A 57199-nucleotide genomic window follows, 5' to 3' on the forward strand; every position below is an offset into this window, starting at 1 on the left:
CGCGCGACTTTGCTCCGCGTAGTGTCATCCGTCAGCCAACTTCCGACCGACATGCGTTGGCCGGCGCGCAACACTTTTCCCGCTCTCCCCCTCCCCGTTACCCCCTGAACGCCCCTCGCACAAGGGCCAGCGCCTAATGGCACGGTCGATGCATAACTGCGGCCACCCCAGTCGCGTAGTTACCAACAACGCTTGCAACGAGGTGCGCCATGTCGAGTACACAGAGTCAACGCCGCCCAATGAATTGGCGAAGCCGGCCATTCCGTCCAGGCGGCGCCGCGCGGCGTCACGACAGCCGACACTTCGCGGGATTCGTGCCGCTCTGGTTGCGTGCCGTGTGGCTCATCGGTCGTGGGCCGAAGCACATATGGCCGTACTTAGTGTCGTGGCTATTGCTGCTGCTCACCATCGGCTCAATTTGCCTCGTCGTGCGCGGCGTGCTAACCCGGCAATTGCTGGTGCCGCCCGTCGAAACGCCGCAAACGCTCACAGAGCGCGGCTACACGGCGGGCTTTCTCGCCGAGCGAATCATGTCGTCGATGCGGGATATCGCTCAGGACGCCGACTCCATTCCTCACGACACGATGACCGACACCGACGCGCAACCCGACATTCAGATTCCGGGTCCGGAGATGTCGTATGCGTCGACGGTCCGCTTCATCAAGGGGGTCATCAAGCGCACGGACGTGGTCGTTCACGTCGGCGTCACGGAAGTAAAGGGCAGCAGGGACTCTTACATTGCTCATGTGCAGATAGAAGGCGGCCCGTTCAACTCCCGCGAGAGCATCGTTGCGTTCGAAGGGCATGACCTGGAAAAGTTCGTGCAAGAGATCGCTGTCAAGGCGATGCGGCTCGCCGAGCCGAACATCCTCGCCAGTCACCTCTATTCGGATGTCCGCAAAACCAGGTGTTCGCTGACGAACTGCAATTACAACGAGATCGTAGCGATCTATGACGAAGTACTCGCACTGCCCGCGTCCGAGCAAGGGGAATGGGCGCTTGCGGGCAAAGCGTGGCTGCTCGCCGATCAGGGCGAGTCGAAAGCGAAAGAGGCGGAACGGCAAACCCGCGACGCGCTGACCATCTACAAACATTCGGCGGTTCTGCGCGCGAGCCTCGGCCGTGCGCTGGCACAGCAAAACCGACTCGACGACGCGCTCGACGCATTGCGTGCCGGCGCGAGCGAAAAATCGAAGACCGCTGAAAACCTGCGTCTTCTCGGTGACGTGCTGTTGCATGCGCATCGCAATAACGAAGCACTCGATGCGTTCAAGCAGGCTGACGAAATGAACCCGGACTCCGTCGACAACCTGCACGACTGGGGCGAAGCGCTCAACAGCGTCGGCAGATACGACGACGCGATCGAAAAGCTCTCCCGCGCCGTCCGGCTTCGCCCCGATCTTGCGCCGTCCTACGCGGAATTAGGCCGCGCCCTCGATCACAAGGGGGATCTGCGTCGCGCCCTGCGCAACTACGCAGAAGCGCTGCAACGCGACGCGGGCACCTTGTCCGCACACGAGACCCAACTAGCGCGGCTCGCCAACACCGTAGAAGACGGCGGCACACCGGACACGCCGACGCCCGACGCTCGAGCCCGACCCGTTTCGAATCAACGCCCAGCACTTCAGTTACAAACGTCAATTGAAGCACCACGCAATGCCGAAGCGTAACCGCGGAAGCACCCCATGTCGTTGTCGTACTCACAGCAGCAGAGGAGAAATGTCGATGGACAACTTTGAAGACGCATTCAAGGCTCTGATCGGAAACGAAGGTGGTTATTCGTTCAATCCGGCCGATCCCGGTGGCGAAACGATGTGGGGCGTGACGGCGCGCGTCGCACGCGGTCAGGGCTACACCGGCGCGATGAAGGATCTGCCGCTGGAGACCGCGCAGCAGATTGCCAAGCAGAAGTACTGGGACCCCTTGCACCTCGACGAACTCGACCCGCGCGTGGCCTTCCATATCTTCGACGCGAACTACAACGGCGGCCTCGTCGTGTTGTGGATGCAAAAAGCTTCCGGGGCGAAGGAAGACGGCAAGTTCGGCCCGGACACACTGGATGCGGTCAAAAGCGCTGACCCGATGAAATTCGTGATGCGCTTCGCCGCCTATCGACTGCGGTATCTGCGCAACCTTCATACGTGGCCGAGCTTCAGCCGTGGCTGGACCGAACGGATGGCCGCCAACCTTCTTCTGGGAGCAGCATGATGGATTGGTCAAAAGTAGCGACGAACATTGGCACCACCGCCCCGCTTCTCGCCGGGCTCGTAGGCGGTCCGGTCGGACTGGGCGTGACAGCGGCCGCGGCAATCATCTCGCATGCGCTCGGCACGCCGAGCGATCCGTCCTTCGTCGAACCAGCGTTGAACGACCCCGGCGCGCTCGAAAAGATCCGCCAGGCCGAGAGTGCGAACTCGCTGCAATTGCAGCAACTCGTGGTCACGGCGGCGCAGGCGAGACTCGCGCACGAAACCGATATGGCGCGCATCCAGGCCGACGATCGGGCCAACGCGCGCGCCATGGGAACCACCAATCGCGACTGGGTCCCCAAGGTACTCGCGATGGCCGTCACCACGGGGTTCTTCGGCATACTTCTGCTGATGGCGTTCCAGCCTTTGCCGGGCTCCAACAAGGATCTCGTCAACGTGATCGTGGGCGCGCTGGGCACTGCGTGGATCAGTATCATCGGCTACTACTTCGGCACCTCGGTCGGATCGATGCGGAAAACCGAACTGCTCGCCAAGCCCAGCGTGCCGATTACGGCGGATAGCGCGCTCACTCTGCGCGAACCTGCGCCGTCATCGGCAGCGCATGCGCAAGCCGCGCCGGCCCAGGTCGCGCATGAAGTGCTCCAGTCGTTCACGCCGGGTGGACAGGGGCCGATCTTCTCGGGCAGTTGACACGCCGTTCGTCATTCACGCGAAGCAGCGCCGGCGGGCTAGCAGTTTGCCGCCGCCTGCTTCGCAGGTTTTGCAGCTTGGCCGGTCCAGCAGCAAGGCTCTTTCGCCGCCGCGCGTTTTGCGCTACGTTGGCAACGCTGGCCAGTTCAAAAGGCGTGGCTGACACGGCGGTACGCATACGGAATCCATCCCCTCCACCATTGGAGCGACGAAGATGAGTGACGTGCACGACGGCGCACAGAAGGATCCGATCGACCATGTGGTCCTGCTGCTGATGGAGAACCACTCCTTCGATCAAATGCTCGGCTGTCTGGACGCCGTGCACGAGGGTTTGGACGGCGTGCGCAATGCAGCGTCCAAATCCAACGACGACGGCAAAGGGCATACGTTCTTCGTTCGCGAGACGTGCGAACGGCAAATGCAACTCGATCCGAATCATGGGCATCGCGCGGTGCTGGATCAGATCGCGGGGAACAACAGCGGCTTCGTGCGCTCCTTCACGCACGACTACCCGAACAGCAGTTACGCCGAGCGGCAAGCCATCATGGGTTACTACCCGCTCGGTTATCTTCCCGCGCTGCACACGCTGGGCTCGCAATTCACCGTGTGCGACAGGTGGTTTGCGCCGATGCCGGGCCCCACGTGGCCGAACCGCTATTTCGCGCTCACGGGTACGTCGAAGGGAGAGATCGACATGCCTTCGGGACTCGATGCTCTGAATCCTGCGTGGTACACCAGCCAGGACCAGGACACGATCTTCGACCGTCTGAACGCCGCGCGTAAAACCTGGAAGATCTACTTCTACGACTTTCCAGCCTCGCTACTATTGAAGAATCAGCGTCGGGCGGAGAACCTCGCCAACTATCACAAGTTCGACACGTTCTTCGGCGACGCGGCCGGTCCCGCCGACGCTTTCCCGCAGTTCGTGCTGATCGAGCCGAAGTACTTCGGCGAAGCGCAGAACGACGACCATCCGCCACACAACATCATGAAGGCGCAGAAACTGATTGCGGATACCTACAATGCGCTGCGCTCGAATCAGGCATTGTGGGAGCGGACATTGTTAGTGATCCTTTACGATGAGCACGGCGGCTTTTACGATCATGTGGTGCCGCCATCCAACGCGGTCGCGCCCGACAAGCACACCGGCAGTTTCAGCTTCACCCAGCTCGGCGTGCGCGTGCCCGCCCTTCTGGTATCGCCATGGTGCGATGCGGGCGTGTGTCACGCGCAATTCGATCACTGCAGCGTGCTGAAGTATCTCTGCGACAAATGGCAGTTCCCGCCGCTCGGCAATCGCACGCGGGCCGCGGCCAGCGTCGGTGTGGCGGTTCGCTGCACGGGCGAGGCCCGCACCGATACGCCGGCGTTTATCCGCGTGACCAATCAATCGCTGATCGCGCAGCACGTGGAGTTGGAAAAGAAATCGTCGAACGGCAATCAGCATGGGCTGCACCATTTCGCCGACTATCTGCACGCGGAGCTGGACCGATTGGCATCGGAAGTCGTCGAATCGGCCGCGGATTTCGCCCGCGCGGAGAACGCGTGGGTTCGCTTCAAGAGCGCGTTGGGTTCGACGTTGATGAGCGTCGGACAGTGGCTCAGCCGGGACTTCTACCAAGCGAAAGACCAGCGGGATCGGCGTACGGGTCAGGCGTTCACGCGGTTGCAATCCTTGGATGGCGCAGCGGGCACGCCGCAAAAGGACGCTGCCGCGCCGACGCGGCGAGGTTAGTGGGAGGACCGAGCGGCGGCATCTTCAGCGAAGCGCCGCCTCGGCGCACAAACCACCACGTCGCGAAGTTCCAGTCTTTATCTCAAAATTTGCAATAAACCTTACCTGGATCAGCCATTACTCTCTCCAGATCGCAAAACTACAATGTAATCACTGACCACGAACGAGGACGTTCGCAGCAAGACTAAAACCGAACTGGAGGTAGTTCATCATGAAATCGCTCATTCAAGCCGTTGTTATCGCCGCTGTGCTGGCCGCTCCTGTCGCTTCGTTTGCGCAATCCAACCAGCCCGTGACCCGCGCCCAGGTGCGCGCCGAACTGGTTCAACTCGAAAAGGCCGGCTATCAACCGGGCCACGCCGATCCGCACTACCCGGCTGACATTCAGGCCGCGCAAGCTCGTGTCGATGCGCAAAACGGCACTGCGCAATCGGCAGCAAGCGGCTTTGGCGGTGGGGTAAGCGGCTCGTCGCAATCGGGCCATACGGCTCCGGTCACGGGTCCGAAGTCGATCTACTTCGGCCAGTAAGCAGCCATCAAACGGTGGTGCGTTGCTAGCGAGTTGCCCGGCGACATAATCCGCGGGTGCGACGTCGTACGCTGATCCGCCGCTCAGCGCGTCCATGAGGCGCGCATCCTGACTCAAATGAACTGGCCCGCGACCGAATGATTGTGATCGCGGGCCAGTTCTGTATTCGATACCTCCGTCATCGGGCTCCCGATGACTTCGCCCGGGCCTTCGCGGTCTGGGCGCTTTTTCTCGGCGCTGTCCGGGCGCCGTTGATATTCGGCTAGACGCTTGTATGAGTCGTCAGGCCCGGCGATCGCGATCAATCGCGTGCAATCAGATCGCCCACTTGACCACGGCCGGTCACGAGACAGCTCGACAGGAAATTTTCCCCTTGGCTGCTGGCCCCGGTGTCTCCAAAGCCTTTCTTCAACGCGTTCGATTTGACCAGTTCCGCACCCTGGTGGCACGTGATGGTGCCTATCTCTCCGGCTTGCGCACGCATCAACGCCCTATCCGCCATCAGATAGCCGAGCAGCAGGACCACGGCAATATTGAACGCTTGTCTCATGCTTCGCCTCCTTTTAGAAGAGACTAACGCGATCCAGCGATGCACGGTCCTAGGGCTTTCCCGATCCGGCGCTATTCAATGATGCGCATTAAGTCAAGGGGCGTTGCACTGCCGGCGCGACGATAAAGCACACCTCGCTCGGCTTCGTGAAGCATGGCAAACCCCGACGCCGCCATCAAGCTGAGGCCTCAAGCGGAAAATTTCACACGTCTCATCGTGAATGGCATACGTGAAATCCGATTGATCCAGCGTTGATTGCACTACGTGCAGAGGCGCGCTTCGATCTGCCCGATCCGCTTTTCGATCGCATTGCGCACGAGAGTGTTCGACGGCACCAGCAGCAGCGACGACGCGATGATCCGGTACACGGTGTTGCGGCGTACCTTGGAGACCTTCTGCGGATCGAGCCACGCGTCGTTATCCACCAGCAACAGCAGCGTCTCCAGGCCGATCAGAATCGGCCACAAACAGGCGAGCCGCAAACGCACGGAAAAGGCCGGAATCGCCAGCATGTATTCCAGCGCTTCGCGGAAATGATCGAGCGTCTTGCGCAAAAGCTCGACCAGCAGCGGCCGCGCGCGCACCGAGTTGGCCGGCAGCAGCAGGTCCTGAGCGCTCAACCCATGTCGATCCAGCATGCTCTGCGGAAGATAGCAGCGGCCGATCCGCAAATCCTTGCCGCAATCGCGCAGCACATTGGTCATCTGCAGCGCCTTGCCGAACCGCACGCCCCGGCGCGCCATCGTGTCGGGCTGCTCGTTGAGCGTGCCCGGCATGTGCGCGTAGGTCATGGTGGTCCAGAATTCGCCGACGCAGCCCGCCACCAGATACGTGTAGCGGTCGAGATCGTCATATTCGCGCAGCGCCGCGATCTGGCCGGACCGTTCGTCGGGGAAGGTGCGCAGATCGAACTCCATACCCTCGGTCAGCGTCGATACGATGCCGCGCACGGCCTTGCGATCCGCTTCGCTCAGATGCGAGAGCACGTCGAGCGCGGGGCCCAACGATTCGAGCAACACCTTTTCGTCCGACTGGATCTGCTGGCCCGCCACTTCGTCGGCCATGCGCCGTAACAGCGAGCCGTCGTCGGTTGCGCCGTTCACCTCATCGCGCAGCGACAGCAGCAACGCGAGCCGTTGCTCGGGAGAGATCAGCGAGGTGTCGGCAATCGTGTCGGCCGCGCGCGCGAGCAGATAGGCGAGGCCGATCGGATCGCGCATGCCGGCGGGCAACACGCGCAGCGTGAGATAAAAGGAGCGTGAAACGCCTTTCAGGAGCGGGCCGAGAAGGAAGGCCCGGGTTGGATTCGGCATGGATGGAAGCGGTTCGGTATAGGGCAAGGAAGCGGGCAATTATCAGGCGCTGCCGAATTGTATACGGCGAAGCGTCTTCGCTATGCATCAGCGACCCTGCCCGGGCCCGCGGCGACCTTGTTTCAACCTGGTCGGCTCAACGGCCACTGCCGGCGCTCAGTGACGCCCAGTAGCGTTCAGCGGCCTGCGTCAAGCCCCAGCAGCCCGATTGCGGTCTGCTTGAGAGTCAGCGGCTGCACCGCTTCCGTGAAACCGACATGCTTGAGATCCTCCAGCCAGCGGTCCGGCTGGATCAGCGGAAAGTCGGAGCCGAACAGCATGTTTCGCTTCAGCTGCGTATTGGCGTGACGGATCAGCTCGGGCGAAAAATACTTCGGCGACCAGCCGGACAGGTCGATATAGACATTGGGCTGATGCAGCCCAATCGATAACGCCTGCTCCTGCCAGGGCCACGACGGATGCGCGATCACGCGAAGATTCTGGCCAAATGCGATGTGTTCGATGGCGCGAGCGACGGCCTCATCCAGGATATCAAGGCATGCCAGGCAAATTTCAGTCTGGCCAACGACGTCCCTCGTTAAGGCTCTTCAAATGGTGCAGTTGCAGAAAGCGATCCACACGTCGGGATGTTTTCGATGTTTGAAGCAATTTTGCAAGACGGGCTAAATTGCACAGACGGCTTTCGTGAGGCCGCCCAGATACTCGATAACGAAGGAGAAGCCGCCCTCAAAGAACGGTTTGAGGATCTGCAGATGGCTATCAATGTTCTCAAGCACGGTAAGGGTCGCAGCTATAACGCTCTTGTCGCGAAGGCTGGAAACTTGCGTTTCCGGATGAAGATGCCGGACGAAGCGTTCTTCGCCGAGGGAGATGTCACAGAGGTGTCGACGTTGATCGAGGTTGACGACGCATTCGTCCTCCGCTGCGCCGAAGTTATCCGTGTTGTCTCTGACGTCATCCGGCGTGCACGGCCTGGCTTCGCTTCGTAGATGCCTCCTCTGCTTAAAAGTCTCGCGTGAGGCCGAACGGCCTCTATCGGGTCGATGACAGTCGGTTATGGCCGGGCCGGCAATGCTGGCGCACCCAATCGCACGAAAGGACAGCCGGGACAGACCGGCACGAAGCAGCCGACCCGCGATGGTCGGCTTTTTCGTTGGCGCAGCTATCCCAAAAACATAGCGTCCCGATGGTCTGCTAGGTTTACGCCGTCACAAGCGGCGGGGCACGCGATGGGTGGAACTGAACTGAGAACGGATTCGTTTCAACGCTGGATGATATACAGCAAGGATGCCTACGGGAGCGGGACCATCTTCCTCACCGCCGAGCAGAAACAGGCAGCTGAAGAAGGCAAGAAGTACTCGCAACGCGCATACGCCGATGTATGGGCAAAGGATGCCGCGCTCGTCCAGCGGGTCCGCTCGTTTCTCGGGACGAATTTCCATTGGCACCAGCGACTGGCAAAGAATGGCGCTGACCTTGAGGTCATAGAGACCTTGCAGTCCATGATTCGCGGCGAGAGTGTTGTTCTCATTGCCGAGCAATCGCGGACAGGCGGCGCGGGGATTGATGCGGCACCTAAACCCCAAAAGCTTCCCAGCTTCCGTGAATCGTTAATGACCAGCTACGGGATGTCATACGATGCGGCGACGGCCTACATTGAACGCTATAACGACATGGTGGACCGGGTTAACGCGGTTGCGGCCCGCTATGCGAATGGGGCCGCTTCGTCACTGGCCGACACCGCGGGCGATCTGACAGATACCGCTACGGCGCTCACCGATGCACAGGCGTTCGAGTACACACCGGACGCGGTAAGCGGTGAGGCTGAAGAGCTGGCAGCCAGCACGAATAACGAAAACTACGCAGCGAAGATGCTTGGCTATGACCGCAAGACCTTCGGCGACATGATTCACGCGATGAAGGATTACAACAAGCTGCGGGGCGATGACAACGTCATTTGGCACGACAACGGCGACGTATCCTTTAACGGCGGCATTATCGACAACATGCACAGTTGGGCACCCTGAGAAAACACATGACATACGAACATCAAATGGCCCATGTCTCATTTTCCATCTATCAAGACGCGGAGCCACCTGAATTCTGGACGAACTATTTCAACATCCAGCCCGATACGGCCGTTTGTAAAGGTGACCCTATTCCCGACCCTACCGGGCAAAACCGCGCGTTGGCGCGCCGGACCGGCGTATGGGGCATACGCAGCAAACCGCATATCCGAAGCGATCTCTTGGAGCCTCATCTCCGGTATCTGGTCGAGCGTCTGGCCCTTCCTCGCTCGGACTTGCCCGAACTACTCAGGCGCACCAACGCGCATATGCGCTTCTTTTGCTATTGGTACAACGAGAGCGGCGACCGAGTACCTGATGTGCCTGACGACATTCGGGCAATGATGGAAGCGATGGGCGGCACCATCGAGATTGACGAATATCGGTAAAGAGGAGCAGATCCGGACGAAAACATCGTTCCGGCATCCGAGTAAGGCAGAGGCCCGCCGGAGCGATCCGCGCGGGCCTTTGTTTGTCGATTGCCCGATGGTGGCCCGCCCTTGCCTCTCTTCAATTTCGGAGTTGCGTTGGCGGCCAACGTCGTTGGCACACGCGATGGCATACAGAATCCCAAAGGACGATCGCATCAACGCGGCGCTGGCGCAATCCGCGAGCACGGCCGCGTCTGCACTGGCCGACGACGCAAGCGGATTTACGGACACTGCTACACCGCTCGGCGATGCACAGCCGTTCGAGTACACACCGGACGCGGTAAGCGGTGAGGCTGAAGAACTGGCGGCCAGCACGAACAACCCGAAATTCGCCGCCAAGATGCTTGGTTACGACCAAAACACGTTCAGCGATATCCTGCATAACTTCAAACCCGACAATGGCCTTGGACCGGCGGATAACGTTATCTGGCATGACAACGGCGATGTCTATTTCAATGGTAATTTCGTTGCCAACTTCCACGATTGGGCCAACTGACAGGATCACCGATGAGTGAGCATCAACTCGCACACGCAACGTTTCATGTGATGGGCGACTCAGTGACGCCCGCGTTTTGGACCGACTATTTTGGCATTAAGCCGGACACGGCCATTATCAGGGGCGAGCAGTTCACTACGCCCTCTGGTCGACCGAGCCGCGCTCCGGGCCGAGTCGGATTGTGGGGCGTTGGGAGCAAATCCTTTATTCGGAGCGATCAACTCGAGCCCCACCTTCGTTATCTCATCGAACGCCTGGACTTATCACGACCGGGCCTTCGTGAACTGCTGGAGCGCGAAGGCGTGAAAATACGTTTTTGGTGCTACTGGTTCAACGAGACCGGCGACCGCGTGCCCGATGTACCCGACGATATCCGCGCAATGATGGAATCTCTCGGCGGTACGATTGAGATTGACGAGTACCGATAGACCGCCTGGCCTACGTATAGCTCTCAGCAGCAACGCCTGAATGGCCCGCCGGAGAGATCCGCGCCGGCCTTTTGCGTCACGGCAGCGAGTTTTCAGTATGCAGTTGGTAGACAAAAAACGCGATGGCGGGTCTTGTCCACCAAAAAACACAAGTATCAATTCGATACGGCATTCCAGCGTTAGATCAATCTGACCAGAGGAAAGATATGCCCCGCGTAGTTGCTCCGCTGACCGACACTAAAGTGAAGTCACTCAAACCCAAAGACGATCGATACACCGTCACGGACGGGAACGGGCTAGTGCTGGAGGTCCTAAGTTCGGGTACCAAGATATAGCGGTTCCGGTATCCGCTCCACGGCAAGAAGCAATCACCTGTCACCATCGGCAACTATCTAAAGACACGACGAAGGTTAGTCAAAGCGTAGAGGCAACCCTCAATATTCTTGAAGCCGTGTCTATTGCAATTTTCGAGCCGCGACTGAATCTTCAGCGCGGTAAATGGGAAAATGCAACGAAGTATTTTCAGTGGTGGGAACGCGGTGGTGACGAAGAGGAAGACGACGAAGAGGATTATTGGTTCATCATTGCGGCGCTGGGATTCCAACCAGGCGTAGTGCGGTTGATCGTGCTGCAGTGCCCATCCCCGCCTGTCAAGGAGGAGATGGCAGCGACGAAGACCGCCCGCGCCGGGGCGGGAAATACTGGCCCACTCAGCGCGAACGGGCAACCGGGAAAGACCGGCACGAAGAAGCCGACCCGCGATGGTCGGTTTTTTCACATCCAGAGCGCCGTAGTGTGACGCCGACGACGAACAATGAAACGAGCGCCGGACGCACCGACTATGTGATCACTTGACCATTCGTGTGGCACCAGACGGCCCAGTTTGGGTCGTTCGACCGAGCGCTCAGGCGGACTTTCCAAGGTCCGTTCCACACCCGGCAACGGTCAACTGCCGGGCTTTATCGTGCGAATCGCCTTGTCGCGCGCCTGCTGTGCGTCGACGATCAGGCGGTATGCGGCGTAATACTTGAATATGTTGCGCACGTACGTCGTGGTTTCGATACCGATCTTCTCCGCGACTACGATTTCGACATTGTTGAACCACCTGTCCGGGTTCAGCCCGCGGGCCGCGGCTTCCTTGCGCATCTTTGCAATATTGGCCGCCCCCGCGTTATAACTCGCGAAGGCAAACAACGTGCGATTGTCATCGTCGAAGTGCGCGTCCGGAAAGTAACGTGTCATCAGCCGATCCATGTATTTCGTGCCCGCATGGATGTTGGGCTCGGTTATACCAATGTTGCCGACTGCCATTTCCTTGCCTGTTCCCGGCATCAACTGCATGACGCCGATCGCGCCAGCGTGACTGCGCGCCGACTGGTTCAGCTGCGATTCCTGATAGCCTTGGGCGGCCAGCATCAGAGGGTCGAAGCCATACTGCTTGCCATACTTCTCGAAGAGGGTAAGTGTTTCTTCGAAACGTTCGCGCTCCACCGCACCCGAAGCATCAGTGACCTGCCTGATACGCTTCATGAACTGTGCGAACCGATAGTCGATGACGCCCTGCTTTTTGAGAAACTCGTTATAGAAATCGGTCACCACAGCCTGCAGTTGCGGGCTGTTCTTCCTGATCGCCCAACCCACATAGCCCTCGCTGCGTACTACCAGATCCTCCCTGACCTTGATCTGAGGCAGAACTTGCGCCCACAGTTTTGCTTTCCAGTCGTCGACCACTACGATGCCGAGCATTCCCGCATTGAGCATTTCGAGCGTGTCCTCATCTTCGAGTACGTCGGGCAGCAGCGTGATCTGCATGACCGGCTTTCCCGCTTTCCTGAACCGGTCGTTCAGCGCCGTCAGACTCTCGTAGTAACTCGTCGCCTTGCGTACATACACCTGCTTTCCCGCGAGGTCGTCCAGGGTTGCGATAGCCGGAGCGCGGGGACCGGTCACGATCAGTTCCCGGACCGGCTTGCGGTCACGCGGCGCAACAAAGTCGACAAGCTTGCGCCGCTCATCGGTCGCCGTCAGGTTGCCGGCCGAGATATCGCCCAGTCCAGTCTGGAGGTTCGTCAGAAGTTTGTCCCGGGTCGTTGGAATCAGGAAGACCGTCACCGGGCGTTTGCCGAGTCGGCTGGCGTAGCGCTTGTTGACGTAACGTTCGAAGTCGCGCGCGAGTTCAGCGGTCAGACCGCGTTCTCGACCTTTGTCGTTGAAGTACAGCGTACGGCTGAACGGCACGAGAAAGCGGATCGAGCGGCGCTCGAGCATCGCGTCGAAGTCTCCGGTCCACGGTTTGACCGCGAGGCTCAACTGACGGGTTTTCGCAACCGCGGCCGGGGGCGATGATGCTTGCGCCACAGCGGACGCACCCGGTCCCGACGCGGCTCGCACCGGCGACGAGAGCACCGAAATCCCGACCAGCAAGGCGCAAAGACAACGAAGTCCCGTCATGAAATGTCCTCACCATCTGAACGACAATCCGGAAAGTCAAACCGCCGTCGTTCAGAACTTAGGGCGTGTCCAATCCGCGATGCAGCGTTCCGTCGCGCGCCAACCTGCCGGTCGGCAAGATTGCCTCCTACGCTCTCGCCCTAACGTGTCATGCCGCATCGCAGTGATCGGGCACGGCGGAAATCCGATACATAACTAACGACAACCAAGGCGGGCGAGTGGTCCAGGACGCTAGTCCTCAACGAGAGCTTCCAGCCTCCCAGTGCTTACCGCCTTCACCAGCGCCGCGTGGTCTCGCTCCGTCTGATCTGCATAAGCGAGGGCAAACGCGCCGATGGCCTCGTCAAAGGCATCGCCCTTGCCCAGATAGCCACTGATGCTCGTGGCGTCCCCGGACTTGGCATGGGCGCGAGCCAAGGTCCAGCCGCAAAGCCCGGCATAGCGGTTCAACTGCGCGGCGGTGACTTCCTCGGCTGGAGCAGACATCTTCATGTCTCGCAACTGGCGCACAAAAAAGTCACGGCCTCGCTGTCCCCGCAACCATCCCAAAAAGATGTCACTGGAAGACTGCATCAGCCGTTGTCCCATGACGACACGCTGCCCCTGAATGTCATATTGGCTCTTTCCCGCATAGGGTTCGAGGACCGACCGGCGCTGTTCCTTGAACTGGAGGATCAGGGGATGGTCTTCCTCGTCGAAAAACAACCCGATGAAGCAGCGGGTGCCGACGCTGCCAATACCCACGACCTTCACGGCGAAGTCCTCCAGGTGGTAGCGATCCAGGAGGACACGGCGCTCATCAGACAACGACTGCCGATAGTCGACCAGTGCCTCACGCACTCGTTCCTCGAAGCCCGCGTCACTCACGTGGAAGAGCAGCGGCGGTTGATCGACCAGGCGGCGTCGCCCAGCCACTTCACCGACAATCCTGGGAAAGAGGTTTTCAACAACACGCTGGCGGGCTTTTTCTGCCAATTGCTCGCGGCTCTTTTTCACCTTTTCATCGGGTGCCATCGCAATGAGGGTTTTCATGTCCAGGCGGGTGTACCAGACTTCCAGAGGATTCATCCGGGAATACTCCCGCAGGTGCTCCCGATATGCGCGCACGCATTCGAGGACGCCTTTCCGGGAATCTGCATCCGGCAACTGGTTATCCCGTCCCGCGACAGCGAAACTGACGGCCAGGCGTTTCAAATCCCATTCCCAAGGTGCCGGCAACGTTTCGTCAAAGTCATTCAGATCGAAGACCAGATTCCGCTCCGGGGTGGCAAACAAGCCAAAATTCAACAGGTGGCAGTCCCCACAGGCTTGCACCCGAAGACCTGTGCTTGGCGTAGTAGCGAGATCGTAGGCCATGAGCGCCGCTGAGCCCCGCAGGAACGTGAAGGGACTGCGCAGCATACGGCCATAGCGGATCGGGACCAGTTCCGGCAATCGATCCTGATTCGATTCTTCCAGGATCTCTACGGGGTCCCGGCGCTGGGCCGATGGTGTCCAGTCGGCGTGGCTGCTGCGCGGCACCCTGTCGCGCAACGCCTGACCGGCGGCGAGACGCTCCGCGCGGGAACGAAGAGCCGGGGCATCTTCCGCGACGTTATTGACTTTGGTCTTAGCCTTCCCAGGCGCCTTCGCCATGGTTTCCATGCTCGCCTCCTCCTCTCAGATAATCGACGTTGCCCGACGAGCATGTTCGTCGCGTGATCGGCGACGTCGGGGGGGCGATCCGGCCCAAGCAATCAAGAAGGATTACTGACCCACTTCTTTAAATGTCAGAGAATTCTTCACAGACGAAACGCCGGGCACACCCTTCGCTATTTCGGCTGCCTTATCAATCTGGCTCGCGTCAGTGACAGATCCAGCAAGCGTCACTGCACTGCCTTTTGCGATGACGTTGATTCTGGAAGTGTTGACACCGCCTTTCGAGAGTGCGTGAAGCACTTTCTTGTTAAGTGCGCGATTCGCCTGTCTGGTGGCTTTCGCGCTTCCTTCGCCTGCCGGCGCCATGCTGGATTGAGTCGACGGCGCGGCAGATTCGCTAGTCTGCGACGACGCGTTGATGGATACCACGACGATCAATGCGCCACCCATCAGCCTGAATGTCCTGATTGCTTTCATTGCTCGCTCCTGTTGAACCGCGATAACTCCCACGGCGATTGCTGGTTTGCACGTGACAACAATTCGAAACCGACGATCCTGGTGTGGTGGTCGATCATTGCAAACGGTCACACGGGTTCGATCCACGTAAAGTTGTCCCTCCTCAGAGTCACCACACTAACTCTCCGGCGATCCTGAGGTATTTTTGGGGGTCACTTTCAAAATGTAGGCTTCTGCACGAAAAGCGGCAATGCGACTTTGGTCCGATTCCGTGAAAATATGGAACGCCGGACGCTGAGAAATCTACTTTCGAATCAGCCAATCCGATGACTGTTGCAACAGCGCCCGGACGCCTCGGACGCGATGCCACGGTTGCGCCTGACCATGGCGTGCCGAGGCACCTCCCCAGTGGGGGTTCACCCTCGGGTTGAAAAAGAAACTGGTCCGCTTCGCGGCCGGCCTCGCGCGGACAACCTCTTCTCACCCCCGCCTTCCCCCACCTCACACCTCCAAAGCGGCGCCTCAACGCCATTCGTTCGCCAAGCGCCCCGTGGCCGGATAGAATCCGGGGCACTCAATTCCGATGCGCATCACCGCTCGCCAGCGGGAACGCCGATTGCTGGCAATGTTAGTTTGAGCACCAGACGGTTCAAGCACGCGCCGTCGCTTCTCCGCACTTTGGATGACAGATTGACAATGACCACCCCCGCATCTCAGCCATCCTCCCGCTCTGGCGAGACCCGCTCCAGCGCGACCCGGGCCAACATGGAAACCGGCGTCCCCGGTTTCGACGAGATCCTGGGCGGCGGCCTGGTCCGTGGCGGCGTTTATCTGCTCGAGGGCATGGCCGGCGCCGGCAAGACGATCCTGTCGAGCCAGATCGGTTTTCATCGCGTAACCCAAGGTGAGAAGGTGCTGTACATGACCTTGATCGCCGAATCGCACGACAAGCTGCTGGGCCACCTCAAAGGCCTGAGCTTCTTCGACGAGACCGCCGTCGCGCAGCAAATGCTGTTCGTGTCCGGCTATCACGAACTGATGCAGGACGGTCTCGATGGCTTCCTCAAGCTGATCGCGTCGAGCATTTACGACTATCGGCCGAGCCTGATGATCATCGACGGCTTTCGCAGCGCGCGCGAGTTCAGCGAAACCGAGTTGTCGCTGTCGAAGTTCATTCATGAGTTGAACGCGCTGGTCGCCGCCATGGATTGCACCACCTTGCTGCTCGCGCCGCTCTCGGGCAACGAACCGCATCCCGAGCACACGCTGGTCGACGGTCTGATCGAACTGAACCGCTATAACGACGGCATGCGCCGCGCCCGCGAGATCGAAGTCCACAAGATGCGCGCGCGCAATCATCTGATGGGCAAGCATTTCTTCCGTATCGCCGAAAGCGGGCTGCTGATGTTCCCGCGGCTCGAAGCGCAATGCGCGGTGCCGCCGGGTCCGGTGGATCTGAAGACGCGCCTCGGTTTCGGCTTGCCTCATCTGGACAGTCTGCTCGGCGGCGGTTTCGCGCAAGGCTCCACGACCACGCTGATCGGACCGTCCGGGGTCGGCAAGACCTTGCTTTGCCTGCAGTTTCTCGCGGCCGGCGTGGCGCGCGGCGAACGCTGCGTGTACCTGGGCTTTTACGAAGGGCCGCAACGGCTGATCGGCAAAGCGGAGGCGGTGTCGATCGGGCTCACCGAAGCGCATCAGGACGGCCGCCTCGTCATTCAATGGCAGCCGGCGATCGAACTCGCGGTCGACGAACTCGCGGCCAGCGCGCTCGCCACGGTCAGGAAGATCGGCGCGTCGCGCATCGTGATCGATGGTGTGGAGGGGTTCCGCGATTCGGCATTGCGCACCGAGCGTTTCGGCCTGTTCCTGAACGCGATGCTGCATCAGTTGCGCGAAGCCTGCGTTACGACGCTCGTGACTGAAGAGCTACCGCTCTACGCCGACCCGGGTTACGCGAAGAGCGTGCGGGTCTCGGCGTTGACCGAGAACCTCGTGCTGCTGCGCTACGCCGAGACGGACACCGGTCTGCGGCGGATGATCTCCGTGGTCAAGCAGCGCGAGAGCGCGCACGACACGTCGCTGCGCGAACTGGTGATTTCGTCCGAGGGCCTCGACGTGATCGACGGCCCGCTGAATTCCGACGGCGCGCAGGCGGCGCCGGGGCTGTCGGCGACGCTGCAGCCGCGGCGAAACACGTAGCTGCCCATGAAAACCATTCTGGTCGTGGACGACGAGTTCGACATTCTCACAGTCTGGCGGCTGCTGCTGGAGCGGCACGGCTACGCGGTGATGACAGCGTCGAACGGGGCCGTCGCGCTTGAACAGATACGCACGCGCCGACCCGACATCATCGTGTCGGACTGCATGATGCCGGTCATGTCGGGATTTCAGTTGTGCGCCGCACTGAACGCCGATCCCGAGTTGCGCTCGATCCCGATCCTTCTGTGCAGCGCGGCCTCGGACATTCCGATGCAACCGAATCCCATCATCGCGTACGCGCGCAAACCGCTTTCATTCGACACGCTGCTCGCGATGCTCGAACGCATGTCGTCATCGGCATGACGAGCCGGCGGACGGAGGGCCTTGTTGACGCCCGACCGGCGCTCTGCGCCCAAGCGCGCCCTGGGGGCGCCTCGGCCGCACGGCGAGTCCGCGCGCACCTTCCGCCGATTTCTCCGCGACGAATTCACCCTCCCACCCAAACCCCACGAGCCCATTCACGTTGAGACGCTCGCGCCATTGATCGAGCTTTTGCAGCGTTCACCGCCGGGCCGCCGCCTTTTACAGTGAGTCATTGATCGCGCAAGGCCGGAACTTCGGAGCGCGACGCAACTTTCGGAGGTCGGTTTGCTGCCGTGGATTCGTCAGCAAGCGTTCGTGCCGGGGTACTGGGCCTTCAGCTTCGGCGTGGCCGCGCTGCCGACGATGGTTCTGCGCATGGTCGAACGAGGCGCGACCGGGCCGGTTGAACGGGCCGCGCCGGTTGTGTTCATCGCGGCGAACGTGATCATCGGCATTCTGGTGGTGAAGACGCTGGGCTTGCTTGCGCAAGGCAAGCTGCTTCCTGCCGCTGCGGCGGCGACGGCAACCGCTATTGCCACTGCTGCGCCCACGGCCACGCCCACGACCAGGCAAGCGCGTGCCGCTTCGCGTATCGCGGCGGCCAGCTGATCAGCTAGTCAGCAATTGCAACCCCCGCAGCGAGACGCCCCGTGCATCCCGCTGCATCGCAGTAACTTCGGGTCCTCAGAATCCGTGCAGCGACACCACGATCAACGCGGCCCCCACGACCGCCACCACGTCTTCGATCAACGCCGCCGGCGCATCCCGTCCAAAGGTTCGCGCCATCACGCTGCGCGCCTTCGCCCCACCCAGTGTGCCGAGCACCGCGCCCGCCGCGCCGACCACCGCGCCGAGCACGCCGACAATCGCGCCCCCCGCCAAACCGCCGTGCGCACCGCTGATCGCCGCACCGCTCACCGCGCCCAGCACGATGCGCGCGCCGAACTGCATCGGCACCTTGCGGCTGGGTGTTTCGGGAAGCTGGTCGGTAATCAGTTCGACGACCGCCAGCACGGTGAAGATGTACGGCGTGGCGGTAAAGCCGAGAAACGCGAGCGGCGTGCCTTGCAGCGGCAACCATCCGAGATGCGCCGCCCAGCTGACGGCGGCGGGAGCGGTCATCGCGCGAAGGCCGGCAATGATGCCGATTAGCAATGCGAGGACGTACACGGACATGGCGGACTCCGGATCGAGGGCAATGATGCACGGTTGGACAAGCCGACGGATTACCGGGACGAACGTCGGCAGAGCATGTCGAGCATTTCACCTGGACAGTCAACTTCTCACCGTATCCATCGAGGCGGTCCGCCAACGCCTGCGCAGCTGCCCCCTTTCGGTGTGACCCTAGTGTCGCACAATTCGACTGGTGAAACGCGGGCGAAAACCGCTGAACGCATCCGTTGCGGTTCCTCGGTTCCACTCATGCGCGCGGCCACGCGCGGGCGTCGCGCCGATGCAGACGCCTACGCTAAAGTTGACGTTGCAGCCACCACCAGCGCCCCAACGCTTGCAATCGCCGCGTTGCTGCGCGCCGCGTCGCCGTCCGCCCCGGTGAGATAGGCGGTCACGAGCACCGGGCCGCGTCCCGGCGGCCACAGAATCGCGATGTCGTTGGCGGTGCCGTGGTCGCCGGTGCCGGTTTTATCGCCGACACCCCAGTCCTGCGGCAGCTTCGCGCGCAGCCGCGCGCCGCCGGTCTCGTTGGCCGCGAGCCAGGCCAGCAACTGCGCCCGCGACGCCCGCGACAGATGCTCTCCCAGCGCCAGTTCGCGCAGATTGCCGAGCATCGCGTTGGGCGTGGTGGTGTCGCGCGGATCGCCGGGCGTCGCTTCGTTGAGCATCGGCTCGATGCGGTCCAGCCGTGTGATGCCGTCTCCGAGGCTGCGCGCGAACGCGGTCACCGCCGACGGACCGCCAAGGCTCGCGAGCAGCAGATTGGCCGCCGTGTTGTCGCTGAGCGTGAGCGCCGCCTTGCATAACTCCGCGATGCTCATGCCCGCGTCGCCGGTGAGTTCGCGAGTATGGGGGCGGGTGCCCGGCGAATTCGGCACAAGGTCGCGTTCGGAAAACACGACGCGCCGCTGCAAGTCCTCCTCGCCGCGATCCACGCGCGTCAGAACGGCGCCAGCCGCCAGCAGCTTGAAGGTGCTGCACATCGGAAAGCGCTCGTCCGACCGCAAGCCGGCGTGCAGGCTGGACGTCGTATCGACGATCGACACGCCCAGCCGCCCGCCGCTTTCCGCCTCGATCCGCGCGAGCCGCTCACGGATCGCGTCCGCGCGGGCCAGCTCGCCGCCGCGCTTCGAAGTACCCGCCGTGCCCGCCGCCTGCACCGATTTCCCCAACGCGCCGGTACTGCCAAGCGCAACCCCAGCTATCGAAACGCCGAGCATCCCACCCGCGAATTTCCGTCTCGTGATCATTGCCGCTCCCTTTGTGAAGCCGCAACTATCGGTTTTTCCCCCGCTGCTGGCAAACGATGATAAGTTAGCCGACTCACAAGAAAATCTTATGCCTTCGTCATGAGACCACATCTTCCGCTGAACGCATTGCGCGCGTTCGAATCGTCCGCGAGACATCTGAGCTTCACGCGCGCCGCCCTCGAACTGAACGTCACCCAAGCCGCTGTCAGCCAACAGGTCCGCACACTGGAGGAGCGGTTGGGCACCGCGCTCTTCAAGCGTCTGCCGCGCGGCCTCGCGATGACCGACGAAGGTCTCGCGCTGCGCCCGGTTCTGAGCGACGCGTTCGATCGTATCGAAGCCGTGCTCAAGCAATTCGAAGGCGGCCACTTTCACGAGGTGCTGACGATCGGCGTGGTCGGCACGTTCGCGGTGGGCTGGCTGATGCCGCGCCTCAAGTCGTTTCGCGACGCGCATCCGTTCGTCGAACTGCGGCTCCTGACCAACAACAACCTGGTCGATCTCGCCACTGAAGGTCTCGACTTCGCGATCCGCTTCGGCGACGGCACGTGGCCGGGTTTGCTCGCCACCCGGCTGCTCGACGCGCCGCTCGCGCTGCTGTGCACGCCGGAGATCGCCGCGCGTCTATCGACGCCCGACGACCTCGCCGGCGAAACTCTGCTGCGGTCCTATCGCGCCGACGACTGGATGAACTGGTTCCGCGCCGCCGGCATTCCACCGCGTCCGGTTCGCGGGCCGGTGTTCGATTCGTCGCGGCTGATGGTGGAAGCGGCGATGCAGGGCGCGGGTATCGCGCTTGCGCCCGCGCTGATGTTCGATCGCGAGATCAACACGGGGCGCCTCGTGCGCCCGTTCAATGTGGAGGTTCACGCCGGCAGTTACTGGCTGACCTGCCTGAAAGGCAAGCCGCTGACGCCGGCGATGCTGCTGTTCAGTCAATGGATCATCAAGGAAGCGGCACAGCACGCGCCCGACTAGCAAAGCGCGGTGCGGCGATGGCCGTTCATCGCGGGCCGCTCGGCTTGCGGCGGGAATACGTTCCACGAACCGTCGTCATGGCGAAAGAAGAAGATCGACAGCAGGCCGCCTGGCCGCAGCGCTTCAACGCAGACATAACGCTGATGCGAAGCGCGATGGCAAAACTCCACGACCCGCGCGGGCATCGACGGGGTGGGCGCGAGCCATTTGTCGACGGCCCAATGCAAACTCTTTTCGGTGGCAGCCATGATGCTCTCCTTGAATCCTTGATTACCTGAATCGCTGAAATCCGGTGTCGTTCGGCTCACGCCGGGGTTCACGCCAATTGCGCGGTACCGTGAGCGCCCTTCGCACCGCTTTCGACAAAAGCCTTCACCAGACACACCAGCGCAAGCACGCCGGCGCGCGGATGGCGCAAGCAGCAGTGCACCTGTTCGCTGCGGCTCTCGCCGAGCAGGCACCATGCGCAAAAGTGTTCGCAGTTGTTGGTCAAGAGGCGGTAGTTGTTTTCGCCGAGACGGGAGCGGGCGCGGCGCACGGCTTCTTCGCCGACATAACGCGCGCTCGGCGTCGAGCGGATCGACAGCGCATGGCCGGCGGCGAAGCGGGTCAACTCCACTTCCTCGACCGGGCCGCGATGCGCGGAACTCGCGAAGCCCGCGTAGTGGACCACGCGGCCATTGCCGACGTAGATGCCGTGGTGTTCGTAGCCGCGCCGTTGCGTGACGAGATGCGCGCCGATCGGCAGGTCGATGGTGGACGTCGCAGCCTCGTGTGAATCGCAGCCTTCGCTATTCGTCTTGAGAGGGTTGGTGTTCATGGCTCGCCTCGTTTCGATTTCCAACACTGTTGCGAGAGCTTTTGCATCAACCGGGCCATGTGTGGCAAAGCCTTTATCTACAAGGCTTTTGGGTCTGACGATGGGAGTTTGAACGAAGCGAGTGTCTGCCGTGAGCCGACAGAATTCGCGCTAATATGTTGGCGCATGACACTCATTGCGGCTCATGGCGGATCACGGCGAGCGCCGGTTGTCCGCGCAGAGAAGAGCGTCGAAAAGCCGCTCGAATGTGTTGGGTCGCACACCGTTCGGAGGCCCAGCTTGTTGGCTGCAAGCCGACCTATACGAGCGCGAGCGATCCGGCGTCGCGTGCCGCAAGCACGCAGAATCGCCAAGCAATCAATGCGTTAGGGCATACCCCGCTGTGGGGGCTGCACATTGGCATAGCACTTGCACCATAACGTGCGGATCCTTTTAAACCGCGTGTTGCCCCGCGCGGCCAACCGGAGAACGTCATGGCTTGCATCACAGTAAACGACCTCACGCTGAACCTCGCGCTCGACCGCAAAGCGATGGCGGCAATTCGCGGCGGCGGCGGCGCGCCCTGGGTATACGGCTGGATTCAGCCGTATGTGCGCGAAGCGCCGAGCATTGGACCTGTCGTCAACCTGTACGAGGTGTCCAACAACTTCTATGCTAACCAGATGATCAACCAGTTCCAGTCGGTCGATGTCCGCAACACCGGCGCGAACTCGAACATCAGTGTCTCTCCCGACGCCCGCAGTAGAAACGATACGGTGTAGCCGTTGTGACCTGTGCGAGCCAATTTCGCTGGACGTCGTCCGCGCGTTCCGACGCGGGACGCGTGCGTGAAATCAACGAAGACGCCTGCCTCGACCAGCCCGAGCCGGGACGCTGGGCCGTCGCCGACGGCATGGGCGGGCACGCGGTCGGCGATCTGGCGAGCCGTCTCGTGATCGACGCGTTGAGCCGGCTCGCGTCGCCGGTCAGCATGAAAACGCTGATCGCCGACGCGCGCGCGCGGCTGCAAACCGCGAACCGCCAACTGCGCGACGAAGCCGCGCGCCGCCAGGTACAGCGCATCGGCAGCACGGTCGTCGTGCTGCTTGCGTGCGACCGCTTCTGCGGCTATCTGTGGGCGGGCGACAGCCGCATCTATCTGTACCGCGAAGGACAGTTGCGGCAACTCACACGTGATCACAGCCAGGTGGAGCAGCTCAAATCGCTCGGGGTTCTTACCGATGAAGAGGCGCGGCATCATCCGGCGCAACACATGATCACGCGCGCGGTGGGCGCAACGGACAAGCTCGAACTCGACGACGACGCGATCGAAGTCGCCGACGGCGACGTCTTCCTGCTATGCAGCGACGGCCTGAGCAACGAGCTGAGCGACGACGAAATCGTGTCGGTGCTGACCTCGACGGAGCGCGCGAACGCGTGCGAGGAACTGGTCGAACTGGCGCTCGCGCGCGGCGGCCGCGACAACATCACCGCCGTGGTCGTGCAAGCGGAAGATCCGAATGCGTCTGACAAGACCTTGTTGAATCCGTCGCCTTGAAGCTGAGTGCGGGTTGAATCTGCTTCGGTACGGCCCAGGCTCAACGAGCCTCACACCTCGTCTTCCTCGTCATGCTTGTTCTCCTCGCCGCCGTTCCTGCTCGCGGCGGGCGCATTGCGATTGCGGAAGTCCTTCGAATGCAGGCCGTGCTTCTTCAGCAGCATCTGCAGATGCGAGCGGTTCATGTCGATACGCCGCGCGAGTTCGGCAACCGTGCCGCTCACTTCGCGAAGGCCGCGCTCCAGAAACGCTTTCTCGGCGTCGTCGCTGGCGGCGCGCTTCGCGTCGCTCAGCGACATCAGATTCGCGACGCTGATCGGCTGCTCGCCACTCGCGCCCGCTCCATTCGGCGCAGCCGCCGAACCCGGCGCCGCAGGCCGCATATCCTGCGGCAGATGATCGACGTCCGCCATGTCGCCCGCCAGACACGACACGCGATACATCACGTTGCGCAACTCGCGGATATTGCCCGGATATGCATAGTTCAGCAGAAAGTCCCTCAAACGCGGGGTCAGTCTGACGGGCCTGCGCTTTAACGTGCCGGCCGCTTCGTCGCCGAACCATGCGATCAGCAGTGGTATTTCATCGCGGCGCTCGCGCAACGGCGGCAGCGTCACGTGAATCACGCTCAACCGGTAGAACAGGTCCTCGCGAAACTTGCCCTCTTCGCTGAGCTGCCGCAGATTACGATTGGTCGCCGCGACAATCCGCGTGTCGACCGCGATCGTTTCGTCGGAGCCCACGCGTTGAATCTCGTGCGCCTCCAGCACCCGCAGCAGTTTCACCTGGCCCGCGAGCGGCAGCTCGCCGATCTCGTCGAGAAAGATCGTACCGGTATGCGCGCTTTCGAATTTCCCCTTCCGATCATTCGACGCCCCGGTGAACGCGCCCTTGCGATGCCCGAACAATTCCGACTCCAGCAGATTCTCCGGAATCGCGCCGCAATTCACGGAGATGAACGGCTTGTCCGCGCGCGAGCCGTTCGCGTGAATCACCTTCGCCATCAGCTCCTTGCCGGTGCCGCTTTCACCGTCGATCAACACGGGCAAGTCGGTCGGCGCCGCCTTCTCGGCGATTTCGAGCGACTCCAGCAAACGCGGATTGTCGCCGAACGTCCCCTCGAAAATGAAGCTGCGCTCGAGCAATGCCTTTCTGCGCGCGCCGCGCGACTGGTCGGGTGGCTCCTGCGCCTCGGCGGCCACGGCCGCTTGCACGAAGCGCTCCTTGTGCGAAAGCTGCATCACTTCGTCTCGCAACGAGGTGGCTTGCCTGAGCAGCTTGTCGATATCCGCGCGCTCCAGCCGCGACGACCAGCGCAACGTCGAACGCAAAATCTCGATGCGCTCGATCAAACCCGCATAGGAAATCGCGGGGCTGGCCTCTTCAATCTGGTCGAGTATCTTCATCGTCATGCACTCAACTGTTTCTGGACCAGTTGGTAATACATCCCGCCGCGCTGAATCAGTTCATCGTGACGGCCCTGTTCGACAATCGCCCCTTCGTACAGCACGAGAATCTTGTCCGCCCGCATGATCGTGCTGAGCCGATGCGCGATGATCACCGCTGTGCGGCCCTTCAGAATGTCATGCATGTTGCCGAGAATATTGCTTTCCGATTGCGAATCGAGCGCCGAGGTCGCTTCGTCGAAAACGAGCAGGCGCGGGTCGTGATACAGCGCGCGCGCAATGCACAGCCGCTGGATCTGTCCGCCCGACAAACCGATTCCGCGTTCGCCGACAATCTGTTCATAGCCGAGCGGCATCTTGCTGATGAACGCGTGCGCGTCGGCCATCTTCGCGACTTCCTCGATCCGGCGCCGGTCGGGCGAGTCGTCACCGCTCGCGATGTTCTCCGCGATCGTGCCGGAGAACAGCAGATTGCTCTGCATCACATAGCCGATCTGCGCACGGTAATATGCTTTATCGACCACGCCGAGATCGTAGCCGTCGATGCTCATCTTCCCTTCGGTCGGCGTGTAGAAGCCGACCAGCAGCTTCGCGAGCGTGGTCTTGCCCGAGCCGCTGCGCCCCACTATCGCCACCAGCTCGCCGGGCTTGATCTCGAAGCTGATGTTTTCGAGCACATAGGCCGAGTCGTTCTCGCCGTAACGGAAATAGACGCCGCTGAGGCTGATTTCGCCTTGCAGCTCCGGCAGCATCACGCGCGACGGCAAATCCTGCGGCCTCTGTTCGGGCTCGATATCGAGCACGTCGCCCAGGCGCTCCATCGCGACACCCGCATCGTTCAACATGCTCCACAAGCTGACGAGCCCCATCAGCGGACCCAGCACGCTGCCCATGAACGCGTTGAACGCGATCAGCTGGCCGATCGTCATTTCGCGCGCCAGCACCAGATTCGCGCCGACCCAGAGAATCGCAATCGTCGTCGCGGCATTCAGTAGCTGACTACCGAAGCTGACGAGAATGTTGAACGCATGCGCGCGATACTGCACTTCGAGCGCCTTCGCGTACTTCTTCTCCCAACGCAGGCGCACCGGCCGCTCGATGCCCATTCCCTTGATAGTCTCGACGCCCGCCAGCGCCTCCATCAGAAACGACTTCGATTCGGTCGCCGAGGTGAATACTTCGCGAGCGTAAGACTTGATCTTCGGCGTGGCCAGCACAGTCAGCCCCATGATCGGAATGACGAACGCGATCAACACCAGGGTCATCTTCACGTTGTAGACGAACATGATCGTGAAGTAGATGAACACCATCAGCAGGTTCAACGCGGTGGTGACGGTGGACTCGGTGAGGAACGCCCGGATCGTCTGGTTCTCCTGGAAGCGCGCAAAGATGTCGCCGGTCTTGCGCTTCGCGAAGAACGAGAACGGCAACGACATGGTGTGCTTGAAGAACTGCGACATCATCGCGAAGTCCATGTTGCGCACCATAAAGTTGGCGAGATACGCGCGGATCGTCGACATCAATTGCGAAAACACGTTGGCGATGATCAGCCCGCCTATCAGCAGATGCAGCAGGCTGACGTTCTGATGCACGATCACGCCGTCGAGAATGTTCTGGATGATGAGCGGCGGAATCACCCCTAACACCTGAATCACGAAGGTCGCGAGAAACAGATGGCCTAGTATCTTTTTGTACGGCTTCAGGTAGCCGACAAAGCGGATCCACGGCGAGCGCGCCGCCGACATCTGCAACAGATGCGGGCCGCCGGTAAACAACAGGCACGTGCCGCTCCAGCCGCGCTCGAAGTCCTCGACGGCCAACTTCCTGAAACCGAGCGCCGGGTCCGCCACCCACACATAGTCCTTCGAGACCCCGTACACCACGACGTAGTGATAGCCCTCCCAATGCACGATGAACGGCAGGTCGAAGCCGCGCAGCGAATCGAACGTGCATTGCACACCGCGCGCCGTGAAGCCGAGCGATTCGCCAGCTCGCGCAAGACTGTCGAGCGTTGCGCCCTGGGTCGTGACGTTGGCGAGTTCGCGCAATTTGCCGAGCGTCATCGGGATACTGTAGTGGCGGCATATCATCGCGAGACACGCGGCGCCGCAATCCATCTCTTCCGCTTGCTCAACCAGCGCGAAGCGCTTGATGACTTTCTCGCCTAACTCGGGCTTGCTCTGCAAGTCGAGCATCAGCGGCAACTTGCGGCGCTGTTCGAGCCGCTTTTGCCGCTGCAATTCGCGGTCGCCGTAACGGATGCGCTCGTCGAGCACTTCGCGCAGCTTCGGATTGCGCTCGAGAATGAAATGAACCGTGCGCTCCGGAATCACCAGGAGCCGCGTATCGGTCGTCGCCACGACTGACGCCATCTGCTCCTGACGCATCAAGCACGCTTTCTCGCCGAAGATCTCGCCTTCACCGAGCGTCGCAAGCGTGTAGTCGTGGCCGTCCTCGTGCCGGACGATGCGCACTTCGCCTTGCCGCACCACATAGAGTCGCCGGTCGTCGCGTCCGTCCTGCTTGAGAATCTCCTTGCCCTCGGCGACCCGCTTCACGCCGACGCTGCGTACATACTCTTCCAGCTCCGCCTTGTTCAGCTTGCCGCGCAGATCGAACAACTGCGCGACGAAGCCGCCAGCCGAACTGATCGCCACATAGCTCGCGACGAACGCCAACGCGGCCTGGTTGCCGGCCATCACCGGCTCGATCGCGGCGCGCGGGATGAACAGCAACTCGGTTTTCGCCGACGCCCGCACCGACGCTTCGTGAACATACGTGCGCAACATCGCGATGTCGGCGAAGATCTCTCCCGACTTGCGCACACCCATGCTGGTTTCCTTGCCGTGCTCCTCCGTAAAGATGCGCACCGAGCCCGTGCGCACCACGTAAAGACCGTCGGCCACCTCGCCCGCGGAGCAGACCGTTTCGCCGAACGAATAGAAGCGGGCTTGCGCGTAGTCGGCAAGACGCTCGATCTCATCGCGCGAGAACGGCGAGAGAATTTCGACCGAGGCGAGAAACTCGGCGGCGGAAGGCGCGGTCTGGGGTGCGTCCATGTGCTTGCGGACCTCGGGTCGGCTGAATTCGTTGCGTTCGGTCTGGTGGCGCGTTCGCCTTAGCTTTCGCTATGAGGCGATCGGCGCAGACCGCCTAGCGCGCTTCGATCACATGCTCCTGCGCGCGCGCGATCAGCCAGCCTTCGCGCAGGAGCCGTCTGACTTCGGAGGCCACGTCCGCGTCGAGCGTCGCCGGATACTTGGCCGTCACCGCGAAAATCTCGAAACACGAGCGATCCGCCGACGGAAACGGCCCGAGCAGATCACCCACCGCCGCATTGAAAATCTTCGCTTCGATGTCCGGCTTCAACGAACCGCGCAGCACCTTGCCGATCACGCCACCCGCTTCGCGCGTATCCGCGATCGAATGCTCGCGCGCCATGTCCGCGAAACTGTCAGGATCGTCGCGCAGATACGAAATCATTTCCTTCGCCTTGCCCTCGCTGTCGAGCACGATATGGCTCACCTCGATCGAGTCGAACTTCGGCGAATTCAGCGCGAAATAATCGCGGATCGCGGCTTCGTTGCCGACCTGGTCGAGCATCTTCTCCTGATACAAACCATCGGTGATGAAGGCCTCGAACTCGTCGAGACTCACGTGCAGCACGTCGAGGTACTGGTTCATATCGGTCGCGCGATGCAGGCCGCGCACGCGGCGGAACTGATCGGCGCGCTGCTGGATCTCGTCGGCGCTCACCGTAATGCCCTGCTTCTTCGCCGCGTGCACCGTGAGCTTGTCGCGCACGATCTGCTCGATCAGGCTTTCGAACTGGCCGGTCAGCTTCAGAAGACGAATGAACTCGGACACGTCCACGACTTCATCATCGATACGCACTATCGCGGTCATTTCATTCGCTCCTTTAAATTGAGGTGTGGTCAATGCGCTCAACCCGCCACCTGTCTGAACGGATCAAGACCCAGATCGATCAGACGCCGCTCACGCACCACGATCTCGGCGCTCGCCGTCATGCCGTAGCGCAATGGGTAACGGGTGTCGGCGATCTGGTAGTAGTTCTTGTCGAGCGTGACGCGGCCTTCGTAGACCGGCTGCTTGTCCTGCGCCGAGGGCTTGGTGGCCGGTGAAATATAGGCGAGCGTGCCGCTGATCAGTCCATAGCGCTGGTACGGAAACGCGTTGAACTTCAGCTTGACCGGCAGGCCCTCATGCAGAAAAGCGCGGTCATGTTCGGCGATTTCGATCTTCAGCACGGGCCGCGCATCTTTCGGCGCGATGCCGCCGAGCGGCGCGTTCGCCTGAATCTTGTCGCCGCGCTGAGTCGACGTGACGTCGGTGATGACGCCCGAAACCGGCGCGAGAATCAGCAGGAAATTGTCTTTGTCGATGTTCTCGAAGCGAATTCGCGCGGCGGCCTCGGACACGAGTCGCGCGCTCTGCAATTGCAGGCGCACCTTGTCTTCCGCGTCGGTGATATCGCGCACCGCCGAATCGTATTGAAGCTGGAGATCGGTCGTCTGCTGGCCGCTGGTTTCCAGTTGCGCATTCGCCTGCGCGTATTCGTGACTCAGGCGGAAGTCCAGTTCCGCGAGCTTCGATTGTGCGACACGGTAGGCGTTGTCCGCTTCCAGCGAGGCCGTCCGCTTCTGCTCGACCTGCAATTCGGCGATCCCGCCGCCGCCCGGCTGCGCGAACAGCTTCGAGTAGCGATCCAGTTCCTGACGCGCGGCCTCGCGTGTGCGGCGCGCATTGTCGAGCGCGCTGCGCGCTTCGTCGAGTTCGGCCTTCTGCCCTTCGGCGAGCTTGGTGGTGCCTTCCGACACGCGGTTTTCGTGCAGACGTGCCTCGACTTCCATCTGCGCTTTCAACGCGGCGGCCTTGCGCTCCATCAGCGCCTTCTTTTCCGGGAACTGCTTCCAGTCACGCTCGGCGTCTTCGAGTTTGAGTTGCGCCTGCAGCGCATTGCTGGCCGCCTCGATCGCGCCGCGCGCATTCAGCCGCGCCAGCACGTCGCCTTTCGACACCGGCTGCCCCTCGGCAATGTAGAGGTCGGCCAGTTCGCCGTCGATTGGCGCATAGATGCGGCGCACTTCCGATTCCGGCGACAACGTCCCTTGCGCGCTGACGATCACATCCGCGCGGCCGACGAACGACCACAGCAAGCCGGCCACCACCAGCGCGACCATCGCCCAGATCAGGGCGCGCGCGATACGCACCGGCTCGGCGGTGAGAATCGCGATGCCTTCGACGCTGTGATCTTCCAGCGCCTCCGACAACGGCTTAGGGTGATTGTCGCGCTTCACTCTGCTCGCCTCCGATCAACGCCAGCTTCGCCTTCAGCAGTCCCGGGTCCAGCACCATGCGCAATTCCGTCAGCGAACGGCGCTGCAGATCGGTTTCGGCCTGGATGTCCGCGAGCAGGCGGTCGAAGTCCGCGGGATGATCGGCCTTCAGTTGCGTGTAGATGCGCATGCCCTGTTGCGCGGCCGTTTGCGCATCGGACAGCAGACGCGCCTCGCTGCGAAAGCCGGGCGAGATACCCGCTTCGAGCCGTTGCGTGCCGCCGATCGAACCGCTCGAACGATATTGCTTCCACAGGCTCTGCGCGCGCAGCATGAGGTCTTGCGCGCGCGCCAGCGCTTTGTCGTGCAGCGCGGCGACATCCTTCTGGATCGACTGCACGAACCACGTGTCGGTTTGCGGATCGAGACTCGCGTAGAACGACAGCAGGCGCTGGTCGTAATCCTTGCCGCCGCGCGTCTTCTGCAAGTCGGTGTACTGGTCGAGCAGCGCTTTCTTGTGCGCCGCTTCCGCCGCCAGCACATCGGACCATGGGCCCTCAGGCATCGCCTGCAAACCGGCCAGTGCCTGCTGCGCGTCGCCGCGCTGCCACGCGGCGTTCACCGCGTCATGACGCTCGATCACGTCCGTGGACGGCAAACGGCTCGCCGCGAGTTGCTGGAACTGCGCCTGAAAAGGCGGCGTGCTGAAACGCACCGACTTCAGCATCGCGAGCAACGGCGTCAATTGACGGCTCAGCGCGGCATTCAGCAACGCGGTGTACTGACGCAAATCCTCACGCACCCGGTCGAGGCCCGCGAGACGTGGATAGCGCTGCGCGTAATCGTCGAGCACGGGTGGCAGCGCGTCGGGTTTGTCGCGCGCGAGCTCGGTGCGGATCACGCCGTTCAGCCGGTCGATCGCCGCGACGTACACCGAATCGTCGCTTTCCAGCTTGCGCAGGTGACTGAGTGCCTGCGCGTACGGCTCGCCGAACACCGGCACGTAGGAAGCAATCCGGTCGAGCGCACGCTGATGGTTCTTTGCGTCGTCGTCCCAGCGTTGCAGCAGCGTGTTGATCGTGGACTCGTCCGCATACATGCGAATCGGCGCATCCACGCCGCCGCGCGCCGCCACGAAGCGCTCCAGATCGCCCACCCACTGCAATTCGCCGACCAGCGACGCAGCGTCCGCGTTATTCGCACTCAACGCTCCCATCTCCTTGAGCAGCGCGTCGGCCTGCTCGTACTGCGCCTTCTGCAACGCGTTCAGCCAGCCCGGCAGTTTCGCCTTCAGCAGCGCTTCGCTGGCGAGCGCGCTCACCTTGGTGTCCGCAGGATGATTCGCCAGATAGCTCTTTGCCGCCGTGACCGCGCTCGTGTAATCGCCGCTCGCCAGCAGATTCTTCAACTCGCGCTCCGACGAACCGTGCAGATAAAGCGTCACCGCAAGCGCCGCCACCACCACCACGCCCGCGCCGCCCCAAGCCGCGATGCGTCGAACGTTGGTGCGCTCGCCGTCCGCGAAAGCCTTGCCGAGTTCGCCCGCCAGCAGACGCCAGCGCCGCCGCGGCTTGCCCTTTGCGGCTACCGTTGCACCGGGTTTATTCACACCATGCGCGCCGTTCGCCCTGTTCGGCGCGTTGGCGTCGCTTGCGCCGTTCGCGCCATTGCCAACCGCCGCCGCCCGCGCGGCCCCGCTCAGCGTGTCGCGTTTGGCATGCCCGGAGACGGCCGATCCCCCTTCGTTGACTTCGTCTTCGCGTTGTAGCGCCGGGTCGACGCAAAAGATATCGAGGAACGAATGCGCGGCGCCCACGAACGTGGTCTTGTCAGTATCGGCCGCATCCTCGACGGTCGGGTTGAGCGATAGCTGGGTCACGGTGGGCTCGACGTCAGGGGGTTTCTGCAGCGACACCCTGTAGACGAAGTGGTCCCCGCCAAATGCAACGACGTCACCCTCCACCAGCGACAGCGCGCATTCGTCCAGGCGCTTTCCGCCAACGAAGGTGCCGTTGGTGCTGCCGAGATCCTCGACGTACAACTCGCCGCCCTTCAGAAAAATGTGCGCGTGACGTCGCGAGATGTAATTGACCTGATGCGGATAGCGGTCCTTATAGCGCGCAAAAACGTCGTCTGCCTTGCTGACGAGAAACGGGAACGCCTGCACCTCGATCGGCTGCAAGCCGAGGTCGTCGCGCTGCGGCATCAGCAACAGGCCGGGCGCGGGCGCCGCGCTCGCGGCAGCGACGATGCGCGCGCGCGGCTCGATGCCCACCCGGTAGCAAAGCTCGCCGCCGAAGCACAATTCGTCTCCCGCTCGCACGCGCGCCGGCGTCTGGCGCACCGCGGCGCCGTTCAGCGTCGTGCCGTTCTTGCTGCCGAGGTCGGCCACATATACCGCGCCGTGTTCCGTGAAAATGCGCGCATGACGGCGCGAAAGTCGCGCGATGCGCTCGGTCGGATAGTCGGTGAACGGGGCCTCGCTGCGGCCAACCGCGAACAGGTTGTCGACGATCCGGATCGCGTCGAGCGCCGGACGTTGCGAAGACGCAACCGGTGACAGCACCACGTCGAAGGCAGCGTCCACTGTCGCGCGCATCTCAGCAATCGGAGCTTCGCCGGCGGCCATTTTATCTGGATCACTAAGCGTTTACCCGCTGCGGCGAGAGCGCAGCGGAAACGAGACGAAGGACAACAGCGGAACAGTATTGTTGTGATGAGCCGCGAGAATTAAGGCAGCTTAACAATTGTAAGTCACGCATGGCGAGTGTCAATTTTCAGATCGTTGATGAGGAAAGCTTGCAACGCGTAATCCGCGACGGGACTTTCTGCATTGCGCGTGGGGTGACAGATTAGCTCAGTGCTCCTTTACTTGGCGTTTAATTTGCCTTGACTTGCGCCTGCACATCCACGCTCGGCCAGCCGCCGCCGAGCGCTTTATAAAGCAGCACCGTGTCGGACAGAATCAGTTGATGGTTGGCGAGCAGGTTCTGCTGCGCTTCGAGCAAGGTCCGTTCGGTTTCGAAAACTTCCAGTTGCGACACCACGCCAAGGCGCAATTGCGACTGAATCTGATCGGCGACGATTTGCAGGCGCGACACTTGCTCTTGCAATTCCACGCGCTGCGCCTTGTGCGAGCTCAGATTGACCAGCGCGTTCTCGACTTCCTCGAACGCGCCCATCACGGCCACGCGATACTGCTGTTCGGCCACCGTCGATTGCGCCTGGGTCACCTTCACGTGAGCCCGCACGCCGGGATCGAGTATGGGAATGTTGATGCTCGGCATCAAACCGAACGTGAACGATTTCAGCAGGTTGTTCAGCGCGAAACTCGCCGTGCCGCCATGCGCCGTGAGACCAATGGTCGGCAATTGAGCGAGCTTGGCCTGGCCGACGAGGTCGTAGGCCTCCAGCACCCTGAACTCCGCCGCCACCACGTCGGGGCGCCGCGCGAGCAGTTGCGCGGGCAAGCCTTCCGGCACCGTCGGCGGTTGCACGCGTTCCTGCAAATGGCCTTGAGGCAATTGAAACTCTCCCGCCGGCACGCCGATCAGCGTACACAGCGCGTTGTTGGCGATTGCGCGCGAGCGGCGCAGTTCGAGCAGCTCGTTCGTCAGCCGGTTGATCTCCGCCTGCTGGCGCAAAACCTGGGTTTGCGGCACGAGGCCGCTGCGGCGCTGGCCGTCGTAGATCGTCAGAATCTGCTTGTTGGTGACGAGCGTTTTCTGCTGCTGATCGATCTGGTCATCGAACTGCAGAATCTGAAAGTAGGTGCTCGCGACGTTCGCCACCAGTTCGAGATACCCTGCGCGCCAATCCGCCTCGCTGGCGTGGAATTCCGCCTTTTGCGCTTGCACGCCTTTTTCGACTTTGCCCCAGATATCAATGTCCCAGTTCACCTGCGCTGCGAGGTTGTACTGCTTGGTCAAGGGCTGGCCCGTGGTCTTTTCGAAATCGGCGCCGGCGCCGAGATCCATGGTCGGCAGCGCACCGGCTTTGGCTTCGTTGATCTGCGTACCGGCGACGCCGATGCGCGCGGCCAGCACCTTGATGTCGAAGTTGCCCGCAATCGCTTTGGCGATCAGCGTATCCAGATACGGATCGTGGAAGCCCTTCCACCAATCGGGCACGACGGTCGCCGCCGCCGACACAGGTACGCCCTTCTGATCCGACCACGACGCTTTGGCGGGCGTGTCCGGGCGCTTGTAGTCGGGCATGCTGACATCGATGCACGCAGACAGCGACAGCGCGCATGCCATTGCCGCGCAGATGCCGCGCAACGCAGCGCCGGCACGAGCCCGGCCGTTCGCACGCGGTGGCCGTACTGCGCAGTCATGTAGCGCCGATGTCGTGAACAGGCAGAAGCGCTGACGGACCGATGAATCAAGCAACGCTGACACGATAGTCTCCGATGTCGCCCGCTTCGCTACACAAAAAGAACGCCGCTGTCGGACAAAACCTCTCCTGCGCGTCTTCGTCATCGAAGCGGGCGAGCAGGTCGGCGGGGGAGCGGGCGGTGACGCGAGGGGGTGCGTGGAAAGGACGATTGAACGAGCTGTTTTTTTAGTAAGCGGCCGATGCGGGAGGACCCACGCGCGGGCTGTCGGGCCCGCGCGTGGTCCGCGCCGCTCAGGACACGTAGATGTTGTTGCTCGATTCGACATGCGGATTCATGTTGGTCGTGATGCCCGACACGAGCGCCGCGTTGTTGCCGTTCGCGTTCTCGAGGTACATCGACGTGTTGATCAGCTGGGTGGCGTTGACGGTCTTGCTGTTGTTCGGCGCATACACCGGCGCGAAGCTGAAGTACGACGACGACGGGTAGCCGTTTCCGCCGCGCACGGCGCTCATGGCCTTGCTGTCGAGTTCTTCGGTGATGGACAGGTCTTTGATCATCAGCGTGTTCATGGTAAATCTCCTGGGATGGGAAACAGCGCAGTGCTGCGTTCGGGTTCGAGCAACTTGTCTGCTCGGATGCCATTAATGCATGGGCCGTGCCAGCATTGCTTTCCGAGCCTAAGAAATCTGCAGAAGTGCTGCAAATAAAGGGATTTACAGGTGCACCGCGGCTTTGTTCGCGGTAGTGGCGCGGGGACGGCCAGGATGGGATGGTGGATCGCGGCCAACAACTCCTGAGAAGCTGTTGGCCAGTTCGCGACGGTCGGTGAACGAAGCGCGCTGCGCGCCGACTCAGCGCGCAATCACCGTGATCTTCTTCGAATACACCGGCGGATTGTGCGGCACATGCATGTCGTCGCCCATCAGCAACTGCAACGTGTGCTTGCCCGGTGGAAGCTGAATCATGGTTTCCGTTTCGCCCGCGCCGAAATGCAGATGATTGCGGTCCGACGGAATTTCCTGGTCCATCGGCGGCAGGTCGGTGTCGATCAGCAGATGATGGTGGCCGGTGTTCGGATACTTGACGCCCTTCGGCGCCACGCCCATGAAGCGCAAGCCGAACCACACCCGAAAGGGCTTGTTGGCGGGCACCACCTGGCCATCGTTCGGATAGCCGATATATTCATGGGCGCCGGGCGGGGCCGGCGTCGTGCCGGCCGCCGCGAATTCCGGCGCGGCCCATACCGCCGATGCCACAAGCGCCGCGACCGCGATGATCTTGTACATGAGGTCTCTCCGTGTTGGCGAAGCCGTTCTGAACGAGCGGGTCGCGCTAGTCTTTTTGCACGGTGATGGTGATCTTCTTCGAATACACGGGCGGAACGTGCGGCACGTGGTTGTGATCGCCGAGAATCAGTTGCAACGTGTGCTTGCCCGGCGGCAACTCGATGCGCGCGTCCGTCTCACCCGCGCCGAAGTGCAGGTGATTGCGGTCCGATGGAATCTCCTGATCGAGCGGCGGCAGGTCAGTGTCGATCAGTAGATGGTGATGGCCGGTGTTCGGAAACGCGACACCCTTCGGGCACACGCCCATATTGCGCAAGCCCATGCGCACCCACAGCTTGCCGCCGTGAATCACCGCGCCATCCGACGGCCAGATGATGTATTCCTCCGCGCCGGGCGGCGACGCGGTCTGCTCCGCCGGCGCGGCGCCCAATGGCGCCACGCTGCCGAGCGCCGCGAGGAACGTCGCGCACACGGCGGCGCGCAAGGCATTCCGGCGCGCCTGCGCTCGACGGCGTGTGTCGAAAGTAACGGGGGTGAGGGTTCTTCTTCGCATAGCGCACTCTCCCGAAGAGTGGTCGTGGCGCCTCGGCTGCGCAAAGGTAGGCCACCCGTTCCGGCTGGATGTCGCGGGCGCGCGTGACTGAACGGCCGCCTAGTTAAAACGACTGTGCGGCGTTACTTTGTGAAATTAGCTTAGGACGTAACTTGCCAAAAAGATACGCCACACTCGTTAACCGTATGACGCATCGAGGCACGTGACGGTTGTGACGCTCAAAGCGCGTGCTATCGTTATTAACAGGTTGCAGATGGATGGTCGGTGGCATGGATGCTTTGCCCGAAGCACTCCGGCGAATGCTGCGAGCAGCGCGGTCATCGAATGCCTAAGTTCTGTCCGGTACAAACAGGATGTGAAGATGTGGCGAATATTCCTGCTGGTGTGCATGGCCGGAGCAATGCAGGCGCAATGGGGCAATGCTTGCGCCGCCGCGCCGCAACGCGAATACGCGCAGTGGACAGTGGCTGATGCAACGACCGGGGCCAAGGTGGGTGTAACGGATACGGCGCTCCCGCCATTCATACCGATCACGTCATCGCGCGGCAATGCGCAGTCTCCACGTGTTGCGCTAGTGATCGGCAACGGCACCTATGGCGATCTCGCGGACCCGCTCCAGCACAATGCGCCGCGCGACGCCGAAGCGATGCGCGACACGCTTCGTGCGCTCGGCTTCGATGTCGTCACGCTCACGAATGCCACGCCCCAGGCAATGCGACAAGCGATCGGCCAATTCCGTGAGCGCTTGCGGGCAGGCGGCGTTGGTCTCTTCTATTTCGGTGGACACGGCATGCAAATTGGCCGGCGGACTCTTCTCATGTCTGCTGGGGTCGACGCGCGCTTGCCGGCTTCGCTCGCGAGCCACGGTATCGAATTGCAAAACGTATTGCAGGCGATGCAGGCGCCGCGCGCCGGCCGGCTCAATCTCGTGATTCTCGATACCTGCCTGAACAACCCGTTCGCGCACGACGCAACCGGCGAGCCGCAAGCGCCGCCAGCCGACACGCTGATCGCCTATGCAACCGCGCCCGGCGGCTTCGCGGCGGATGGCGCGCGGCACGGCGTCTATACGAATGCATTGCTGCGTGCGCTGCATAGCGGATCGCCGCAAACGCTGGGCAGTCTGTTTCAACACGTCGCCGCGCAAGTTCAGATTGCGACCGGCGACGAGCAACGACCGTGGATTGCTGCGGCGCTTCCTTTATCGCTTCAACTCAGCGGTGCCGCTCGTCGGGAGGCCAGCGCGCTGCTCGCGCGGGCCGATCACGATGATCCCGTCGTCACCCTGCACAGCAGAGGCATTTTGCCGAAAGACAGTAGCGAGCAATACGAAATCACGTTCTGGAATTCGATCAAGGACAGCAACTACCCGGCCGATTACGAGGCCTATCTGAAGGCCTATCCGAACGGCCGCTTTGCGACGCTCGCTCATGCGCGCATCGACCGCCTGCGGGCGGCGGCGAGCGCCGCGCCAGCGGCGGCCGCGCCCGCTGCGCCTGCGGCTGCACCGGCGCAGCAAACGGCACGGCCCGCAGCGCCTGCCAATGCACCAGGCAACGCCCCGGTGCCGGAGCACGCGCGCACGGCGTCCACCCCAACACCCGCAGCGACGCCACCCACCACGGCGCCCGCCGCGCCGCCCGCCGCCGCAGTCGCGCAAAAGCCCGCCCCTACGCATCCACCCAGCGCAAGCGAAAGTCGCGACTGCGCCACCTGCCCGATCATGGTCCCGGTGCCCGCAGGTTCGTTCGCGATGGGCAACAGCACCGACGATCCATCCGAGAAGCCGGTCCATCACGTGAGCATCGGCGCGCCGTTCGCGATCGGCAAATACGAGGTGACGGTCGAGCAATGGAACGCTTGCGTAGCCGCCAATGCATGTCAGAAGCTCACGCCCGAGAGCAATGCCAACAAGGCCGCGCCGGCCCGCGACCTGAGCTGGGACGACGCGCAGCAGTACGTGAAATGGCTCAGCAAAGTCACGGGCAAGTCCTATCGCCTGCCCACCGAGGCGGAATGGGAATACGCTGACCGGGCCGGCACCACGACCGCGTACTGGTGGGGCGATCAGATGCGCAAAGGCAGCGCCAATTGCAAGGACTGCGGCGATCCGTGGCACAAGGAAGGGCCGGAGCCAGTCGGGTCGTTCGCGCCGAATCCGCTCGGCCTGTACGACATGAACGGCAGCGTCTGGGAATGGACCGCCGACTGCTGGCACAACAACTACCAGGGCGCGCCCGTCGACGGCCATGCGTGGGACAGCCCCGGCTGCGACATGCGCGTGATTCGCGGCGGCTCGTGGCGCGAAGGCGGCAGCTACATGCTCACCGCGACGCGCTTCAAGTACAGCGCCGGGGTGCGTCAATCGCAGGATGGCTTCCGGGTCGTCAAAGATCTCAAGTGACGCATGCGCTTCGCAGCGGCGGGTTCGCAATCGAGGCCTGCGGCTGCGATAAATGCAAGCTCTCGTCGGCTTCGTTCAAGACGCTCAAGGCGTGCGTGGCTTCGTCGTGATCGGCGCAAAATCGGCGACGATATGATCCTGGCTGTATTTGCCGCCGATTTGCGTGAGCCGCGTGTCGAGCGCTCGCAGATAATCGGCGCGCGGTTCGCTTTCCGGACGCGGCTTGTCAAATAGCGGCGCCGGCGTAATCAGCAGCACCACCATCTCCGCACCGAACGGCTTCGAAATGATCCAGTCGCCCGCGCTGCCGATCGTGGCCGCATAGTGCGGCGGCGCCTGATTGTCCTTCGCGCGCGGGCTCGGCACCATGTGCACGACGCTGCCGTCAAGCTGGTAGTAGTCGAGATTCACATACGAGTCGAAGCCCGGCGTGGTCACGTCGACCACCAACGGGTCGCCCTCGTGCAACTGACCACTGGCCGGCCGCACATGCAAAGCCGCAACGCGGCCCGCTTGCCAGTTGCGAATCCAATACGGCGCGAGCGCCTTGACCACGTCGCATTTGTCGTCGACTAGCGGCTCGGCTTCGAGCGTCAGCCTATCGACACCGGGCAACGCCGCCAACGTGTCCTTCAGATGCCCCGCGCCGTAGCGCTGCGAGACGAATCCACGCACCGTCAGCGAGTGGTCCTGCACGGTGGCGGATAGCGCCGAGCATGGCACTTGAGCCAACATGGGGGCGATGGCGGCGAGCGTCAGGGCGGGTTTGGGCGCAGGCGGCGCTGGGGGAGATGGATTGGGCGATGTGGCCAGAGGCGCGGACGGCGATGTGGCGGGCGCTGTCGCGCCCGGCGCGGACGGCGTCGAATCTGGCGCGGTGTTCGCCGCGACCGCCGGCGCAGCAGCGGACGCCGGATTCGCATCCGGCCCGACCTCCCCCCGATCCGCCTGATCTGCCACCACCCGCGAAGCCTCCATATCCGTCGGCACGTTACCCTGCCGCCCCGGTCCCGAGCGCAACGCGAACACGCCCACCGCCGCCGCGCACACCACGGCAAAACTCGCGAGTCCCACCTTCGCCAACGCGCCCGACTTCTCCGCGCGCGCTTCGTTGTCGAATTCCGCGATGAAGCGCACCACGCTCGGCATGCGCGTGTTGCGATCGAACGACAGCGCGGCGCGCAACGCGCGCCATTGCCGCGAATCGAGGTTGGGCGGACGCTGCACCTTGAAGTCGGCATTGCGCGCCTGGGTCGCTGACAGCCGGTCGAACGGATGGTGGCCGGTCAGCAACTCGTAGGTGATGCAGCCGAGCGCATAGATATCGTCGCGCGGGTCCGGCTCGCGATGCTCGATCATCTCCGGGCTTGCATACGCGGGCGTCAACGCGCCCAGGCTGCCCGGATCGAACACGGTCGCGTCGCTCTCCTCTTCAGGCCGCTGGAACACGCGCGCAATGCCGAAGTCGATCACTTTCACTTCGGCGTTGGTGGTCAGAAACACGTTGGCGGGCTTGAAGTCGCAATGGACGAAGCCGCGCTCATGCGCATAAGCGAGCGCGGCGCTCATGCCGCGCACGATCGGCAGCGCCGCACGCACCGGCATGCCCTGATAGCCCGGCGTGCGCAGCAACTGGCTGAGCGGCTTGCCGCTCAGATACTCCATCGTCAGATAGACGATCGGACCGTCGCGGTCGAAGTCGTACACCGTGATGATGTTGCGATGCGCGAGCACCTGCGCCTTGCGCGCTTCGCGCTGCAACGCGACGAGCGAATTCGGATTGCCGCGAAACTGGACGTTCAGCACCTTGATCGCGAGATACGGCTTGCGATCCGACGCTTCGAGCTTGCGCAGATCGAGCGCCTTGTACACCGTGCCCATACCGCCGACGCCGAGACATTCTTCGAGCACGAAACGGTTGTTCAGCGTGTCGCCGGTGCCTTTGATCTGGTCGTGTCCCGTGACACCGGGTGGGTTGGCGGCATTGCCTGCGCTGCTCGAGTTGCTTGCGCTGCTTGCGCTGCTTGCGCTGCTTGCATTGTCCGCACTCGAGGAACGCACCGATGGAATCTCCACCGATGTCTGAATGCCGGTTTCCTCGCCGCCCGCCGCCACGTTCGACACGCGCAACTGCTCGATACGCCGCCGCACTTCCACGTATAGATCCTCGGGCAACGGCGCCTGACGATGCGCCGCGCCAAGCATCTCCAGCAGCTGCGCGGGACCGAGTCCTCCGGTCGTCAACGTGCTGTCGAGTTGAGCGACGAACTCGTCACGGGACAGCTCGCCGGTCTGATAGTCGTGAATCACACGCGCAAGGCTAGCCATTTGTGCGAAGCGCCGCCGCTGCCGTTGGGCCGGATCGCATGCGACCGAAGCCACGCGGGCTGATAGAAAACCTGTCGTAACCAGTTACATGTGCCGCTTCGATACTAGCTCCCGGCCCGCGCTTTCGCAAACCAGGATTGGCCCGCGCTGCGCATCGCGCACGCGGCACGCCGATGTCGCACAGCATCCAACAGCAAACGGCCGGGTGTCGGACATGCGCCACCGCTCGCGGGTCCACGAAGCATGCCGCCGCGCTGTCTCCGATCGTTCCGTGAGACGCGCAAGCCTTGCGCAGCGGGGCTTCGTCAACTTTATTAGGAACCTTGAATAAAACTGGCACAGCCCATGCGTTAGTGATACCCGAGCAGACAAATTGCTCGAACCCAGTCGCAGGACCGCGATAATTCTTTCCAGGAGACTTACCATGAAGACGCTGATGATCAAAGACCTGTCCATCACCGAAGAACTCGACAGCAAGGCCATGAGCGCCGTGCGCGGCGGCTACGGCCCGTCGGTCTCGTACTACAAGTTCAGCCCGGTCTTTGCGCCGGACAACAGCAAGACCATCAACGCTACCCAACTGATCAGCAACGAGCTGAGCCAGCAGAACGCCAACGGCAACAACGTTGCGCTCGCGGCCGGCATCACCTCGACGCTCGATCCGTTCACTGTGTCGAGCAACAACATCCACGCGTAACGCGCGGCGAGGCGAAGCGTCCACACTTCGTGGCCGCTTCGCCTCACGCCGACCACGCCCGTCTTCCGCGCAACTTTGGAGAATCACCATGTCATCCCTCATGATTCGCGATCTGCCTGGCGCCCGCGAACTCGACCGCCGCGCAATGTCCGCGGTGGTCGGCGGCACGGGCAGCAGCATGCCCAGCCTTGAATCGGTGTCCGGCCTCAGCGGCATTGCCAATGTCAACGTCAATGTCAACGTCAACCAGGAGTTGAACCAGATGCAGTATGTGAGCGTCTCCGCGCTCAACGGCAACGGCTTCATCGGCGCCAACGTCCTGCCGCCGCTGCACCTGGACGTGAGCCCGATCCTGAAGGGCGCCAACTACGCTGCCGTGTGACCACGGGCAGCAGCGCGGGAACGGGGGTTCCCCGACTGCCGCCACATCATCACGGTTACGCAAGCCGCAAACAGATTTCCTATACTGATAGTGCGACGAGACCACCGAATGCAAAACGACACACAGGAGCGGCGGCCGGACCATGACAATGGTCGGCCGCCCGATTTCTTTTCCGGAGCCGCCATGGCAAAGCTCATCATCAAGGATCTGGCCGACAGCGTCGAACTCGACCGCGAGGCGATGGCCGCGATCGTCGGCGGCGCGCGCGTCGGTGCGCGCTCGAGTAGCGCCGCGCCGTTGGTGCCCGCCGCGACGCGGGTCGTCGAATATCCGCCAGGCTTTCCCGCCGCGCATCAGGCCATTGCCAATGCTGCCATGCCGCGCCCACGGCAACGCGGCTAGCTCCGAATCCGGTTCGTCACTGCAACGGCACGCGTGATCCACGCGTGCCGTTTGCATTGGTGTCATCGGAAGCTGCGGCGTGACCCAACCATTCGAGCGCGATGCGTCGGGGCGGACCGAACAGACCGGCGCGGCTTCGCATTGCGCACGCGCCATGGTCAACCGGCGTGCGGCGCACATCCTTACCTGCACTCGCGTTGCCGACACCCGCGAGATTCCCGCACGAGCCGCACCCGCATTGGCATATCCCTTGCAGAAACATGGCTGAGCATCGCATCGTGCTCGCCCCACTACTTCAAGGAGTATCGCCATGAAATCCACTGTCATTATCAAAGACCTGCCCCGTTGCGCGCATAGCCCCCGTGACGAAGCGACGCTCACCGCCGAACAGATGAAGACGCTGCGCGGCGGCCGTTCCGTGGTCGTCACCGTTGACAACGGCGCCACGGCCCACGTCGACGATTGGGAGATCAACACCGCAATCTTCGAAGGCCGCATCAAAGGCACCTATTTGTAGGACGCGCGAGAGGTCCGCAATTGCAAACCCGGCACCCGCTCACACGCACGTGATCCGGGTGCCGGTTCCATTGACCTGGTGAATGTCCGCACGCGGCGACGCCGCCCGCGTCGCGCTCACCTATGATGCTTAGGACGCCACGTGGTTTAATGCGTGCGGTCCGCCCATAGCCCACACGCATCCCACGCTATCCGGACAGCCCGATGGCGCAGCAGTGCGCGCGGCACCCGGCAGTCGACGCGCCGCGCAACACTAGCGACGATTGCGGCGCGCCACGAGCCGGCATCGCCAATCCATATTGGAGACACGCAATGAAATTCATCGTGCAATGGAAAGGTCTGCCGACAGCCGAAAATGCGGTAATCGAACGCTTCATGAAAACCGGCGGCCAGGTGCCGGACGGGGTCCAGTTGCTAGGACGTTGGCACGCCATCGGCGGATTGCAAGGCGTGGCGATCGTCGAGGCGGACGACACGCGCAACCTCGCGGCACTGTCGCTCGCATGGGGCGATTTGTTGTCGATGAGCATCCTTCCGGCGCTCACCGACGAAGACCTGGGCGCCGCGCTCGGCAAATTCCAGGCGGCCCGCCAGTGACCCTGGCCGATCCGCTCGCCGCTCAGCCATTCCGCTCAAACTGACCACGAAGCCTGTCATGCCCGCCGGATTCGCCACGCCGGTTCCCCCCGCACCTAGCGGACAACGGTTGCCCTTCCGCGAATCGCTGCTGGCGATGCTCGGCATCGCCTTCGTCGCGATGCTGGTGGCGCTGGATCAAACCATCGTCGGCACCGCGTTGCCGCGCATCGTCGCCGATCTGCGCGGTTTCGATCTGTACGCGTGGGTCGCGACGGCGTACATGCTGGCCTCCGTCATCACGATTCCGATCTTCGGGCGCCTGGGCGATCTGTTCGGCCGCAAGCCGTTTCTGATCGCGGCGATCCTGTTGTTCACCGGTGCGTCGGTGTTGTGCGGACTCGCCGGCAGCATGCTCGCGCTGGTGATTGCGCGCGGTCTGCAAGGCATCGGCGGCGGCATTCTGATCGGCACGGTGTTCGCCACCGTCGCCGATCTGTTCCCGAGTCCGAAGCTGCGGCTGCGCTGGCTGGTGTTCGTCACGTCCTCGTTCGGCGTCGCCAATATGGTGGGGCCGACACTCGGCGGCCTGCTGACGCAATACGGCGGCTGGCGGCTGGTGTTCTTCGTCAACGTGCCCGTCGGTGTCGTGTCGCTGCTATTCGTGCTGCGCTTTCTGCCGCCATTGCACGAGCTGCGACGCAAGGGCCCCGTGCGGCTCGACTGGCTCGGCGCGATCGTGCTCGCAATCACGTTCGGCGCGGTGCAGGTGCTGATCGAAGAGTTGCCGAGGCGCGGCGTCGATCGCACGACCATCGCGCTGGCCGTCCTCGCGGCAGGTTGTGCGTCGATCCTCTGGCTGTGGGAGCGGCGTGTCGGCGATCCGATCGTGCCGGTGGACATGCTGCTGGACCGCAAGCTGTGCGCGCTGTTCGCGATGTCGGTGCTGGGCGGCTTCGCGCTGTTTTCGCTGGTGTTCTATGTGCCGTTGCTGTTTCAGGGCGGCTATGCGATGTCCGCGCACGACTCGGGCATGCTGATCACGCCGCTGCTGCTCGGCACCACCATCGGCAGCGTGGTCAACAATCGCATCGTCACGCGAATCCGGCGCGCGAACGCGATCATGTACGCGGGCTTTGCGCTGTCCGCGCTCGCCTGTCTCAGCGTGGTGGTGCTGCGGGGCACGGAACCGCATCTGGTGTGGATGTCGTGCATGGGCATAAGCGGCCTCGGACTCGGTCTGGTTGCCACTAGTCTGACCGTGTGTTCGCAGCAGATCGCCGCGCACGGCAACGTCGGCGCGGCCACGGCGCTGCTGCAATCGCTGCGCACGTTCGGCGGCATGCTCGGCACCGTGATGACCGGCGCGCTGCTCGGCCATCTGTACTCGCGCGGCGTGCATCGCTCGCTCGATTCGTATCAGGCGACGCAGTGGTTCAAATCGTTCGCGAGTCCCGAACTGCTGGTGGATCGCGCGGAACAGGCCGCGCTGATCAATCGTCTGGTGAGCGCCGGCCATGCCGGCGACGCGATGATGCACTCCGCGCGCGAAGCGCTGGTGCAGTCGATTCACATCGGCATTCTGGTGGCGGGCGGCGCCGCGCTGCTCGGGCTGTGCCTCGCCTGGTTCGTGCCGCCCGTGCAGGTCGGTAACCTCGAAACCGACCCCGAGGTGGACGCACAGCCGCCCGCCGAGCCGCTCCCGCCGCACCGCAACGCGCTCTGAGCGGCGCGCCGCCACGGGCGCGAACGTTCTTCTTGCATTCTGTATCGACCGATATATAATCCGTTTCTATATCGACTGATACAGAATTTCGTCGACCACGCACGAAGCGCACGAAGGACACTGAACATGGCACGACCCCGCGGATTCGATGAGCAAGAGGTGCTGGAAGCAGCCAGCGCGGCCTTCTGGAGCAAGGGCTATGAGGCGACGTCCACGCGCGACCTCGTCAAGTCGACCGGTCTCACGCAGCCCAGCCTTTACAACGCGTTCGGCGACAAGCGCGGGTTGTTTCTGCGCGCGCTCGACCATTATCTGGAGCACATTCTGCGCGAGCGGATCAACCGGCTCGAAAAGACCGTGTCGCCGGCGCAGAGCATCACGCTGTTTTTCCACGAGGTCATCGAGCGCGCGATTGCCGATCCCGACAGGCGTGGCTGCATGCTGGTCAACTCGGCGCTGGAAACGTCATCGGATGACGAAGCATTCCGCCAAACCGTCGCCGCCGAAATGGCGGAAATCCGCGCGTTTTTCCATCGGGGCCTCGTCGCCGCACTGCAGAGCGGCGAAATCGCCGCTGTCGTTCCAACGGACGACGCCGCGTCTCATCTGCTCGCCACGCTGATTGGCATTCGCGTTCTCGCGCGGGTCACGCCGCAGTACGAGCTGCTTTACGGCGCGGTATCGCCGGCGTTGACGCTGCTCGGCTTGCCTGCGCTACCGCCGCCCGCGACGCCACCCGCTCTACCGGCGCAAGACGGCCAAGTCTGAGCCACGCGTCTGAACCGACGCATCCCTTCGTTTTCCACCGACATCCGGCAGCGCCGCCATTGGCGTGCGCACCGGCAAAGGAATCGTCATGTCCGCAACACCGTCTTCGTTAAGCACTGCCCAGCCCGCTTCACTCGACGCCCGCGCGATCTTCGCGACGTTCGCCGGCTTGTGCGGCGGTCTCGTCGCCATTGGCCTCGCGCGCTTCGCCTACACGCCGCTGATTCCGTCGTTGATCCAGGCGCACTGGTTCACGTCGTCGCAAGCGGTAACCCTCGGCGCGGCGAATTTCGCGGGCTATCTGATCGGCGCGCTGATCGGCCGGCCGCTCGCTTCAGTGCTGTCGAACCGCAACGCGTTGCGTCTGCTGATGGCGGTCGTGACCGCCGCCTTCTTCGCCTGTGCGTATCCGCTGTCGATTAGCTGGTTCTTCGCATGGCGCCTGCTGTCCGGCATTTCCGGCGGTGCGATCATGGTGCTGGTGGCGACTTCGATTCTTCCGCACATTCCCGCACCGCGTCGCGGATTTGTCAGCGGCATGATCTTTCTCGGGCTCGGTTTGGGCATCGCGGCATCCGGCACGCTGATTCCGAAGCTGCTGCACTTCGATTTGCAAACCACGTGGATCGGCCTCGGCGTGGTGGCGCTGGTATTGAGCGCGGCAAGCTGGTTCGGCTGGCCGTCGACCAATCCGCCAGCCCCGGTGATCCCGGCCGGCAGCCATCATGCCGCGCGTCCGCACGGCCTGAAGCTGCGCGTGCTTTACGCGCAATACGCGGCCAACGCGCTCGGCCTCGTGCCGGCGATGGTGTTGCTGGTCGACTACGTGGCGCGCGGCCTCGGACGAGGCGCGGCGATCGGCGCGGACTACTGGGTGCTGTACGGTCTCGCCGCGATTGCCGGTCCGGTGATTTGCGGCAACGTGGCCGATCGCATCGGTTTCGGCAACGCGTACCGGATCGCACTCTTTCTGCAAGCGGCCGCCGTGGCGATGCTCGCGCTGTCGGGCAGCACGCTCGCGCTGGCGACGGCGACCGTGATCCTCGGCATCTTCACGCCCGGCATCGTGCCGCTCGTGCTCGGCCGCATTCACGAACTCGTGCCGCACGATCACATCGAACAGCGGGCCTCATGGAGCCGCGCGACGACGGCCTTCGCGTTGTTCCAGGCGCTCGGCGGCTATGGGTACTCGTTTCTGTTCTCGCATACGCACAACGACTACGCGCTGATTTTCATCTGCGGTGCGGCGGCGCTTGCAGTGGCGTTTATCGCGGACCTCGTTGTATCGCGTTTCGGCACGGCTCGCCGCGTATCGGCGTGATCGGCTGACGACGGATTGAAGCGCCTGCGCGTTCGATACGTCGTGCTGGGCATGCGGTTTGCTCGACAAGGGCAGCGGTACTGTTTTCAGCCTGCCGCCGCCACAAGCGGCGTCAGTGAAGACAGGTCCTTGTCAACCAGGCGGAGGTCATTCATATGGTGGGAACTATTCTTCTGATCGTGCTGATTCTTCTGCTCATCGGCGCATTTCCGTCGTGGCCGCACAGCCGTTCGTGGGGCTACGGTCCGACCGGCGGGCTCGGCGTTGTCCTGATCGTGGTAATCGTGCTGCTGATTGCCGGCGTAATATAGCCAACGATTGCCGGCGCAATATAGCCAACGCGAGCCGATCCCTAGCGAGGCTCAACTCAGTCCAGCCGCCGGCTCCCATGCGATGCGTCGCATGGGAGCCGGCGGCGGCGTCACGTTCAGAGTCCCGGCACACCCTGTCACGCCGGAGCATGCCATGGAAAAGTTACTCGCCAATCAGGTTGCGTTGATCACGGGCGCCAGTTCCGGCATTGGCCATGGCGTCGCAAAAGCGCTGGCGAAGGTAGGCGCGGCCGTGGCGCTGAATTATCATTCGCATCCCGAAGGAGCGGAGCAGCTCGCCAGCGAGATCGAGAAAGCCGGCGGCGCAGCGTTCGCGCATCGAGCCAACGTGGCCGATCCCGCGCAGGTGGAGGCGATGTTCGATGCGTGCCGTGCGCGTTTCGGCAGTGTCGATATCGTGGTGGCGAATGCCGGCTTGCAGAAAGACAGCGCGTTCGCCGAGATGACGCTGGACGATTGGCAAACCGTGTTATCGACCAATCTGACCGGCCAATTCCTGACGAGCCAGGCAGCCGTCAAGGAATTTCGCCGACGCGGGCCTACGCCCGTATCCAAAGCGTTGGGCAAGATCATCTGCATGAGTTCGGTTCACGAAGTGATTCCGTGGGCCGGGCACGTTAATTACGCGGCGTCCAAAGGCGGCATTCAGATGTTCATGAAATCGCTCGCGCAGGAAGTCGCACCGGAGCGCATTCGCGTCAACTCCATAGCGCCCGGCGCGATCCGCACGCCGATCAACAAGGACGCGTGGGATTCCGACGACGCGCTCGCCAAACTATTGCAGTTGATTCCCTATGGCCGCGTGGGCAACGTGGACGATATCGGCAAGGCCGCCGTGTGGCTCGCTTCGGATGAAAGCGACTACGTGGTCGGCACGACCTTGTTCGTCGACGGCGGGATGACGTTGTATCCGAGCTTCGCCGACAACGGTTAGCGGTGGATCGGCTGATCGGCTGCATAGCCTTCGACCAGCTGTTCGAACAGATCCGCGTCGCCCATCTGGCCGCCCTTGAGCATGATCTCCATGCCGTCGAGTTCCGCGCGGCCGGCGTGAAGACGGCACACGGTCACGCCCGCCGGGAGCGGCGCGAAATACGATAGCCCCCATGCGCCGAGCGTTCGCACGGCGAAGCTGGATGTATCGCCGCCTGCTATGCCGATGCGTTGCAGCGGGACCGCGTTGAGAACCTGCTGTAGCAGCGTCGCGCAGGCTTGTGCGAGGTTGGGGAGCGCGGTGCTCGCGGTTGCAGAGTGCGTTGGGTCGGCGTGGTTTTGTGCGTGCGACGCGTGCGACGTTTTTGTCCTCGTCAGCGAATCCGCCGCACGGCGCGCCGTGTAGGCAAGCACGTTGCGGCCCTCGCGCAACGGCCCGGCAATCGCCGCCACACGTCCCGCGAGATAGGCCGACGCCGACGCGCCGGTCATCTGTTGCGGGTCCAATTCCACGCGCAGATACGAATGCGCTGCGCCGATCTGTACTTCGGTCAACGGCGACAAACTGCCGGCCAATACGAACACCGGCCCGCATGCGCGAGACAACGGCACGGCCGCATGCGTCGCCGGCGTTTCCGCGGGTGCATCAAGCGCCGATACATACGCCTGCGCGACGCTGCTCGCACCGATCGCGAGCAACGGCGCCGCCGCCGCATGACACTCGATCACGCGGCCAATCGCCTGCAAATGGGTGTCGTCGAGGACGTCGAACAGTAATGCTTCCGGCTTCGACCCGAGCCGCCGCCTCACCTCGGATTGCAGTGCGGCATCGCCCGCCGCATAGCAACGCCAGTCGATCGACTCTACGTGCCGGACCCCCTGGCGCCGCAGATGCACGCGCAAGTCCGCTTCGTTCATCGGCGTCACCGGATGACGGCTCATCGTCGGATGACGGTCGATGCGGTAGATCGACCGTTGCAGATCGTCCGCGCCGGCTGCGGCGAACAGTTCGCCGAACACGCAATAGCGCCGCAAATTCGGCTGGCCGCCGACCACCGCCACGAGTTCGTTCGCGCAATACTCGCGCAACGTGCGAAGCGCCACGCCGATGCTGCCGGTCTCCGGCGCGCTGTCGAAAGTCGAGCACACCTTGTAGTGCATCACCCGCACGCCGAGCGCGGCGAACGCAGCGCCGACGCGTGCGAGTTCCTGCCGCTGCGCGAGCGGCGGCATCGTCCGTGCGGCGCCCGCGACGCCTACCGCGTCGAGTTGGCCGAGCATCGAACGAGGCGCGGCATCCGGCGGTGCGAAAAACAGCATCGTGCGCAGGCCGGCGCGGGCGAGGTGCGCGAGCGTGTCGGTCGCGCCGGTGAAGTCGTCGCCGTAGAACGCGTAGGCCGGACCTTTGTTGCGCGTGTCGCGCACGTCGCTGACTTCGCTCATGTCGTCCCTGTCCCGAGCCGCGCTCACACGTGGCCGCCGAAGAATGCCAATGCGCGCCGCAGTTCCGGCATCCGCTGCGCGTACTCCTGCAACGGCGTGCCGGCCTGCACGGCCGCCCATGCCTGGCGTACGCTCGTCACCCCCGCCGCCGGACCGTCCGGATGCGCGAGAATGCCGCCGCCGGACATGAACAGCAGATCGGCGGAGCGCACCGCGTCGAAGGTCGCCGGCACGGTGCCGGCCCACTGTCCCGACGAAAACGCCGGCAACACCGCGTCGTCGCAACCCGAGGCGAGTGGCGTCGCGCAGTCGCGCGCCGACTCGATCACTTCGGCATCGCTTTGCGCGAATTTGCCGGCGAGGCCGTGCACGTGCACATGATCGACACCCGTCAATCGCCACAGCGTTTGGTACGCTTGAAACGACATGCCGAGCGCCGGATCGCGCGACATCATCCCGTAGCCGTTGCGATGCGCGTGCAACACAAGCGGCGTCGCGCGGCGCAGCGTCTGGATCGCGGCGAAGCCGCACCAGTTGATGCTCGCCATCACGCAATCACCGCCCTCGCGCTCGACCAGTTCCGCATGACGGCGCATCGCGTCGAGGTCGTCGGTGATATTGAAGGCGACCATCACGGGCCGGCCGCTGCGTTCGCGATAAGCGCGCACTTGCGCCATCACCGCGCGCACGCGTTCGGCCAACGGCGCATGCGCGGGGTTCGCGCATACTTCGTCATCCTTGATGAAATCGACGCCCGCTTCGCACAGTTCGCGCACGAGCGCCGCCGTTTCCGCCACGCTCAGACCGACATTCGGCTTGATGGTCGTGCCGATCATCGGCCGGTCCGTCACTTGCGTCAGTGCGCGCGTGCCCGCCACGCCATGGCGCGGCAATTCGAACCGCGCGCGATAGGAAGCGGGCAAACGTAACGACAACAGCCGCATGCCGGTGACTTCGCCGAGGTCGTACAGATTGCCCGCGACGGTCGCGGCCAGCGTCGGCAGGTTCGCGCCGATATTGGCGAGCGGAAACGCCAGCGTGACGCGCGCGCGCCGCCACGGCCCCGGCGTGTGTTGCCGCGCAAGCCAGGCGCTCGGCAAGCTCGGTTGCGTAGCGGCCTCCAGTTCCTCGATGCGCAGCACGCTCGCGCGGCTGCGCGCGCGCAGCGCATCGGTTTCGTTGGCGACCCGCACGAAGGTGCCGCTCGACTGCTCGCCGGCCATCACATCGGCAACGCGTGCCGGATCCAGCGGCGTCTCGATCAGATAGTCGGCTTCGAGGGTGTCGTCATCGAGTGGCCGCGACGGTTGCATCGCGCTCATAGCGTGCCCAGATCAGGAAAGCGGCGCACCGGCTCGCGGCCGTCCCAATCGCGCGACGCCGCGTAGATCATGTCGAACAGCTTGCCCTTCGGCCCCGCGATCTCCGACAGTTCGATCACCGTGCCCGGATGGTTTTCCGTATCGAAGTAGACGAAGCGCCCGTTGCGTCCCACTTCGCCGCTCATCGCCACCGTGAAGCCCTGGTCCTTGAGGCGCGCGAGATCCGCGTCGAACGAAGTGGTCCAGTATGCGTTGTGTTGCAAGCCGGTATGTCCGGCGGCAAGGAAGTCGCGATACATCGACGGCGCGTCGTTGCGCGTCTGGATCAGCTCGACCTGCAATAGTCCCGAGTTCGCCAGCGCGACCGAGTTGTGAACTTCATACGTTTGCCCGCGATACGTGTAGTTTTCGATCGGCACGCGTTCGTTATAGAACCACGGGCCCACGCCGAGCACACGGCTCCAGTAGTCCATCGCGGCTTCGATATCGCGCACCACGTAGCCTGCCTGCCGGATTTCGCCAAAGAAACGACTCATGAAACTCTCCCGAAGCTGCGGGGTTTGAAAGACGAGCGACGCCCCGGCGCTGCCGCAATGCAGCGCCCGAGTGTCGAACCTGTGAAGAAAACTTAGAGGAAGCCGATCGAAATCCAGGGAATCGCCGCGATCAGCAGCAAGCCCGCGATCAACGCGCCCATATACCCGACGATCGGTCGAATTCCCGTATCGGGATTCACCTTGCTGATCGCGCACGCCGAGTAGTAGCCGACGCCGAACGGCGGCGAAAAGAGGCCGACGCCCATCGACAGGATCACGACGATCGCGTAATGCACTTCATGCACACCTGCGAGCCGCGCGATCGGAAACAGCAGCGGCCCGAATAGCACGATCGCGGGAATGCCTTCGAGCACGCTGCCGAGCATCACGAACACGACGATCGACACCGCGAGAAAACCGTATGCGCCGCCCGGCATCGCGCCCATCAGTTGCGCGAGATCCTGCGAGAAGCCGGACTGCGTGAGCGCCCAAGCCATTGCGGTCGCGCAGCCGATGATGAACAGGATCGCGCCCGACAAGGTCGCTGCATCCACCAGCATGCGGCCGAGCCGCCGCCATTCGAAGCGCCGATAGACCAGCAGCCCGACGAGCATCGAATAGGCGATGCCGATGGTCGACACCTCGGTGGCCGTCGCCACGCCTTCGACCACCGCCATCCGAATCACGAACGGCAACGCCAGCGCGGGCACCGACACGATGAACAGCCGGCCGATCTGCCGCCTGGTAAAACGCTGCGCGCCGCTCAGATCTTCCTTCCGATAACGCCACCACACCACGACGCAAAGAATCAGCGCGAGCACGGCGCCCGGCAGCATGCCGGCGGTGAACAGCGCCGAGATCGACAGCCCCGTGACCGAGCCGATCGTGATCAACACGATGCTCGGCGGGATGGTTTCGCTTCGCGCGCCGGTTGTCGCGAGCAGCGCGACCAGATCGCCTTCGGATGCGCCGCGCTTTTTCATTTCGGGGAACAGCACCGGCGCGATCGCCGCCATGTCAGCCACTTTCGAGCCGGAGATGCCTGACACCAGATACATCGCGCCGATCAGCACGAACGACAGGCCGCCATGCACGTGACCGACGAGGCTCGCGAGAAATTCGATCATCGCGCGCGCCATGCCGGTCATTTCGATCAGCAAGCCGAGGAACACGAACAACGGCACGGCGAGCAGCACCAGATGCGACATGCCTTCGTCCATGCGGCCGACCACCACTTCGAGCGGCGTGAACGTGGAAAGGCCGAGAGAACCGAACGTAGCGAGCGCGAACGAGAAGCCGATCGGCACGCCCGAGAAAATGCCGATCGCCACCACGCCGACGAAAAGATCACGAGATTGACCTTGCCCAGCGTCTGGAACCACGGCCCGGCGAACACGGCCACCGCGCCGAGCAGCACGGCGATCGCGAGCACGATGACCACATCGCGCATCCGACTCACATGGGCGAGACGGATCAGGCCGACCAGCAGCATCAGCGCCGCGCCGATCGGCAACGCGAGCGCGCGCCACGCGTTGCTGATTTGCAGCGCGGGGGTGACGATCGCCGCTTCGCCGGAAGCGTAGTCGTAAGCGGGCGCGACCAATAGCGCGAGCAATGCGATCGACGCCGCGATCGCGAGCGTGTCGACGAATGCGCGCCGCTGCGGCGACAAGCGGCTGACGAGAGCGGTCATCCGCATGTGTTCGCCGCATCTTAGCGCGAGCACCGCGCCGAGCATCGCGAGCCACAGAAACAGAATGCCGGCCAGTTCATCCGACCACACGAGCGGCTGATGCATCACATAACGCGACACCACGCCCGCCAGCATCACGACGATCTCCACCGCTAATCTGCCCTGAAATCTGTACTGAATTCCATCCTTTGACGAAACTACTACGTGGGCACGCTGCGAGAATTACGCGCCATGCCGGTTGCTTGATACGTGTTCCGACTCGCTACGATGAAGCACAGACTGCGATCGCCCGTACGCTCGGGCGCCGCAATGCGCAAGGCAGCGAATCGCGCCGCAACGGCGATTCACGCTTGTGTGACGTGATGCTTTGTGCGGCGCGCTGCGTGTCTTCCGCGCACCTCGCAGGGCCATTTGAATCGGGTCGGGCACGGCGGATGCTGAGTCACCATCGTATTCAAACTTCGATACGAAAGGAGATCACATCATGCCTTATATACTCGGCTGGCTGCTTGGCGTTCCGTTGATCGTACTGGTCATCCTGTACCTGATCTTTCATTAACCCGTGCGCCATCCGCAGGCGCATGCCGTCGATCCGACGGCCACCTATTGCGATGCAGTTCGATCGACGGCTGCATGAGAGGCGACGCCCGTGTTTTGGGCGTCGCCTTTCGCATGTCTGCACTAGTCCACGCAGGCTTCGCGCTGCTCGTTCGGCACTCGCGCCTTTTCCCTTTGCACTGCGGAAAATAGCGCGTAAAACTAATGTCAGCAGTCCGCAAAATGCCATTTCTGCACACGTGCGCGAGCGCGCACGAGGAAGGAGGGACCGATGGCAAACAACGAGTACACACTGTCGCATCAGGATGTGGTGAAGGCCATCATCATTGATCAGAATATTCACGAGGGTTTCTGGACGCTCAACGTCAATTTCAACGTCGCCGCGAGCCACGGGCCGCGTGTGCCCGATCCCAGCCTCACTGTGACGATCAAGGGCATCGGCATCATGCGCGCGCCGCCAACCGATCCATTTGCGATCGACGCCGCACTCATCAATCCAACTCCGCCTCAACCGGTCGAAGGAACCGTGCACATCACGTCGGCCGTCAACGGCACGCATGGCAACAGCATGCAATTTTGCCGCGACGTGTACCGCAATGTCGCAGTACAGAGCCCGATTAAAGCGCCCATTAAACGAGGCTGATCGGGCCGAAGCCTCCGCGTTCAGCGATTAGCGGCGCAACGGAACGCGGCACGGCCGGCGGTATGCGATTGCTCGAATCAGCGTACCGCCGCCATCAGCGCACCCATGCCGACCAGTAAGCCGCCCATCAACCGATTCACGACGCGCAGCCGCTTCGCCCTTTGCAGAACCGTGCGCAAGCGGTGCGAGAAAATCGCGGTGCACGCGCCGCCCAACGCGAACACCAATGCAAACGTGGCGGCCAGCAACAAGTATTGCTGATTCGCGGACCAGTGCGCGTCACTCGAAGCCGTGCTGATGAACTGCGGGAAAAACGACGGAAAAAACAGCAGCGTTTTCGGGTTGAGTCCCGAAGTCGCGAAGCCGCGCCAGAACATGCTTCGTTGCTGATCGCTCGCCGCGGGACTCGCCAGACTGCCGCTGAGCCATTGCTTGCAGCCGAGATAGACCAGATAGATCGCGCCGGCCCAGCGCAGCGCGATCAATGCGCGTTCGTCGATCAGCAACAACGAGCTCAGGCACAGCGCGGTGAAAGCCAGTTGCAAAAGCACGGCACAGGTGCCGCCCCATATGCAGGGCAATGCCGCGCGCCAACCGGCGCTGAATGCTCGGCTCATCGTCAGTACGTTGACCGGACCGGGGGAGTAGACGAGAACGAGAGACGCAACAAGAAATGAAACGTACAGCTGGATCGGCATCGGTAGGCATGTGGTTACTGCATGCCCATGCGCGTTGCCGAAACACACGAGCTTCGGGCAGTGGGGAGCGCGGACTATCCTCAGAGCAAGCATCGGTCAGGAACATGCGTCCATGCCCGGCGAGCGCGCCTTCCGGCACTGATGGCGCCGGAATTCGCCCGCGTGCCGCCTTCCTGTGAAGGCGGCGAGACACCGGATGGCAGCTTGTGGCCGCGCAAGGCCGCGTAACCTGGAGCCCGCGGCCCGGATGGTCGTCCCGGGCATGAATGCACGCTGAAAATATACCCGGACGCCGGCTGGATAGGCTTCTTAAAGGCATTACCTAACCGATCCTCTGCGGAACAATGTTCCTATAGAATCGCCTTTTCCAGAACAAACTTCCGAACCGGTCCATGACTGCCCGAAAACGCCCGCTCGACAACCTGGATCGCAAGATCATGCGTGAGCTGCAGAAGAACGCCCGGCTGAGCAACGCCGAGCTTGCCGAACTGGTCGGCATGTCGACCACCGCGTGCTGGAATCGCACGCGCCAACTGGAAACCGAAGGGTATATCCGCGGCTATGTCGCCTTGCTCGATCAGCAGAAGCTCGGCTTCGCGGACGTGGTGCTGCTCGAAGTCACGCTCGACCGTCACGACGACGACGCGCTCGCCCGCTTCGGCGCCGAACTGGCGACGCTGTCCGAAGTGCTCGAAGCGTATCTGGTCTCGGGTGACTACGACTATCTGGTCAAAGTGGCGGTCGACGGCACGGCCGGCTACGAACGGTTCCTGCGTGAGAAGCTGTACAAGATCGCCGGCATTCGTCACAGCCGCTCGATGTTCGCGCTGCGCTGCATGAAGAGCATTCCGTCGATTGCGATCTGACGTGCCGGTGCGCCAAAGTCCGCCACTCGTACCGAGCGTTATTGCGCGGACCGCGACGCGGCGATGATCGCATCGGCAACGGCCTTCGGCTGGCTCACCATCGCGACATGGCTCGCATTCACGCGCGTCACTTTCGCGTCGATATTCGCGGCCATCTTCCGCTGCAGGTTCGGATCGATCATCCGGTCCTGACCCGAGATCACGAAGTACGACGGCTTGTCGTGCCACGCCGCTTTGGTCACCTTCGCCTCGATGCAGCCGGCAGCCCACGGCGCCTGCGTCGCGGCGATCAAACGCTTCTCCGGCAACGGCAGGTCCTGCGCGAAATCGTCGAGCACTGCTTTCGTCGAAAGCGTCAGGTAACCGGCGGCGTCCTTGCGCAGCTCGCTCGCCCAGACAGGCGCCGGCGCGCCTTTCGTCATGTCGGCGATGGACTGCCCGCTGTCGGGCGCGAACGCCGCCACGTAGACGAGACTCTTGACCTTGTCGTCGTTGCCCGCCTCGCTGACCACGACGCCGCCCCACGAATGGCCGACCAGGATGACCGGGCCCGCCTGCTGATCGATCACACGTTTGGTCGCCGACACATCATCGGCCAGCGAACTCAGCGGGTTCTGCACCGCCACCACGTGAAGCCCGCGCGCTTCGAGCAGCGGAATCACCTTGTCCCAACTGGAGCCGTCGGCGAATGCGCCATGCACGAGCACGACGTTCTTGCCCTTCAGATCCTGAGGCGGCGCGGCGTGCGAAGCCTGCAACATGCACAGTCCACCAAGCAGCAATGCGGACCCGAGGCACTTCTTGAGAAACGTGGTCATTGTCTATGTCTCGACAGGATGAAAACGGTATTGAATCGGC

Annotated in this window: 53 protein-coding genes and 3 pseudogenes; 30 read left to right on the forward strand and 26 right to left on the reverse strand. The window is 62.7% G+C overall.

What is annotated here, in order from left to right:
• Positions 1-209 precede the first annotated feature (209 nt).
• The 5 genes from P0D89_RS10425 to P0D89_RS10445 all read left to right on the forward strand — a co-directional run bounded on the left by P0D89_RS10425 (position 210) and on the right by P0D89_RS10445 (position 5164).
• Positions 210-1670 carry a tetratricopeptide repeat protein gene (locus P0D89_RS10425; protein WP_408356370.1) on the forward strand — a complete coding sequence of 487 codons (1461 nt, stop codon included), beginning with the start codon at positions 210-212 and terminating at the stop codon, positions 1668-1670.
• 55 nt (positions 1671-1725) lie between these two features.
• Positions 1726-2208, forward strand: a complete 483-nt coding sequence (locus tag P0D89_RS10430; RefSeq protein WP_408356368.1) for a glycoside hydrolase family 108 protein — start codon at positions 1726-1728, stop codon at positions 2206-2208.
• Complete coding sequence (locus tag P0D89_RS10435; protein ID WP_408356366.1) at positions 2208-2900, forward strand: hypothetical protein; 693 nt, start codon at positions 2208-2210, stop codon at positions 2898-2900. The genes P0D89_RS10430 and P0D89_RS10435 overlap by 1 nt, the downstream gene beginning before the upstream one ends.
• Before the next feature lie 214 nt (positions 2901-3114).
• On the forward strand, positions 3115-4635 hold the full coding sequence (locus P0D89_RS10440; protein WP_408356364.1) for an alkaline phosphatase family protein: 1521 nt from the start codon (positions 3115-3117) through the stop codon (positions 4633-4635).
• A 211-nt stretch (positions 4636-4846) separates the two neighbouring features.
• Positions 4847-5164 carry a DUF4148 domain-containing protein gene (locus P0D89_RS10445; RefSeq protein ID WP_408356362.1) on the forward strand — a complete coding sequence of 106 codons (318 nt, stop codon included), beginning with the start codon at positions 4847-4849 and terminating at the stop codon, positions 5162-5164.
• A 301-nt stretch (positions 5165-5465) separates the two neighbouring features.
• On the opposite strand, the gene P0D89_RS10450 is transcribed toward P0D89_RS10445, so the two are convergent.
• The 3 genes and pseudogenes from P0D89_RS10450 to P0D89_RS10460 all read right to left on the reverse strand — a co-directional run.
• A complete protein-coding gene (locus P0D89_RS10450; protein ID WP_408356360.1) occupies positions 5466-5714 on the reverse strand; it encodes a hypothetical protein in 249 nt (82 codons plus the stop codon).
• Positions 5715-5974: 260 nt separating this feature from the next.
• Complete coding sequence (locus P0D89_RS10455; RefSeq protein WP_408356358.1) at positions 5975-7027, reverse strand: phytoene/squalene synthase family protein; 1053 nt, start codon at positions 7025-7027, stop codon at positions 5975-5977.
• 176 nt (positions 7028-7203) lie between these two features.
• A pseudogene (locus tag P0D89_RS10460) lies at positions 7204-7497 on the reverse strand (amidohydrolase family protein); the annotation flags it as partial.
• 165 nt (positions 7498-7662) lie between these two features.
• Between P0D89_RS10460 and P0D89_RS10470 the strand changes: the two are divergent.
• The 6 genes from P0D89_RS10470 to P0D89_RS10495 all read left to right on the forward strand — a co-directional run bounded on the left by P0D89_RS10470 (position 7663) and on the right by P0D89_RS10495 (position 11247).
• Positions 7663-8016 carry a hypothetical protein gene (locus P0D89_RS10470; protein ID WP_408356356.1) on the forward strand — a complete coding sequence of 118 codons (354 nt, stop codon included), beginning with the start codon at positions 7663-7665 and terminating at the stop codon, positions 8014-8016.
• 240 nt (positions 8017-8256) lie between these two features.
• Positions 8257-9054: a hypothetical protein gene (locus P0D89_RS10475; protein ID WP_408356354.1), complete on the forward strand. Its 798-nt coding sequence runs from the start codon at positions 8257-8259 to the stop codon at positions 9052-9054.
• An 8-nt stretch (positions 9055-9062) separates the two neighbouring features.
• Positions 9063-9482 carry a DUF4279 domain-containing protein gene (locus P0D89_RS10480; RefSeq protein WP_408356352.1) on the forward strand — a complete coding sequence of 140 codons (420 nt, stop codon included), beginning with the start codon at positions 9063-9065 and terminating at the stop codon, positions 9480-9482.
• Complete coding sequence (locus tag P0D89_RS10485; RefSeq protein WP_408356350.1) at positions 9466-10020, forward strand: hypothetical protein; 555 nt, start codon at positions 9466-9468, stop codon at positions 10018-10020. Before P0D89_RS10480 ends, P0D89_RS10485 begins: the two co-directional genes overlap by 17 nt.
• Before the next feature lie 11 nt (positions 10021-10031).
• Positions 10032-10448, forward strand: a complete 417-nt coding sequence (locus tag P0D89_RS10490) for a DUF4279 domain-containing protein (RefSeq protein WP_408356348.1) — start codon at positions 10032-10034, stop codon at positions 10446-10448.
• 451 nt (positions 10449-10899) lie between these two features.
• Positions 10900-11247 (forward strand): hypothetical protein, encoded by a 348-nt coding sequence (locus P0D89_RS10495; protein WP_408356346.1) that lies wholly within the window; start codon positions 10900-10902, stop codon positions 11245-11247.
• A 146-nt stretch (positions 11248-11393) separates the two neighbouring features.
• Here P0D89_RS10495 and P0D89_RS10500 read toward each other — a convergent pair whose 3' ends face one another.
• From P0D89_RS10500 to P0D89_RS10510, 3 genes are all read right to left on the reverse strand, one after another.
• Positions 11394-12899, reverse strand: coding sequence for an MltF family protein (locus tag P0D89_RS10500; RefSeq protein ID WP_408356344.1), 1506 nt, complete (start codon positions 12897-12899; stop codon positions 11394-11396).
• Positions 12900-13130: 231 nt separating this feature from the next.
• Positions 13131-14543, reverse strand: a complete 1413-nt coding sequence (locus tag P0D89_RS10505; RefSeq protein WP_408356342.1) for a DUF2252 domain-containing protein — start codon at positions 14541-14543, stop codon at positions 13131-13133.
• A 102-nt stretch (positions 14544-14645) separates the two neighbouring features.
• On the reverse strand, positions 14646-15014 hold the full coding sequence (locus tag P0D89_RS10510; protein WP_408356340.1) for a BON domain-containing protein: 369 nt from the start codon (positions 15012-15014) through the stop codon (positions 14646-14648).
• Positions 15015-15689: 675 nt separating this feature from the next.
• On the opposite strand from P0D89_RS10510, the gene P0D89_RS10515 reads away from it, so the two are divergent.
• From P0D89_RS10515 to P0D89_RS10525, 3 genes and pseudogenes are all read left to right on the forward strand, one after another.
• Positions 15690-17195: an ATPase domain-containing protein gene (locus P0D89_RS10515; protein WP_408356338.1), complete on the forward strand. Its 1506-nt coding sequence runs from the start codon at positions 15690-15692 to the stop codon at positions 17193-17195.
• Positions 17196-17201: 6 nt separating this feature from the next.
• Positions 17202-17558: a response regulator gene (locus P0D89_RS10520; protein WP_408356336.1), complete on the forward strand. Its 357-nt coding sequence runs from the start codon at positions 17202-17204 to the stop codon at positions 17556-17558.
• 285 nt (positions 17559-17843) lie between these two features.
• Positions 17844-18167: pseudogene (locus P0D89_RS10525) on the forward strand (dicarboxylate transporter/tellurite-resistance protein TehA); the annotation flags it as partial.
• A gap of 75 nt (positions 18168-18242) precedes the next feature.
• Here P0D89_RS10525 and P0D89_RS10530 read toward each other — a convergent pair.
• Together P0D89_RS10530 and bla are read right to left on the reverse strand one after the other, a co-directional pair.
• Positions 18243-18734: a DUF4126 family protein gene (locus tag P0D89_RS10530; protein ID WP_408356334.1), complete on the reverse strand. Its 492-nt coding sequence runs from the start codon at positions 18732-18734 to the stop codon at positions 18243-18245.
• Positions 18735-19021: 287 nt separating this feature from the next.
• A complete protein-coding gene (bla, locus tag P0D89_RS10535) occupies positions 19022-19981 on the reverse strand; it encodes a class A beta-lactamase (protein WP_408356332.1) in 960 nt (319 codons plus the stop codon).
• Positions 19982-20080: 99 nt separating this feature from the next.
• Between bla and P0D89_RS10540 the strand changes: the two genes are divergently transcribed.
• Positions 20081-20959 (forward strand): LysR family transcriptional regulator, encoded by an 879-nt coding sequence (locus tag P0D89_RS10540; protein WP_408356330.1) that lies wholly within the window; start codon positions 20081-20083, stop codon positions 20957-20959.
• On the opposite strand, the gene P0D89_RS10545 is transcribed toward P0D89_RS10540, so the two are convergent.
• Entirely contained in the window at positions 20956-21207 is a 252-nt protein-coding gene (locus tag P0D89_RS10545) for a hypothetical protein (protein ID WP_408356328.1), read from the reverse strand. The two genes, P0D89_RS10540 and P0D89_RS10545, sit on opposite strands and share 4 nt — an antisense overlap.
• Before the next feature lie 68 nt (positions 21208-21275).
• Positions 21276-21779 (reverse strand): lecithin retinol acyltransferase family protein, encoded by a 504-nt coding sequence (locus P0D89_RS10550; RefSeq protein ID WP_408376511.1) that lies wholly within the window; start codon positions 21777-21779, stop codon positions 21276-21278.
• Positions 21780-22252: 473 nt separating this feature from the next.
• Here P0D89_RS10550 and P0D89_RS10555 point away from each other — a divergent pair, with 473 nt between their 5' ends.
• On the forward strand, positions 22253-22540 hold the full coding sequence (locus P0D89_RS10555; RefSeq protein WP_408356324.1) for a hypothetical protein: 288 nt from the start codon (positions 22253-22255) through the stop codon (positions 22538-22540).
• A gap of 5 nt (positions 22541-22545) precedes the next feature.
• Complete coding sequence (locus tag P0D89_RS10560) at positions 22546-23316, forward strand: PP2C family protein-serine/threonine phosphatase (protein WP_408356322.1); 771 nt, start codon at positions 22546-22548, stop codon at positions 23314-23316.
• A gap of 50 nt (positions 23317-23366) precedes the next feature.
• Here P0D89_RS10560 and P0D89_RS10565 read toward each other — a convergent pair whose 3' ends face one another.
• The 9 genes from P0D89_RS10565 to P0D89_RS10605 form a co-directional block, all read right to left on the reverse strand.
• Complete coding sequence (locus tag P0D89_RS10565) at positions 23367-24722, reverse strand: sigma-54 interaction domain-containing protein (protein ID WP_408356320.1); 1356 nt, start codon at positions 24720-24722, stop codon at positions 23367-23369.
• Between the two features lie 2 nt (positions 24723-24724).
• Positions 24725-27781: a peptidase domain-containing ABC transporter gene (locus tag P0D89_RS10570; RefSeq protein WP_408356318.1), complete on the reverse strand. Its 3057-nt coding sequence runs from the start codon at positions 27779-27781 to the stop codon at positions 24725-24727.
• A 94-nt stretch (positions 27782-27875) separates the two neighbouring features.
• Positions 27876-28628, reverse strand: a complete 753-nt coding sequence (locus tag P0D89_RS10575; RefSeq protein ID WP_408356316.1) for a peptidylprolyl isomerase — start codon at positions 28626-28628, stop codon at positions 27876-27878.
• A 38-nt stretch (positions 28629-28666) separates the two neighbouring features.
• Entirely contained in the window at positions 28667-30040 is a 1374-nt protein-coding gene (locus tag P0D89_RS10580) for a beta-barrel domain-containing protein (RefSeq protein WP_408356314.1), read from the reverse strand.
• The gene (locus P0D89_RS10585; RefSeq protein WP_408356312.1) at positions 30018-32648 is read right to left on the reverse strand and encodes an FHA domain-containing protein; all 2631 of its coding nucleotides are present in this window, start codon (positions 32646-32648) and stop codon (positions 30018-30020) included. Before P0D89_RS10585 ends, P0D89_RS10580 begins: the two co-directional genes overlap by 23 nt.
• Positions 32649-32898: 250 nt before the next feature.
• On the reverse strand, positions 32899-34278 hold the full coding sequence (locus tag P0D89_RS10590) for an efflux transporter outer membrane subunit (protein WP_408356487.1): 1380 nt from the start codon (positions 34276-34278) through the stop codon (positions 32899-32901).
• Between the two features lie 370 nt (positions 34279-34648).
• Positions 34649-34927: a hypothetical protein gene (locus tag P0D89_RS10595; protein ID WP_408356310.1), complete on the reverse strand. Its 279-nt coding sequence runs from the start codon at positions 34925-34927 to the stop codon at positions 34649-34651.
• Positions 34928-35209: 282 nt separating this feature from the next.
• A complete protein-coding gene (locus P0D89_RS10600; RefSeq protein ID WP_408356308.1) occupies positions 35210-35644 on the reverse strand; it encodes a DUF4399 domain-containing protein in 435 nt (144 codons plus the stop codon).
• Between the two features lie 46 nt (positions 35645-35690).
• Positions 35691-36197: a DUF4399 domain-containing protein gene (locus tag P0D89_RS10605; RefSeq protein WP_408356306.1), complete on the reverse strand. Its 507-nt coding sequence runs from the start codon at positions 36195-36197 to the stop codon at positions 35691-35693.
• Positions 36198-36558: 361 nt separating this feature from the next.
• Between P0D89_RS10605 and P0D89_RS10610 the strand changes: the two genes are divergently transcribed.
• The gene (locus P0D89_RS10610; RefSeq protein WP_408356304.1) at positions 36559-38601 is read left to right on the forward strand and encodes an SUMF1/EgtB/PvdO family nonheme iron enzyme; all 2043 of its coding nucleotides are present in this window, start codon (positions 36559-36561) and stop codon (positions 38599-38601) included.
• An 84-nt stretch (positions 38602-38685) separates the two neighbouring features.
• On the opposite strand, the gene P0D89_RS10615 is transcribed toward P0D89_RS10610, so the two are convergent.
• The gene (locus P0D89_RS10615; protein ID WP_408376512.1) at positions 38686-40929 is read right to left on the reverse strand and encodes a serine/threonine protein kinase; all 2244 of its coding nucleotides are present in this window, start codon (positions 40927-40929) and stop codon (positions 38686-38688) included.
• 424 nt (positions 40930-41353) lie between these two features.
• Between P0D89_RS10615 and P0D89_RS10620 the strand changes: the two genes are divergently transcribed.
• The 10 genes from P0D89_RS10620 (at position 41354) to P0D89_RS10665 (ending at position 48583) form a co-directional block, all read left to right on the forward strand.
• Positions 41354-41626: a hypothetical protein gene (locus P0D89_RS10620; RefSeq protein ID WP_408356300.1), complete on the forward strand. Its 273-nt coding sequence runs from the start codon at positions 41354-41356 to the stop codon at positions 41624-41626.
• Between the two features lie 88 nt (positions 41627-41714).
• Positions 41715-42008, forward strand: coding sequence for a hypothetical protein (locus tag P0D89_RS10625; RefSeq protein WP_408356298.1), 294 nt, complete (start codon positions 41715-41717; stop codon positions 42006-42008).
• A gap of 183 nt (positions 42009-42191) precedes the next feature.
• Positions 42192-42410, forward strand: coding sequence for a hypothetical protein (locus P0D89_RS10630; RefSeq protein WP_408356296.1), 219 nt, complete (start codon positions 42192-42194; stop codon positions 42408-42410).
• A 310-nt stretch (positions 42411-42720) separates the two neighbouring features.
• Positions 42721-42927 (forward strand): hypothetical protein, encoded by a 207-nt coding sequence (locus P0D89_RS10635; RefSeq protein ID WP_408356294.1) that lies wholly within the window; start codon positions 42721-42723, stop codon positions 42925-42927.
• Between the two features lie 311 nt (positions 42928-43238).
• Positions 43239-43523 carry a DUF3303 domain-containing protein gene (locus tag P0D89_RS10640; protein ID WP_408356292.1) on the forward strand — a complete coding sequence of 95 codons (285 nt, stop codon included), beginning with the start codon at positions 43239-43241 and terminating at the stop codon, positions 43521-43523.
• A gap of 58 nt (positions 43524-43581) precedes the next feature.
• Positions 43582-45228, forward strand: a complete 1647-nt coding sequence (locus P0D89_RS10645) for an MFS transporter (protein WP_408356290.1) — start codon at positions 43582-43584, stop codon at positions 45226-45228.
• A 126-nt stretch (positions 45229-45354) separates the two neighbouring features.
• Complete coding sequence (locus P0D89_RS10650; RefSeq protein ID WP_408356288.1) at positions 45355-45996, forward strand: TetR/AcrR family transcriptional regulator; 642 nt, start codon at positions 45355-45357, stop codon at positions 45994-45996.
• An 88-nt stretch (positions 45997-46084) separates the two neighbouring features.
• Complete coding sequence (locus tag P0D89_RS10655; RefSeq protein ID WP_408356286.1) at positions 46085-47317, forward strand: YbfB/YjiJ family MFS transporter; 1233 nt, start codon at positions 46085-46087, stop codon at positions 47315-47317.
• Between the two features lie 155 nt (positions 47318-47472).
• Positions 47473-47628 carry a DUF3309 family protein gene (locus P0D89_RS10660; RefSeq protein WP_408356284.1) on the forward strand — a complete coding sequence of 52 codons (156 nt, stop codon included), beginning with the start codon at positions 47473-47475 and terminating at the stop codon, positions 47626-47628.
• A 154-nt stretch (positions 47629-47782) separates the two neighbouring features.
• Positions 47783-48583: an SDR family oxidoreductase gene (locus P0D89_RS10665; RefSeq protein ID WP_408356282.1), complete on the forward strand. Its 801-nt coding sequence runs from the start codon at positions 47783-47785 to the stop codon at positions 48581-48583.
• Here P0D89_RS10665 and P0D89_RS10670 read toward each other — a convergent pair.
• The 4 genes and pseudogenes from P0D89_RS10670 to P0D89_RS10685 all read right to left on the reverse strand — a co-directional run bounded on the left by P0D89_RS10670 (position 48580) and on the right by P0D89_RS10685 (position 53711).
• On the reverse strand, positions 48580-50025 hold the full coding sequence (locus tag P0D89_RS10670) for a four-carbon acid sugar kinase family protein (RefSeq protein WP_408356280.1): 1446 nt from the start codon (positions 50023-50025) through the stop codon (positions 48580-48582). The genes P0D89_RS10665 and P0D89_RS10670 overlap by 4 nt on opposite strands.
• Positions 50026-50048: 23 nt before the next feature.
• Positions 50049-51347: a ribulose-bisphosphate carboxylase large subunit family protein gene (locus P0D89_RS10675; protein WP_408356278.1), complete on the reverse strand. Its 1299-nt coding sequence runs from the start codon at positions 51345-51347 to the stop codon at positions 50049-50051.
• Complete coding sequence (locus P0D89_RS10680) at positions 51344-51883, reverse strand: VOC family protein (RefSeq protein ID WP_408356276.1); 540 nt, start codon at positions 51881-51883, stop codon at positions 51344-51346. The genes P0D89_RS10675 and P0D89_RS10680 overlap by 4 nt, the downstream gene beginning before the upstream one ends.
• Before the next feature lie 92 nt (positions 51884-51975).
• Positions 51976-53711: pseudogene (locus tag P0D89_RS10685) on the reverse strand (TRAP transporter large permease).
• Positions 53712-54444: 733 nt separating this feature from the next.
• On the opposite strand from P0D89_RS10685, the gene P0D89_RS10690 reads away from it, so the two are divergent.
• On the forward strand, positions 54445-54777 hold the full coding sequence (locus P0D89_RS10690; RefSeq protein ID WP_408376513.1) for a hypothetical protein: 333 nt from the start codon (positions 54445-54447) through the stop codon (positions 54775-54777).
• Positions 54778-54854: 77 nt separating this feature from the next.
• On the opposite strand, the gene P0D89_RS10695 is transcribed toward P0D89_RS10690, so the two are convergent.
• Entirely contained in the window at positions 54855-55475 is a 621-nt protein-coding gene (locus P0D89_RS10695; RefSeq protein ID WP_408356272.1) for a LysE family translocator, read from the reverse strand.
• 392 nt (positions 55476-55867) lie between these two features.
• On the opposite strand from P0D89_RS10695, the gene P0D89_RS10700 reads away from it, so the two are divergent.
• Positions 55868-56341, forward strand: a complete 474-nt coding sequence (locus tag P0D89_RS10700; protein ID WP_408356270.1) for an Lrp/AsnC family transcriptional regulator — start codon at positions 55868-55870, stop codon at positions 56339-56341.
• Positions 56342-56379: 38 nt separating this feature from the next.
• Here P0D89_RS10700 and P0D89_RS10705 read toward each other — a convergent pair whose 3' ends face one another.
• On the reverse strand, positions 56380-57159 hold the full coding sequence (locus tag P0D89_RS10705) for an alpha/beta fold hydrolase (RefSeq protein WP_408356268.1): 780 nt from the start codon (positions 57157-57159) through the stop codon (positions 56380-56382).
• Positions 57160-57199 lie beyond the last annotated feature (40 nt).

It is taken from the genome of Paraburkholderia sp. RL18-085-BIA-A (genome assembly GCF_046027075.1).
Classification (GTDB): Bacteria; Pseudomonadota; Gammaproteobacteria; order Burkholderiales; family Burkholderiaceae; genus Paraburkholderia.

Coding starts and splice junctions, on each gene's coding strand:
- P0D89_RS10550 (WP_408376511.1), bottom strand. CDS start 21,779: ATGAACACCAACCCTCTCAAGACGAATAGCGAAGGCTGCGATTCACAC.
- P0D89_RS10615 (WP_408376512.1), bottom strand. CDS start 40,929: ATGGCTAGCCTTGCGCGTGTGATTCACGACTATCAGACCGGCGAGCTG.
- P0D89_RS10695 (WP_408356272.1), bottom strand. CDS start 55,475: ATGCCGATCCAGCTGTACGTTTCATTTCTTGTTGCGTCTCTCGTTCTC.
- P0D89_RS10450 (WP_408356360.1), bottom strand. CDS start 5,714: ATGAGACAAGCGTTCAATATTGCCGTGGTCCTGCTGCTCGGCTATCTG.
- P0D89_RS10480 (WP_408356352.1), top strand. CDS start 9,063: ATGACATACGAACATCAAATGGCCCATGTCTCATTTTCCATCTATCAA.
- P0D89_RS10640 (WP_408356292.1), top strand. CDS start 43,239: ATGAAATTCATCGTGCAATGGAAAGGTCTGCCGACAGCCGAAAATGCG.
- P0D89_RS10440 (WP_408356364.1), top strand. CDS start 3,115: ATGAGTGACGTGCACGACGGCGCACAGAAGGATCCGATCGACCATGTG.
- P0D89_RS10500 (WP_408356344.1), bottom strand. CDS start 12,899: ATGACGGGACTTCGTTGTCTTTGCGCCTTGCTGGTCGGGATTTCGGTG.
- P0D89_RS10585 (WP_408356312.1), bottom strand. CDS start 32,648: ATGGCCGCCGGCGAAGCTCCGATTGCTGAGATGCGCGCGACAGTGGAC.
- P0D89_RS10705 (WP_408356268.1), bottom strand. CDS start 57,159: ATGACCACGTTTCTCAAGAAGTGCCTCGGGTCCGCATTGCTGCTTGGT.
- P0D89_RS10565 (WP_408356320.1), bottom strand. CDS start 24,722: ATGAAGATACTCGACCAGATTGAAGAGGCCAGCCCCGCGATTTCCTAT.
- P0D89_RS10625 (WP_408356298.1), top strand. CDS start 41,715: ATGTCATCCCTCATGATTCGCGATCTGCCTGGCGCCCGCGAACTCGAC.
- P0D89_RS10545 (WP_408356328.1), bottom strand. CDS start 21,207: ATGGCTGCCACCGAAAAGAGTTTGCATTGGGCCGTCGACAAATGGCTC.
- P0D89_RS10645 (WP_408356290.1), top strand. CDS start 43,582: ATGCCCGCCGGATTCGCCACGCCGGTTCCCCCCGCACCTAGCGGACAA.
- P0D89_RS10435 (WP_408356366.1), top strand. CDS start 2,208: ATGGATTGGTCAAAAGTAGCGACGAACATTGGCACCACCGCCCCGCTT.
- P0D89_RS10470 (WP_408356356.1), top strand. CDS start 7,663: ATGTTTGAAGCAATTTTGCAAGACGGGCTAAATTGCACAGACGGCTTT.
- P0D89_RS10575 (WP_408356316.1), bottom strand. CDS start 28,628: ATGACCGCGATAGTGCGTATCGATGATGAAGTCGTGGACGTGTCCGAG.
- P0D89_RS10445 (WP_408356362.1), top strand. CDS start 4,847: ATGAAATCGCTCATTCAAGCCGTTGTTATCGCCGCTGTGCTGGCCGCT.
- P0D89_RS10610 (WP_408356304.1), top strand. CDS start 36,559: ATGTGGCGAATATTCCTGCTGGTGTGCATGGCCGGAGCAATGCAGGCG.
- P0D89_RS10655 (WP_408356286.1), top strand. CDS start 46,085: ATGTCCGCAACACCGTCTTCGTTAAGCACTGCCCAGCCCGCTTCACTC.
- P0D89_RS10595 (WP_408356310.1), bottom strand. CDS start 34,927: ATGAACACGCTGATGATCAAAGACCTGTCCATCACCGAAGAACTCGAC.
- P0D89_RS10670 (WP_408356280.1), bottom strand. CDS start 50,025: ATGAGCGAAGTCAGCGACGTGCGCGACACGCGCAACAAAGGTCCGGCC.
- P0D89_RS10635 (WP_408356294.1), top strand. CDS start 42,721: ATGAAATCCACTGTCATTATCAAAGACCTGCCCCGTTGCGCGCATAGC.
- P0D89_RS10650 (WP_408356288.1), top strand. CDS start 45,355: ATGGCACGACCCCGCGGATTCGATGAGCAAGAGGTGCTGGAAGCAGCC.
- P0D89_RS10570 (WP_408356318.1), bottom strand. CDS start 27,781: ATGGACGCACCCCAGACCGCGCCTTCCGCCGCCGAGTTTCTCGCCTCG.
- P0D89_RS10555 (WP_408356324.1), top strand. CDS start 22,253: ATGGCTTGCATCACAGTAAACGACCTCACGCTGAACCTCGCGCTCGAC.
- P0D89_RS10430 (WP_408356368.1), top strand. CDS start 1,726: ATGGACAACTTTGAAGACGCATTCAAGGCTCTGATCGGAAACGAAGGT.
- P0D89_RS10620 (WP_408356300.1), top strand. CDS start 41,354: ATGAAGACGCTGATGATCAAAGACCTGTCCATCACCGAAGAACTCGAC.
- P0D89_RS10455 (WP_408356358.1), bottom strand. CDS start 7,027: ATGCCGAATCCAACCCGGGCCTTCCTTCTCGGCCCGCTCCTGAAAGGC.
- P0D89_RS10600 (WP_408356308.1), bottom strand. CDS start 35,644: ATGTACAAGATCATCGCGGTCGCGGCGCTTGTGGCATCGGCGGTATGG.
- P0D89_RS10530 (WP_408356334.1), bottom strand. CDS start 18,734: ATGTCCGTGTACGTCCTCGCATTGCTAATCGGCATCATTGCCGGCCTT.
- P0D89_RS10510 (WP_408356340.1), bottom strand. CDS start 15,014: ATGAAAGCAATCAGGACATTCAGGCTGATGGGTGGCGCATTGATCGTC.
- P0D89_RS10675 (WP_408356278.1), bottom strand. CDS start 51,347: ATGAGCGCGATGCAACCGTCGCGGCCACTCGATGACGACACCCTCGAA.
- P0D89_RS10520 (WP_408356336.1), top strand. CDS start 17,202: ATGAAAACCATTCTGGTCGTGGACGACGAGTTCGACATTCTCACAGTC.
- P0D89_RS10540 (WP_408356330.1), top strand. CDS start 20,081: ATGAGACCACATCTTCCGCTGAACGCATTGCGCGCGTTCGAATCGTCC.
- P0D89_RS10590 (WP_408356487.1), bottom strand. CDS start 34,278: ATGGCATGCGCGCTGTCGCTGTCTGCGTGCATCGATGTCAGCATGCCC.
- bla (WP_408356332.1), bottom strand. CDS start 19,981: ATGATCACGAGACGGAAATTCGCGGGTGGGATGCTCGGCGTTTCGATA.
- P0D89_RS10660 (WP_408356284.1), top strand. CDS start 47,473: ATGGTGGGAACTATTCTTCTGATCGTGCTGATTCTTCTGCTCATCGGC.
- P0D89_RS10515 (WP_408356338.1), top strand. CDS start 15,690: ATGACCACCCCCGCATCTCAGCCATCCTCCCGCTCTGGCGAGACCCGC.
- P0D89_RS10505 (WP_408356342.1), bottom strand. CDS start 14,543: ATGGAAACCATGGCGAAGGCGCCTGGGAAGGCTAAGACCAAAGTCAAT.
- P0D89_RS10665 (WP_408356282.1), top strand. CDS start 47,783: ATGGAAAAGTTACTCGCCAATCAGGTTGCGTTGATCACGGGCGCCAGT.
- P0D89_RS10490 (WP_408356348.1), top strand. CDS start 10,032: ATGAGTGAGCATCAACTCGCACACGCAACGTTTCATGTGATGGGCGAC.
- P0D89_RS10605 (WP_408356306.1), bottom strand. CDS start 36,197: ATGCGAAGAAGAACCCTCACCCCCGTTACTTTCGACACACGCCGTCGA.
- P0D89_RS10475 (WP_408356354.1), top strand. CDS start 8,257: ATGGGTGGAACTGAACTGAGAACGGATTCGTTTCAACGCTGGATGATA.
- P0D89_RS10630 (WP_408356296.1), top strand. CDS start 42,192: ATGGCAAAGCTCATCATCAAGGATCTGGCCGACAGCGTCGAACTCGAC.
- P0D89_RS10425 (WP_408356370.1), top strand. CDS start 210: ATGTCGAGTACACAGAGTCAACGCCGCCCAATGAATTGGCGAAGCCGG.
- P0D89_RS10680 (WP_408356276.1), bottom strand. CDS start 51,883: ATGAGTCGTTTCTTTGGCGAAATCCGGCAGGCAGGCTACGTGGTGCGC.
- P0D89_RS10700 (WP_408356270.1), top strand. CDS start 55,868: ATGACTGCCCGAAAACGCCCGCTCGACAACCTGGATCGCAAGATCATG.